This window comes from Sphingobacterium spiritivorum ATCC 33861 (assembly GCF_000143765.1).
Lineage (GTDB): Bacteria > Bacteroidota > Bacteroidia > Sphingobacteriales > Sphingobacteriaceae > Sphingobacterium > Sphingobacterium spiritivorum.
The window spans coordinates 631066-688736 of the sequence record NZ_GL379770.1 but is presented as its reverse complement, the minus strand read 5'-3'; the positions used below and the strand labels follow the sequence as shown (position 1 = coordinate 688736).

The following is a 57671-nucleotide window of genomic DNA, read 5'->3' as shown; positions in this document are numbered from 1 at the left end:
CGGCACCCTTTGCAAAGACCAGAATGGAGACGAGTAAAAATAAAATCAGCAAATAACTCGCATATTCTTTTTTTGACAAATAATAAGGTGCAAAGTAGCTTACATTGAAATAAATAATGATAAATGTGGAAAGTGCCAGTGCTGCTCCAAAAAAATAAATTGTTCCCGTTGATATTTCTGCACTTTTACCAAAGACAAAAAATGACTGTGACAAGGTAGTCGCAAGAATAGCTACAAAGACAAAAAGGTACCTTAAACCCCTGTATTGTGGTTCTGTCAAAAGGTCGGAAACTATATTTTTGTTTTCTGAATCAGACATTTACAAATTTCGAAATTAAAAATCAGTTTTATAACTAACATTAAACAAAGAATTAGTTGAATAAACGGGTTCAATATTTTCTGTAATGATATTATACTTATGTTTTAAATATTCTTTCTGACGTGTCGCATTCACACTTTTCAACGAAAATGTATGTGCTGTTTTCCTGCGATTCATTTTATAACTAATAGAAAAATCACCAATGAACATGGGCGAAAACTGCTCTGAAAACTGGCGGCTTTCATCGTATTGCACTTCTTTATCCGGATGAGCAAGAGTCGCAGCCTTGTCAACAGGGGTATAACGTTGTCCACCCATCGTAGTTAATTTCAGATTGACGCTTAACATATTGCGATCCAGCATCCATTCTTTCCCTATTAATCCGTTTGCAACAAATCTACGATTATACCTTGTGTCAAACCAATGTCCGTCTGCCGATTGATATCTGGACTGAAAAAGTGAAGTTGTCAGCATATAATACATTCCGTTTGTCAGATACTTCGAAAATGTGATGTCTACCCCATAATTCTTTCCCTTCCCTTCGCTTACCAGAGATTGTGTTATATAAAAATCTTTTCGGTTAAGGATAGAATAAGAGCCGGTTTCGGAAACAGGAACATCATATAACGACTGGAAGTAAGGTTCTACTTTCAAATTCATATTGTCTGATATTTTGTGCATATAGGTAAGCATAAAATGGTGACTTTTTGTGAAATTCAGATTTTTATTTGCGAGATTACCATTAACGTCCTTTACAAAATAAACATCTGCTTTCTCCATGCGACTATGCAATCCATAACCTAAAGCCAAAGAGTTTTGGTCGTTTGTCTGCCATTTCAGTGTGGCCCTTGGCTCAATAGATGTTTTTCCATTAAGTGATAAATGCTGCACATTCAGTCCTGCGGATAAAGTTAGTCCATCTGTAACGTTGATGAGTGATTGCGTGTATGCTGTTATGAGGTTTGTATTTCCTGTGGCATTGTTGAAATTTTCAAGAGGACGCTGAAAATAGGGTGTAAAGTCAAGATTCATATTGTAATGAATGTTCGTAAAAGTAACTCCTGTTTTGTTGGTATGACCGGGTGAGAATTGATGCGTTATTGCCGATGTAAAAACAAGGTTGGTGGTATTGGATGTCATATCCGTTCTCGGACTTCTGTTTTCATTCAGATCCCGAAACTCTTCTGAAATATGATTTCCCAAATGTGTAGTGGCAAGTGTTGTTTTTAGAGATGTTTTATAGTTTTTGAAAAAATAACGGTGAGATAATCCCATTGCTCCGGACTTTTGATTCGCAGAAGAAAGAATACCTTCATCCAGATATTTTTGTTCGTTTTCTTTCTCTAAAGAAGGTTTAACTTCATCTATCAGTCCTGTTCCCCATAAGGAGAAAGTACCTGCTTTTGGGGTAGGAAAATTTAATTTGAAATTCAGATCCTGATACCCCAGTGTACCACCCATATTTTTGTTTCGTTGTAGTTTGGCAAGTAATGCTGTTGTTGAATAGCGGTAGTTGAAAATGTAGGATGAATTATTTTCTCTGCTTATCGGACCTTCGGAAGCAAAATCTATCCCCAGCATTCCCAATTGAAAAGTATGCTGAAATTTCTCATTGTTTCCGTTGCGTAACCGCATATCAAATACCCCTGAAACGGCATTACTGTATTCTGCAGGAAATGCCCCGATGAAGAAATCAGAATTTGCAAGCACATTGGCACTCAAGGCAGATAAAAATCCACCACCTAATACATCAATATCTGCAAAATGATTAGGATTAGGGATTTCTACGTCCTCTAATTTCCATTGCAACAGTCTGGGCGCATTCCCCCGGATGGAGATTCCATTGTTTGTCGTCCCTGAAGTGGTAACTCCTGCATAATTACTGACCAACCTACCGGGATCGTGCATTCCGCCGGCAAATCGGCTGGCTTCTTCTACGCTAAACATTTGTGATCCTGACAGTGACATTTTATTCAAAGAATTTTCCTTGTTTGCTTTGGAAGTTATCAGGATCTCTTCAAGTGTTGTACTGGTTTCAAGTAACTCTATCTCCAGAAACACTTCTTTTGCCGAACCAACTAAAACGTCTTTTAAAACAAAAGTTTCATGATTTATCGAATGTGCATACAAGGTGTATCGCCCTAAAGGAACATCTCTTAAATAAAATTTACCTTCTCTATCTGTAGAGGTTTTCAACCATTTGTTTTCCAGTGCTATTGTCACCTCTGTTAACTTTTTCCCTGAAATTTGTTCTGTAACAATACCCCGAACATTTTGGGTGAGCTGTTCTTTTTGTGCCAATGCAAAATTTGACACAAAAAGAAAAATGATAATATTTAAATATCTCATAACTGTTTTTTTATTCTTTATTAAGCACAAAAGTCAGTTATAGTGGATTGGTATTTTTAGAAAATAGATAGAATAACTCTGTTTTTATACAGAATGAAATATTATGTATACAGATCCTGTGAATACATAGAAACTTTCATAGAGTTTGGGATATTTTCATTTGTGGATAGCCTGTTAAACAGCTTATTTCAGGAAAATAAAAAGAATCAGTTAGATAATCTGTGAATCTTACAAATTAAACACAAAATTCTATAACAGATAGCCACGATATATTTGTCAATTTTACAATGTTTATTCAAAAAGACTATGCTTACAGCTTAGGTTTAAATTTAAAAGACAATAAATTATGGGAAATAATCACGAGCATAGCCAATCGCACACTGCGAATAAAAAGACCTTAACCATTAGCCTGGTAATTATCACATTTTATATGGCAGTAGAGGTTATTGGTGGATTGATTACAAATAGCCTTGCCTTATTAGCAGATGCAGGACATATGTTGAGTGATGCCATTTCGCTTTTCATCGCCCTGATGGCTTTTACATTCAGCAACAAAGTAGCTGATTATGGAAAAACATATGGCTACAAACGATTTGAAATATTGGCGGCAGTCATCAATGGCGCAACATTAATACTGATTTCAGCTTATATTATTTATGAAGCTGTTGAACGCTTCCAAAATCCGCCAGAGATTGCATCAAAAGGAATGCTCATAATTGCATTTATAGGCTTATTGATAAATGTACTTGTGGCGTGGATAATGATGCGTGGTGCGGATGTGAAGGAAAATCTCAATATGCGGGGGGCCTATCTACATGTATTAAGTGACATGCTGGGATCGGTTGGTGCTATCATTGCTGCATTACTCATTATGTTTTTCGGCTGGGGCTGGGCTGATCCGCTGGCAAGTGTTATCGTTTCTCTACTGGTATTAAGAAGCGGTTATATAGTTACTAAATCTGCAATACATGTTCTTATGGAAGGCACTCCGAATAATGTTGAAGTTGAAAAAGTAACAAAAAAGATGCTGAGTACTAAAGGTATTAACAATATACATGACCTGCACATATGGACAATCACCAGCGGACTAAATGCATTGACCTGCCATGCTGTAGTTGATGAAAAAATGACAATTGAGGAAAGCGAAAAAATGCTTCGTAAAATAGAACACGATTTGGAACACTTAAACATTCATCATATAACTATTCAATTGGAAACCTCCGCTAATCAACATAATAATTCTATACTGTGTAATATAAGAGCTGAACCAACAAAACATGAACATCATCATTGAAATCTGCTATCTGAAACTGATATGACTAATAAATTTGGTGTTTTTTGTAATTTTAGGATATGCTTAAAGAATCTTTCCCCCCTGTATGTGGACTTTCACCAAAATTTTTAATTCTGGGTTCTTTACCCGGAGATAAATCCCTGGAGCAGCAGCAGTATTATGCACATCCGCAAAACCGGTTCTGGAAATTGTTATTTCATCTTATGGAAAAAAAATATGAATCTGATTATTCCAAACGCATTCAGCTTCTGGAAGATCATCATATTGCACTCTGGGATACCTGTGCTTCAGCAATACGTCCGGGGAGTATGGATACAGCTATACTTTCAGAACTCCCTAATGATATTATCAGTCTTTTACAACATGTTACCTCTATACAACATGTCATTTTTAACGGTAATAAAGCAAAGCAATTGTATGATAGATACCATAAGAGACTTTCGCAGATATCCTATCACAGTCTACCCAGTACCAGCCCTGCTAATGCCCGGTTTTCCTTTGACAAACTGGTAGACTCCTGGTCAATACTCAAATCCGTTTAATATTCGCCAATTATCCTGTAAATATCAGGATGATTGACTATTTTTGCCCCAAGATGTCAGATTTAAAATACAACCAAAGAGGTGTGTCCGCAGGTAAAGAGGATGTACACAATGCAATCAAAAACATTGATAAAGGATTATTTCCTAAAGCTTTTTGTAAAATCATCCCTGATATTCTAGCTGGTGATGAAGAATGGTGTAATATAATGCATGCAGACGGTGCAGGTACAAAATCTTCATTAGCATATGTATACTGGAAACAAACAGGAGACGCTTCCGTATGGAGAGGTATTGCACAGGATGCTATTATTATGAATCTTGACGATCTGCTGTGCGTAGGTGCAACAGATAATATCCTGTTGTCTTCTACTATCGGAAGAAATAAAAACCTGATCCCGGGAGAGGTGATTGCGGAAATCATCAACGGAACGGAAGAAATACTTTCTGAACTGCGTGATATGGGTATCGGTATCTACTCTACAGGCGGAGAGACTGCAGATGTAGGAGATATTGTACGTACGATCATTGTTGACAGTACAGTTACTTGCCGTATGCCTCGTAAGGACGTAATTTCTAATCATAACATCAAATCCGGAAATGTAATTGTCGGACTTGCTTCATACGGACGGGCAACTTACGAAAAAGAATATAACGGAGGAATGGGTTCCAATGGTCTTACATCCGCCCGTCATGATGTATTCCATAAAGCAATTGCCGAACAATATCCGGAAAGCTTTGATCCTGCTGTTCCGTATGAGCTGGTATTTGCCGGTGGTAAAGGATTGACAGATCCTGTTGAAACAGGAAACGGAGAAAGTATCACGGCCGGTAAACTGGTGTTATCCCCGACCCGCACATATGCTCCGGTTATCAAGACTATTTTAGATAAATATCGTTCGCAAATCGACGGAATGGTACATTGCTCAGGCGGTGCACAAACCAAAGTATTACACTTTGTGGATAATGTGCATGTTATCAAAGATAATCTGTTTCCTATTCCACCACTGTTTGATCTGATACAGAAAGAATCAAAAACAGACTGGCAGGAGATGTATAAGGTTTTCAATATGGGACATCGTATGGAATTGTACGTTTCTGAAGACATTGCTCAGGACATTATTGCGATTTCTGAATCGTTTGGTATTCCGGCGCAGATTGTTGGACGTGTGGAGGAGGCTTCAGGCAAAAAAGTAACCATCCACTCCCCTTACGGAACATTTGAATACGAATAAACGGTAGATATATGGCTGAAATGCGAACCATAGGTTGGTATGAAACGGTAGATCTGCCGGAACTTGGCTTGTACAATTTTAAGGCAAAAATCGATACAGGTGCCCGTACTTCTGTTCTTCATTGTGAAGAATATCATATTGAAGAAGAAAACGGACACAAATTTATACAATGCACGATCATCGACGATTTTGAGACAGAGAGCACGCGTGTCATCCGATTTCCGATAGTACGCCAGGGAGTTGTAAAAAGCTCTTTTGGACATTCAGAGATCAGGTATATGATCTTTACTAAGATTAAACTCTTCGATCAACTATATAATATTAAACTTTCATTCCGAAATCGTTCGGGCATGAAATTTCCAATGCTTCTTGGGCGAAATTTTATAAGCAAAAAATTCCTTGTAGACGTTTCAAAATACAACCTCTCAGAAAGCTCTTCCTTATAAATTTGCAAAAGGAAAACCAAGCAGCATATCATTTGTTATAACAATACAATACTATCAGTTCAGTGAAAATCGCTATTCTTTCAACTAATAAATCTTTGTATTCCACACGAAGACTCGTGGAGGCTGCTGAGAAAAGAGGGCATGAGTGTGTGGTCATGGATCACAGCAAATGTTACGTAGGCATCCGCCAGGACAGCCCAAGCATTCATTATCGTGGTCAGGAGATAGGCCCTATCGATGCGATTATTCCGCGCATAGGTTCGTCTGTTACCTTTTATGGATCTGCTATTGTACGACAATTTGAGGTAATGGGTGTTATTTCAGCCAACCCAAGTCAGGCTATTACCCGTTCCCGGGACAAGCTGCGTTGTATGCAGATTCTTTCCGGTGCCGGTATCGGGCTCCCGGTGACAGGATTTGCACGAACGATCTCCGATGTAGATGACTTGATAAGCATGGTCGGTGGTGCGCCACTGGTCATCAAATTGCTTGAAGGAACACAAGGAATAGGTGTCGTACTTGCTGAAACCAAAAAAGCGGCTTCATCCGTAATTGAAGCCTTCTACGGATTAGGAAATAATATTCTCGTTCAGGAATTTATCAAAGAATCCAAAGGGACTGACATACGTGCCTTCGTCGTTGGAGGTAAAGTTGTCGGAGCCATGAAAAGAACAGCTAAAGAGGGTGAATTCCGATCGAATATCCACAGAGGAGGAAGCGCTGAAGTTATCAAGCTGACCAAAAAAGAAAAAGACACAGCCATAGCTGCTGCCGCTGAATTAGGTCTGACCGTATGTGGAGTGGATATGATACCATCAGAAAGAGGTCCGCTGGTACTGGAAGTCAATTCAAGTCCCGGACTGGAAGGTATAGAAAAAGCGACTAAAAAAGATATCGCAGGAGAGATCATTATGTATCTGGAAAGACAGTATGAACTCAAAAAGGTTTCAAAACCAGAAGTACGCAAAAAGAAAAAAGAAAGTAAACTCTAGGCTATTTCTGAGCTATATTATACTATCCTCACCCGCTCATCCGGGTGAGGATATTTTTTTAATGTAGTATGTTCTTAATCAGTTTTTCATAAGCACGGGCAATCTTCATCATCCCCAGATCATTCGGGTGAGCGTAGTCCACCGTTGACTCCAGATCCAGACCTATATCTGTATTCGACAGCAGGTACAGATCTTTTATTCCGGATTGCTGCATATCCCGGAATGCTTTTCTTGCAATCATTGTCGAGCGGGTATAGGCTGCGTTTGACCCCAGATTCATCACCTGCGGATCCAGACCGGAACTATGCTCTGTAATAATTATTGGTGTTTTTGGGTGTTTATCACGTAATATCGTTACTGCATTCTTAAGCAACAAATCCAATTGCTTTTCGGAAAGACCTTTTGTAATACCCAGATTAGGAATACAATCCAGTACATATACACTGGCATCTACAGTATTCATCAGGTTTAAGATCGGTTCTTCTAACCGTCCGTTACCGGAAAACCCCAGATTAATCACAGGCGTCTGCAGATGTCTCCCCAGAATATTGGTCCACGCCAACCCCGGCCTTGAAGTACAGGCTCCCTGAGCGATAGAAGTACCGTATACCACTACAGGTTTAATTTCCTTCTTCAAGAACTCCAGTTTTTTCCCTTCAGGCACACCAATATTCATCCAGCCAACCGAGTTATACAAGGGTAGATATAAGCGATACCGCAGAGCAGAATTAGATGCTATATTCGAAAAAACAAATGAAGATGTATCGCCAAAATCATATTTTCCTGCAGCCCAGTTCCAGGTATTTTTGGCAGATCAAGACCACTTACACCCGTTGAAGGCATATGCGGCATGGCGAACGAGCCTTTCAAAGTATATCTGACTAAAATAGAATCTGCATCTGTCTGAAAATCTATAAACAAACCTGCTGAATTTGTACCTAAGGACCATACAGGTTCCCGCACCTGATCTTTTAAAGAAACCGGAAGACGGCCATAGTCATGATTCTGCGCGACTCCGGGAACCCTGCCTGCTACAGCATTTCCGGTTAAAGGGTCTAACCAATGAATAGCTGTCTGCCCATGTCCTTTAAAAAACAAACCATCAAAAACAGAAGTAAAAAACAAGGTTTAGATTTCATTGTTATAGTTTTAATTAGGCTGAAGATATAAAATTTAGTTAAGTTTACGATATGAAAATATTAGCTTTTGCAGGAAGCAACAGTTCCGCATCTATAAATAAAAAACTGGTATCATCTGTATCCAGATATTACAAAGAAGCCGAAGATATTATTGAGATTGTCGATCTGAATGATTTTCCGCTTCCTCTGTTCAGCAAGCAGGTTGAAGAAGAAATCGGAATACCTCAGGAAGTGCATAATTTCGTCAGCAAGATCGACTGGGCGGATCTTATTCTTATCTCATTAGCGGAGAACAACGGTAATTATAATGTGGGTTATAAAAATCTGATCGATTGGATTTCACGTATTCCCAAAAGAAAGATATACGCAGAAAAATCCATTTTTCTGATGGCTACAAGCCCCGGCGCAAGAGGCGGTCAATCCGTATTAGGTATCGCTACAGCACGAATGCCTTTTGACGGAGGAGATGTCCTTGACACCTTTTCACTCCCAAGCTTCAATGATAATTTTGAAGAAGGAAAAGGCGTCGTTAATATGTTACTGAGAAGTCAGCTGGAGGCCAAAGTCCGGAAAACGAAAAGAACAATGGCCGAAAAACTTCAAAACAATTCATGACTTATATTTTACTAAACAAATCTGCCGCTCAAAGCAATTACTTGTATATTTAACACTATAAAAATTCAGACTATCATGGCAAAGAAAATCTTATTATTAGTAGGCGACTATGTCGAAGATTATGAAGCAATGGTACCTTTTCAGGCAATGGGTGCAATAGGAATTGATGTAGACGCCATTGCTCCTGAACGAAAAAAAGGAGATGTGGTACCCACAGCAGTACACGATTTTACCGGAGATCAGACATACAAAGAATTACGCGGACATAATTTCGGCATCAACAAAGATTTCGATAGTGTCAATCCAGAAGAATATGACGGACTTTACATTGCAGGCGGACGTTCTGCAGAATATATCCGGTTGAATAAACGTGTACTGGAAATCACACAGCATTTCTTTAATGAAAACAAACCTGTAGCTGCTATCTGTCATGGTATACAGGTATTGACTGCTGCAAAAGTACTGGCGGGACGTACCCTGACCGCCTATGTTGCTGTAGGCCCAGACATTGAACTTGCCGGGGGAACATGGAAAAATATACCTGCAGATCAGGCCATAGTTGACGGCAATCTGGTAACCTCTCCCGCATGGCCGGGACATCAGGCCATTTTAAAAGAATTTTTCAAACTTCTGAATATTAAAATTTCGCTTTAATGAAGAGCAAAAACAAAAAAGCATGGTTGCTGATCATCCCAATTATACTGATCGTAGGATTTATTTTTAAAGACTCGCTGACACAAAAAAGTATTGCAGATCTGAAAGGAGATTTTAAAGAAGTCGCCTTCGTGCGTAATGAACAAAATAAAGGTGGTATTATCCGGATTTATGCCATTTCAGTAGGTGATATTGCAAATGCAGACTATGAAGGTGCTGCAGATCTATTCCCGACCAATGACTATGGTAGCTCTACTACGATCTACTTCTTTGATAAAAATTTCCCTTTTCCTACAGAATTGAAACTGGAATCCCCACATTTTGATCTGGACAAGTACAAATCGATCATGATTATCAAAAGAACAGGATCCAAATAACTATTATTCCTATCCTCCCCCATCACACTGCTGGCAAGGAGGATAGAATATCTCTCTTTATTTGATCGGATATGCAGTCTAAAGAATTATTTATCCACCGATTGAGACCCATACACAGAGGGCTGATAGCTCTGGTACTCGCTATAGTTGTATTTTTTGTATTTCCGAGAAATGAAAACATCATGGTTCAGCTCCTATATAGTTGGTTGGCCTTTTCGCTTACTTACCTGCTGATAGCCTGGGCGACTTTTTATACGATGCCAATTCAGAAAATTATTAAACTGGCCACAATTGAGGACGGAAGCCGGATTGTTGTCACGTTATTTATCCTGTTGGCCTCTTTCACCTGTCTTTTTGCAGTATTATTTGTAATTGAATCCCCTGCAGACAATCCTTCTCTCAATATCCGCAATATAGGGATTGCTGTAGCCAGCATGATCGCTTCGTGGGCACTTGTACATACGATTTATACATTTCATTATGCACGGCTTTACTATAATGATGAGAACAAGAAAGCAGGAGGCTTGGATTTTCCCGGATCTGAGAAACCCGATTACCTTGACTTTGCTTATTTTTCTTTCGTCCTGGGCTGTACATTCCAGGTTTCAGATGTAGAGATATCCAATAAAAAGATAAGACATGTGGCACTGTTTCACGGACTGCTTTCCTTTGCATTGAATACTTTTGTAGTCGCTCTGACCATTAACATAGTCGCCGGATTTATCAAATAAGCCTTATTATATCAACCTGTTAATCAGCAACATTACTTCCTGAAACACATTTTTGGCATCGGGTTTGTCTTTATTCTGCATATAAACAGAATCTTTAACAAACATAAAAAACGTTACCACTATGAAAAAAATGATTAAGATCTTGGGGCTGTTAGTGTTCACTGTTGCTATATTTTCAGCATGTAGTAAAGATGATGATCCTGCTGACAATGACATCTTCGTAGGGAAGTACAATGGTAAAATTTCCTATACCGATCTTGGAAACAGCCAGAACAACAAACCGCTGGCAGACGGAACAGTAACCGTACAAAAATTAGGTAATTCCTATACTTTTTACTTTAACAACGATATTCCGGATCTTAAAGGAGTAGAATTTGAGAAAAAAGGAGATAACACTCTGGTTAATGTAAACTCTTCAGAAGGTGCTCTGATTCGTATTGATGCAGGAAAACTGAATATAGCATTTACAAAAGAAAATAAAATCTGGACAGCAGATTGTCAGCGGTAAGCTGATATAAATCAGTCCGAAAGTAAGAAAGGGGTTCACAAATGAACCCCTTTCTTTATATAAACAACGACTAGTATCGCTCCCAGAATGGCGGAGGCTGAATGCCTAAAGCCCGGAGATACACATACCCCTGACCACGATGATGAATTTCATTATCAATAAAATAAAGAAGATTTTCATATACAGGTGATTTGTACTCGCCAAAAAGATTAAAGGTATCGTGAAAATCCTCTTCTTTAATCATATTAAAGTACACATCTATATCCCGGGTTACTTTATCCCATTCATCAAGAATTTCCTGTTTTGTTTTCAGGTCTATTTTTTCGCTGTAAGGCTCTTCCACTCTATTCACTATACCTTTTAATCCGGGACCTGCGATAGAGATCAGCTCCTGCGCCATTAATGAAAACGGACGCATAGGACCTACTTTAAATTCAAACAAATCTTTTTCCGGAAATGCTTCTATGACCCGGCGTGTCAGACTACGGTGCCCCTGCCAGTGTTTTAATAATTCTTCTTTGCTGATGATTTCATTTGTTTTCATATTTCTCCTGTTTTGATTATGATTCAAAGTTAATCCGGACGAATGACAACAGTATGTCAACAGGAAAATGGCAACAAATTATTTTTTAAAAACCAGGTGATAGAAGAATAAAAAGAAAGACCTGCATACTTTTTCAAGTATGCAGGTCTTTCTCACACCGGCAATAAATCCCGGAATCTCTATCAGGCAGTTTCCTTACCTTTCTTTTTTACTGCAGCTTTTCCGGTATCTGTAGCTTCGGGGACAACAGCTTTCGCTTGAAATCCACGAGGGCGCTTTTTACCATAGGAACCCATAATAATTTTCCCTTTTCTTGATTTTTTATCTCCTTTACCCATATTATTATATTGTTAAGTGATGTAATAAAAATAGTTAACGATTTACAATTTAACCATTTATATCCTAAATCACAAAGAATAAGGTTAATAAAAACGGGCATCCAAAAAACTGAATGCCCGTTTCTAATATTTTCCAATCCGAAATTAGCCTCTGCTATTGTAGTTAGGAGCTTCTTTTGTAATTGAAATATTATGCGGATGCGACTCGCGAAGTCCCGCTCCTGTAATTCTTACAAACTGTGCCTCCTGAAGACGTGAAATTGTTGCGGCTCCACAGTACCCCATTGAAGCACGAAGACCACCGATGTATTGGTATACTACTTCTGAAAGAGTACCTTTATAAGGAACACGACCTACAATTCCTTCCGGAACCAGCTTTTTAATATCATCTTCCACATCCTGGAAGTAACGATCTTTGGATCCCTTTTCCATGGCCTCAATAGATCCCATACCACGATATGATTTAAACTTACGTCCTTCATATATAATCGTTTCTCCAGGAGCTTCTTCTACTCCTGCAAATAGTGATCCTGCCATAATAGTACTTGCACCCGCTGCAATAGCTTTTGCAATATCACCTGTCTGCTTGATACCACCGTCAGCGATCAAAGGAACTCCTGTACCTTTAAGTGCTTTGGCAACTTCGTATACAGCATACAACTGCGGTACACCCACACCAGCTATAATACGTGTAGTACAGATAGAACCGGGACCGATCCCTACTTTTACAGCATCTGCCCCTGCTGCTGCCAGATCAGCTGCTGCAGCTCCTGTAGCAATATTTCCGACGATAACCTGAAGTTCAGGATACGTTGATTTTACTAATTTAAGCTTATCTATTACTCCTTTTGAATGACCATGTGCAGTATCAATAGTGACTACATCTACACCTGCCTTTACCAAAGCGTCTACACGGTCTAATGTATCCGGAGTCACTCCTACTGCAGCTCCTACCATCAGACGTCCATGTGAATCTTTCGCAGCATTTGGGTAATGCTTATATTTCTGTATATCCTTAAAGGTAATCAATCCTTTCAGAAGTCCTTCCTCATTTACGACAGGAAGTTTTTCAATTTTATAGTTCTGAAGTATCAATTCTGCCTGTACCAGATCCGTTCCTTCAGGAGCTACAACCAGATTATCACGGGTCATTAATTCGCTGATCGGACGTTTCATGTCTTTTTGAAAACGCAGATCCCTGTTTGTAACAATCCCGACCAATTTACCTGATCCGTCTATAATAGGAATACCTCCGATCTTGTGTTCACTCATGATTTTGAATGCATCACCTACAGTAGCCGTTTCCAGCAGTGTAACCGGATCCTGGATCATACCACTTTCCGAACGCTTCACTTTACGGACTTCAGCGGCCTGCTCTGTAATCGTCATATTCTTATGCAGCATACCGATACCTCCGGCCTGAGCGATAGCAATAGCTAAGTCAGAACCTGTTACGGTATCCATTGCGGCAGAGACCAAAGGAATATTCAACTTGATTTTTTTAGTCAAATATGTGCTCGTGTCTACATCGCGCGGCAAAATTTCTGAATAAGCGGGGATTAATAATACATCGTCGTAGGTAAGACCTTCTGCTACGAATTTTTGTGGATCTAATTGCATGGCAAATACGTGTTGGAGTTTCTATTTGCCAGGCAAAATTACAAATAATAATCAGATTATAAAACGTTTTTTTATAATTGACAACCAAATGATGATTGCTTAATTATAATTTCTGCACAAAAAAATATATCAATCTTAATTTTTGGCAAGCTATTTGCAAAGTGATGATCGTAATTTAACAGAAAAACAACATAACATTATTATGAAAAAATTATTACTTTCTTTTGCAGCAGCAGCTGTTTTGGCATTAGGTGCCCAAGAAGCAAAAGCACAGTCTCCGCAAAGAGCGGCTATAGGAGTTGTATTTGATTCACCATTTGACGCATTTGGAGTGCAATACAAAACTTCTTTTGGAGGAACTAATCAAGGTCAGGTTCAAGTATTATTCGGCGATAATGTTGTAGGTATTGGTGCAGATTATCAGTATGCAAGACCTTTCCGTGGTACTAACGGTCTGGGATGGTATGTAGGTGTTGGTCCTCAAATCTCATTTATCGATGCTGGTAGCAATGATTTCACAGCTATCGCTTTACGTCCTCAGGCAGGTCTTGAGTTCAAAATCCCTAGTGCTCCTATCGGTCTTCACGTAGATTGGAAACCTTACTGGCAGTTAAATCACAATAGTGACTTTGATGCATCTGAATTTTCATTAGGTATCAAATACACATTGAGATAGAAAATATCAAATCTTTGAGCAGAGCCTGACGGATATCCGTCAGGCTCTTTTTTTTGTTTACCCCTCCCTCCTGTATAAGCAAAAGCTGCTATCTTCTTTCATATTTCCCGGTTTGTAGTTGCACACATCTGTTTATCAACAAATAGACAAGCTTTTACAAACAAAATTGCCAATAATTCTTGCTTTTGATAATTATTTTAATCATGTCGGGTTCATTATACAAAAATTTTATACCTTTGCCATTCTTGGTAAAATGTAATACAACCGGAGCAAATTATAAATATACTATATATCAAACTAATACACTAAAATAGACAATGCAAGGTAAAGGGCTGATTAAATTTTTGGTGATAGTGGTATCGTTAGCATGCCTCTATTCCCTATCATTCACTTTTGTGAGCCGTAAAGTAGAAAAAGACGCTGAGGCATTCGCCAAAGGTGACATGACGAAAGAAAAGGCTTATTTAGATTCGATGGCTGGACAGGTTGTATACAATCTGGGAGTAGCGAAATACACGTACAGAGAAGTAAAAGCTAATGAACTGGCTTTAGGTCTTGACCTAAAAGGCGGTATGAACGTGACAATGGAAATTTCATTAGACGAATTGATCACCAATTTGGCGAACAATCCGAAAGATGAAAAATTCAATACTTCATTAGGAAATGCTGTAAAGAAAAGCAGATCTTCCAATAAATCATTAGTTGATTTATTTATCGAAGACTACAAATCCAGCGGTGCAAGCACTCCATTAGCTTCATTTTTTGCCACACAATCTAACTCTTCTTTAATCAAGGCGACAAGTTCGGATAAAGAAGTAGCTAATTTCCTGCAAAAAGAAGCCGATAATGCTATCCAGAATTCATATAAAGTACTTCGTACCCGTATTGACAAATTTGGAGTAGCATCTCCGAATATCCAGATTCAACAAGGAACAAACCGTATTCTTATTGAGCTTCCGGGTGTCAATGATGAGCAACGTGTACGCAAACTTCTTCAGGGATCTGCCAAACTAGAATTCTATGAAACACATAGCAATTTCCAGGTATATCCGCTTTTGGAAAATATAAACAAAACATTAGCGGCAACGCTTAAAGCACAAAAAACTTCCTCCGCTGATACTACAAAAGCAGATACAACTAAAAAAGAGAATCTGTTAGCCAATCTGGGTGCCGGTAAAGGAAAATCAGATTCTGCAGCTGTAAATGCAAAACTGGGTGAAGACAACCCGTTATTTGCCGTATTGACACCTTCAGTTGCTATGGGAGCAAACAACCAGATGCAATTAGTACCAGGCCCTATGGTCGGTATTGCGCAACTAAAAGATACTGCAAAAGTAAACGCCTTATTAGCAAAACCTGAGATAAAATCTATTATCCCTGCTAACCTGAAACTGCTTTGGGCTGTAAAACCTGAACAAAATTCACCTAATGCATTATCGCTTTATGCGATCAGACCTTCAGGTATTGATAACGGTGCGGTATTGACAGGTGATGTTATTACAGATGCAAAAAATGACATCGCTCCACAGACAAACCAACCTGTGGTATCGATGCAAATGAATAATGCAGGTGCACGTGAATGGCGTAAAATCACTGCAAAAGCAGCTCAAAATAAAGAGGCTATTGCTATTGTATTAGATAATGTTGTGTACTCTGCTCCAAATGTAAATGAAGAAATTCCAAACGGAAGTTCACAAATCTCCGGATCATTTACAACAGATGATACAAAAGATTTGGCAAACGTATTAAAAGCAGGTCGTCTTCCTACAACTGCTAAGATCGTTGAAGAGGCTATCGTAGGTCCTTCATTAGGTCAGGCAGCAATCGATGCAGGTGTCAACTCTGCTATAATCGCTTTCGTAGTGGTATTGATCTTCATGGTTTTTTATTATAACCGTGCAGGATGGGCAGCAAACATTGCTGTTATTGTCAACGTATTCTTCTTATTAGGTGTACTGGCCTCCTTAAATGCAGTGCTTACCTTACCGGGTATTGCAGGTATCGTATTGACTATGGGTACGGCGGTAGATGCCAATGTACTGATATATGAGCGTATACGGGAAGAGCTGGGTCTGGGTAAATCTATGCGTCAGGCTATAGCGGATGGGTACAAACATGCGATGCCGTCTATTCTCGATTCACAGATCACGACTTTCCTTGTAGGTATTGTACTCTTCTTCTTTGGTAGCGGGCCGATCTTAGGTTTTGCAACAACGATGATGGTAGGTATTGTTACATCATTGTTTACAGCAATTTTCATTTCCCGTCTGATCTTCGAATTCATGTTAGACAAAGACATGAAGATCTCTGTATCTTACCCTTGGTCTGCTAATACCTTGAGAAATGCAAACTTCAACTTTATCAAAAACCGTAAAAAATTCTATATCGTATCGATTATTGCAGCCATTATCTGTCTGGGGTCTATCTTTACGAAAGGATTCACGCTTGGGGTAGATTTCCAGGGTGGTCGTACGTATACAGTACGTTTTGATAAAGCTGTTAATCTGGAAAATGTACGTCAGAGTCTGGATGAAGTATTTCAGAAAACAACTGAGGTAAAAACTTTCGGAAGTGAAAATCAGGTGCGTGTTACGACGACTTACAAGATCGACGAGACAAGTGATGATGCTGATAAAGAAGTATTGGATAAACTGAATCTTGGTCTGTCTAAAATTGAAGGAAATAAACACGAAATTCTGTCTCAACAAAAAGTAGGACCATCAATTGCAAATGATATCAAATCAAGAGCTACCTATTCAGCTATCTTCTCTATTATTATCATTGCAACATACATTTTGATCCGTTTCCGCAAATGGCAGTATTCTGCAGGAGCTGCGATTGCAACTATCCACGATGCGGTTATCTTATTAGGCTTGTTCTCGCTGTTAGATGGTATCGTTCCATTCTCACTGGATATCGACCAACACTTTGTGGCAGCGATATTGACTGTAATCGCTTACTCTGTAAATGATACGGTAGTTGTATTTGACAGACTTAGAGAGTACGTAAACAAACCAAACAGTCATAACGAGAAAATGAGTGATATTGTGAATCATGCAATTAATACAACTTTAAGCCGTACGATCATTACATCACTGACCATTATATTCGTATTGGCGGTATTGTTTATCTTCGGAGGTGAAGTTATCCGTGGATTCTCCTTTGCGATCCTTATCGGTATCGTAGTAGGAACATACTCTTCTATTTTCCTTGCAGCACCTTCTGTATATGACTTCCGTAAAGGACGTCACATGGCAGAAAAAGCTGACCTTAAAAAGGTAGAGCCTGCAAGACCATAATCAAGCACATAACTTAGTACTATACGGAGGGCTTTCATCAGTGATGAAAGCCCTCTTTTTTTATAGTCAATATTGACAAAGGACTAACAAAACCGGTTTTAAATTAATGTATTCTTTCATATATTTGTTGTACTAAATATTGTTATGCAAAACGAAAAATTCAATGAATATTCATTTATCCTGGACCGGACAGCGAAAAAGGTAAAGCAATACGCACAATCGTCTTTTACGGAAAAGGGGTTCGATATCACTGTAGATCAGTGGACAATTATAAAGACACTCTTTGAACATCCGGATTTGTTACAAAAGGAGCTGGCTGAAAAGTGCGGTAAAGATCAACCTACATTGACCCGGATTGTGGATTTGCTGATCAAGAAAGGATTGGCCGAACGTCACAACCATCCCACAGACAGACGCTCTCTTTATCTGAAACTGACCGATCTGGGCATCAGTAAAGTACAATCATTAACCCCTCATATCACACAGATCCGTACCAAGGCCTGGGATAATCTGACAGATGAGGATTTCAAACATTTCACCAGAATACTTAATAAAATACACGATAACTTAAACATAGAAAGCTATGATAACAACTGACATTTGTATAATCGGAGCTGGTCCGGTGGGGCTATTTGCAGTATTTGAAGCAGGCCTATTAAAAATGAGATGCCATTTAATAGATGTCCTTCCACAGGTAGGAGGCCAGCTTTCAGAGATCTATCCGCACAAACCGATCTACGATATCCCCGGCTATCCTGCCATCAATGCACAGGAACTGATTAACAATCAGATGGAGCAGATAGCCCCCTTCCACCCTACCTTCACTTTAGGAGAACGTGTAGAAGGACTGAATAAACAGGAAGATGGTTCTTATCATGTAATTGGTTCTGAGGGAACAGTGATCCATTGTCAGGTCGTCGTGATTGCCGGGGGATTAGGTTGTTTTGAACCCCGTAAACCTGAAATTCAGAATCTGGATACCTTTGAACACAACTCCGTACATTATATGGTACGTGATCCGGAACGGTTCAGAGATAAGAATATCCTGATAGCCGGCGGAGGTGATTCTGCGCTGGACTGGACAATTTTTCTGGCCGATGTGGCGAAAAGCATTACACTGGTACACCGTAGTGACAGTTTCCGCGGAGCTCCGGACTCAGCAGAAAAAGTATACAAACTGGCCAATGAAGGAAAAATCGATCTGTTGCTTTCTCACAATCTGGTAGCCTTACAGGGAAACGGTACTCTTCAGGAAGTACATTTACAAAACAAGCAAAAAGAAGCAGTCGTTGTCAATACCGAACATTTTATTCCGCTGTATGGATTAAGTCCCAAACTGGGACCTATAGCAGACTGGGGACTCAGTATAGATAAGAATGCAATAGTTGTAGACACCTTTGATTATTCAACTAACGTAGAACGCATATTCGCCATCGGAGACATCAATACCTATCCGGGAAAATTAAAACTTATTCTTTGCGGATATCATGAAGCAGCATTGATGGCACAGAGTGCTTTCAAATATGTATATCCGGATCAGAAACTTTCATTTAAGTATACAACTGTCAACGGAGTAAATGCTTTTTAATAAAATCACATGGATAATTTAATCACCATATATGTAGAAGACCGGGAAGGAACAGTAAAAGATGTAGAAATCCCGACAGATATCAACCTGAGCCTCATGGAGATCCTGAAGGCTTCAGAATACGAGATTCTGGCCACCTGCGGAGGGATGGCTTTGTGTGCAACCTGTCATGTACAGATACTGGAAGGAGCAGAAAATCTATCCGAACCGCAGGATCAGGAACTGGATATGCTGGATACCTTACCGGATGCAGATGAGGAGAGCAGACTCGCCTGTCAGATCAGACTCGGCAATGAAAATGACGGATTACGAATAAAAATAAAAGGAGCCTTACAATAAGCCTTTTTAATTATTATTCTTAAATTTGTGTACTTTGTACACTAAGAATACCCTTGATTGAAAAAGACTTATATACAAACAGGCAAAAAGTGCTTCTGTCTTTTCGGTCAACGCACGTTGTTAATCTGCCTTCTTTAAAGATCTCTTTATTGCATGTGTACAAGGTTAGTTGCAAATAATTTAGTTTACTGCAATAAAATTTAAGATATTTGCAAAAACTTGCAAAAGTTAATAGAATAAAGATAAAACAACTAATATGCTAAGCAGTCGTTCAGAGAGAAGTTTTCCAAGAGTTATCGTCATAGGCGGTGGCTTTGGTGGAGTGGAAGTTGCTAAACACCTCAAAAACAAAGATGTAGAAGTATTACTTCTGGATCGCAATAACTATCACACGTTCCAGCCCCTGCTTTATCAGGTCGCTACAGGAACACTTGCAGCCGATGCCATTTCCTTCCCGCTACGGAAGATGTTCAAATCACAGGAAAATTTTAAATTCCGAATAGCAGAAGTATCGCATATTGATACTGACACTAAAATTGTAAGAACAGATGTCGGAGATTTCGATTACGATTATCTGGTGGTGGCGACAGGTGCTACAACAAACTTCTTCGGAAACCAGGAAGTTGCCAAATACTCGCTTCCGATGAAAAGTATACGTGAAGCACTTAATATCAGAAGTTATGTTCTTCAAAATCTGGAAGCAGCAGTCCTGAGAGAGACCGCTACACAGCGCGCTCCCTACCTCAACTTCGTAGTCGTCGGTGGTGGTCCAACCGGTGTAGAGCTGTCAGGAGCAATCGCTGAGATACGTAATAACATTCTTAGAAAAGACTACCCTGAATTATCTACTCAGGAAATGAATGTCTACCTGATAGAAGGACAGGACAAGATCCTTGCCGCATTATCTCCGCAGGCATCCGAAAAAGCAGAGACATATCTGAAAGAATTAGGGGTAAAAGTATTATTAAATAAACAGGTGACAGGATATAATGGAAATACAATCTCTTTCAGCGATGGAGAGAGTATTGATACCAAAACGGTTATCTGGGGCGCAGGTGTCATGGGACAATTCCCTGAAGGTCTGGAAAAAGATATTATCCAGCGTGGCAATCGCATCAAAACAGATGCAACCTGCAGAGTCGAAGGTCTGGAAAATGTATTCGCTATAGGAGACGTATCTGCCATGATCACGAAAGATCTTCCGAGAGGATTACCGGGAGTAGCTCCTGTAGCACAACAGCAAGGTAAATTCGTAGCACATCAGATCATGCACTTGCTTAATGATCAGCCTCTTGAAAATTTCAGCTATTTCGACAAAGGATCTATGGCTACAATAGGCCGTAACAGAGCTGTCGTAGATATGGGTAAAATCAGGTTCCAGGGATTCTTTGCCTGGTTTGTATGGATGTTTGTTCACTTGATGTCCATCTTCGGATTTAGAAATAAATTGGTTACTTTCGTCAACTGGTCCATCAAATTCTTTACCATGAATGGTGGAATCCGACTGATCATCAATAAATATGAGCGGCCGAAACCAGAAGAAAAAAAACCGGCACTTACAGAATAAAACAACATTTAAGATATGGATAATAAGGTCATTGCTAAGCTATTTAAGCTGGGAAGCCAGCTAATGGAACTTCATAATGAAAACCCATTCAGGGCTAAAGCAATGGCCTCCGCATCTTTTAAAATTGACAAATTGCCCTTTGCTGCAGCGACAGCGACTGTTGAAGATCTCAGTGCTCAACAGGGAATCGGCAAAGGCACAGCCGAGAAAATACAGGAAATTATTCAGACTGGATCTTTTGCAGAACTGGATCAGCTGATCGCCAATACGCCTCCCGGATTATTGGATATGCTTCAGATAAAAGGTCTGGGACCCAAAAAGATACTGATTATATGGCAAGAACTCGGTATCGAATCTGTGGGAGAACTGTATTATGCATGCAATGAAAACCGTCTGGTAGAGGCCAAAGGCTTTGGCCTCAAAACACAGGAAGATATAAAGAAAAACATAGAATTTTCTATTGCCAATCAAGGCTGGTTTCTATATGCGAAGGTCTTACCTTCTGCAGAAGCAATTCTCAATAAACTGCGCATCGCCTTACCTGAAGATACAGCAGTTTCTTATACCGGAGCATTCAGAAGAAAAGTTGAAATATTAGATCGTGTGGATTTTTTACTATCTACTTCAACAGAAGAACTGCAAAAGGTATTAGCTACGATTCCCGATATACAAATTCAGGAGCAAACCCCGGATCAGATTGAAGTAAAAGACAACAATGGCTTTCTCTTCCGTTTTTTAAGTACAGATCCGGAAAATTTTGCAAACACACTTTTAGAAACTACAGGTTCAGAACTTCATATTCAACAATTAGAAGCGATACAACAACCACTTCCGGCAGCCTCTACAGAAGCCGGAATCTATCAGTTGCTCGGATTAGCCTATATAGAACCCGAACTTAGAGAAGGATTGGATGAAATCCAAAAAGCAAAGACCGATACACTTCCGCAGCTTATCACTTTTGAAGAACTGAAAGGCACTGTTCACAATCACTCTACATATAGCGACGGCGTCCATAGTCTGGCTGAAATGGCCCGATACTGTAAAGAGAATCTGGGATTAGAATATTTTGGCATCTGCGATCACTCCCGTACGGCTGTATATGCCAACGGTCTGTCTATAGATCGGCTGGAACAACAGTGGAAAGAAGTAGATGCGCTGAATGAAAAAATGGCACCATTCCGTATTTTCAAGGGTATTGAATCTGATATTCTTTCGGATGGATCTCTGGATTATCCGAATGAGATACTCACTAAATTCGATTTTGTAGTTGCCTCTGTACATTCCAATCTCAAAATGAATGAAGAGAAAGCGACAGACAGATTGATAAAAGCTATCGAAAATCCATATACCACTATTCTGGGACATCCAACAGGAAGATTATTATTAAGCCGTTCGGGATATCCATTGGATTTCAAAAAAATAATAGACGCCTGTGCCGCAAATCAGGTTGTCATAGAGATTAATGCCAATCCTCTGCGACTCGATCTGGACTGGAGATGGCACAGATACGCTATCGAAAAAGGTGTATTGCTATCGATCAATCCGGATGCACACCGTACAGAAGGGCTTTTGGATATGCACTATGGTATCTACGTAGCACGTAAAGGAGGAGTATCCGCTGAAAACTGTCTTAATGCACGTTCTGTCACAGAAATCAGCGAGTTCTTTACAAACAGAAAAATTGCAAGGGGAATTTAAGATCTTTATTTTTCAGGTTCTTTTGCTATTTTTATAGATCAATTTGTGATCGGTTATGCGCTACCCTATTCTTTTGCTGTTATTGTTGTTCTCCTTACAATCTTATTCGCAACTCTTACACCCTAAAAACAGTTTTACCCGGGCTGATTCCTTACGCGGAAAACTTACCCCCCTACGTACCTGTTATGATGTGCAATTCTATCATCTTAACATAAAAGTCAATCCTGAACAAAAATCTGTTTCGGGCAGCAATCTTTTCCGGTTCAAGGCAGTGACGGACTTCAAAGACCTACAGTTTGACCTCTTTGAAAACCTGACTATTGATAAAGTTGTATATAAGGGCAAAACCCTGCCTTTCAGAAGAGAATATAACGCTGTCTTTATATCATTTCCGCAAACTATAAAAAAAGGAAATCAGGACTCCTTTGAGGTTTATTATTCCGGCAATCCTGTTGAGGCTCAACGTGCTCCCTGGGATGGTGGATTCGACTGGAAAAAGGATAAAAACGGGAATCCGTGGATAGCAACTGCATGTGAGGGTCTGGGAGCCAGCGCATGGTGGCCCAATAAAGATCATCTGTCGGATGAGGCAGACAGTATGCTGATCTCGGTTGCAGTCCCCTCCTCTTTAATGAACGTCTCAAATGGAAGACTTAAAGGCGTAGAAAAGGGCACTGACGGATATACAACTTACCATTGGAGCGTCTCTAATCCGATTAATAACTACAATGTAGCGCTGAATATAGGTGATTATGTACATTTGCAGGATGCCTATCAGGGAGAAAACGGCAAACTGGATATTGATTATTATATCCTCCGTGGCAATGAAACAATAGCTGAAAAGCACTTTGGTGAAAATGTCAAACCCATGCTTGAGGCCCTGGAACACTGGTTTGGCCCCTATCCTTTTTATGAAGATGGATATAAACTGGTCGAAACATCCCATCTTGGCATGGAGCATCAGAGTGCCATTGCCTACGGTAATAAATATAAAAACGGTTATCTGGGTACAGAAAGCTCCGGTACAGGATGGGGAATGAAATGGGATTTTATCATTATCCACGAGTCAGGTCACGAATGGTTCGGAAATAATATAACGGCTAAAGATGTCGCTGACCTCTGGATCCATGAGAGCTACACAAACTATTCCGAAGCATTATACATTGACTATCATTATGGCAAACAGGCCAGTCAGGAATATGTAAATGGCAATCGCAGGGGTATCCTGAATGATACACCTATGCAGGGCCCATACGATGTAAACAAAGAGGGATCCGGTGATATGTATCTCAAAGGCGGAGTATTACATAATATGATCCGCTCCATGATAAATAATGATGAAAAATGGCGTGCAATCCTCAGGGGATTAAACAAAAAATTTTATCATAAAACTGTAGATTATCAGGATATCACCTCTTATGTATCTCGTGAATCCGGCATAGATCTGTCAAAAGTTTTTGAACAATATGTGCAACATACCAGCATTCCTACCCTGGAAGTGGTTTGGAACAATAAAGGTATGCCCGCAGCCCGATGGATCAGTGAAGTAAAAGATTTCAAAATGCCGGTAGCTATTGGTAAAAAAGGAGAAGCAAAAAAACAATACACCTTTGATCAGCAGTTTAAACCCATACCTGTTGCGGAACTGACAAAGCAAAATATTGACATTGACACCTTTAACTATTATATCAAAGTCAAAATGTAAAGGATGATACAATCATCCTGTATACAATGGTGAAGACCTTAAATTTAACGTATTAAACAACAACTATATGTTTGCAGCACATACCTATCAGGAACGAAGAAATGTCTTAAAGAAAAATATTGGCCATGGTATTCTCCTGTTTTTGGGGAATATTGAAAATCCGATAAATTTCGAACACAACCCCTACAGATTTCGGCAGGACAGTACTTTTTTATATTACTTCGGTATACAGGAACCCCGTCTGGCTGCAATTATAGATATTGATGAAGATAAAACAATTGTATTCGGAGATGAATTAAGTATCGATGATATCGTCTGGATGGGTAAACAGGAGACATTAAAAGAGAAAAGTCTACGTTCCGGGATCAGTGAGACACGTCCTTTTTCCGCATTAGCTACTTATCTGCAGGAAAACAAGAATCGTACTGTACATTATCTCCCTCCTTATCAACCTTCCAACAAGATCTTACTTACAACACTATTCAGTATTTCTGTATCTGCTATCCAACCTTCAGTACCTTTTATAACAGCTGTCGTAAAGCAAAGAGAGATCAAAGAGGAACAGGAAATCAAAGAAATAGAAGAAGCTATTCGCGTTTCTACTGAAATGCATCTCCTGGCTATGCGACTGGTCAGACCGGGTATACGGGAATTTGAAATTGCCAATGCCATCCAGCATCTGGCTGCTGATCAGAGCTGTGAAATGGCTTATCCGCCTATTGTAACTATCAATGGCGGAATACTGCACAATCATTACCGTCAGCATACACTTAAAAGCGGAGATCTGTTCCTGAATGATTCCGGTGCAGAGACAGCGATGGGATATGCAGGTGATCTTACTCGCACATTCCCTGCAGATTCTCGATTCACCACCAAACAAAAAGAAATTTACAACATAGTACTGCAGTCTTTTATGAATGCAAGAAATACGCTCGCTCCGGACACAAACTTCAAAGATATTCATCTTAAAGCCTCCCTTAGCCTTGTTGAAGGACTGAAATCCATTGGATTAATGAAAGGTAACGCTGAAGAAGCCGTACAAGCACATGCCCACACGTTGTTTTTTCAATGTGGACTCGGGCATATGATGGGTCTGGATGTACATGACATGGAAGATCTGGGAGAACAATATGTGGGGTATACTCCGGACGAACCAAAAGACACCCACACATTCGGACTGAAATCCCTTCGTCTGGGAAAACCACTGAAAGCTGGCCATGTAGTCACTGTAGAGCCTGGGATATACTTTATTCCTGAACTGATTGACATCTGGCAGGGCGAAAACAAAAACAGCGCATTTATCAATTATGATAAAGTTAATGAATACCGCAATTTCGGGGGAGTCCGGATAGAAGATGACTTCCTCATCACAGCAGATGGCTATCGGTTATTAGGTCCGGAACTCATGAAGACCGCAGAAGAAATTGAAAACTACAGATCAAATTATTAGCAGCATAATTTTTATTTTATGATAAAATTCAGCACATATTTTTTATCCATATTTTGCATCTTATTAGTAAATAATGCTTTCGCTCAAAAAATGCAATGGACGGCAGATGGCAATGCCTATTATTCATTCTCTGCCAAAGGAATCGACATTGTGGATCTGTTGCATCCTGATCAGAACAAACCTTTTCTGACGACACAGGAACTTATCCCTAAAGATTCTGCACAAGCCCTGGAAGTCCAGAGCTTTCAGGTATCTCCTGATGGTAACAGTCTTTTACTCTTCGCCAATACGCAACGGGTATGGCGGGATAATACAAGAGGAGATTACTGGATCTTTGATAAAAAAAACAAAAAGCTTGTTCAGCTCGGCAAAGGATTGCCGGTATCCTCTCTGATGTTTGCAAAATTTTCGCCTGATGGCAAAAAAGTCGCTTATGTTTCCAAACATAATATTTACATAGAGGACCTCTCTTCAAATACATTCAAAGCTATAACCAAAGACGGTACGGATCGCATTATCAACGGTACATTTGACTGGGCTTACGAAGAAGAATTCGGATGTCAGGACGGATTCCGATGGTCACCTGACGGAACAAAAATTGCGTATTGGAAATTAGACGCAAAAGAAACCCGTAATTTCCTGATGATCAACAATACAGATAGCCTGTACTCTTTTACTATTCCGGTAGAATATCCGAAAGTAGGAATGAATCCCTCCTCCTGTACAATATGGTTTTATAATGTATCTGACGAAAGTACCCAAAAAGCCGGCATAGAAGGAGACGATATCCAGCATTATATCCCACGCATGGAATGGGTGCCGGATTCCAGATCTATTATACTGCAACAGCTGAACCGCAAACAAAATGTGAGCAAAATTATCGTATGCGATGCTGTAAATGCGACTTCCAAAACCATCCATCAGGAAACTGACGAAGCATGGATAGACATTAAAGCCCGCTGGAATAACGGAGACCCAAGCGGTTGGGACTGGATCAATGAGGGAAAAGAATTTATCTGGCTATCCGAAAAAAACGGATGGAGACAGATTTATAAAATCGATATGCAGGGTAAGGAAACCCTGATTACAAAAGACAACTATGATGTTATACAACTAGATAATATTGATCAGAAAGCCGATCTTATTTATTTCTCCGCCTCCCCTACTAATGCAACGCAAAAGTTTTTGTATAAAATCGGACTCAATGGTGGCGCGGCCAGTCGCGTAACTCCGGCTCAGTATAAAGGTACAAATACCTATACGATCTCTTCCAATGGTAAACTTGCCATTTTCAACAGCAAGAGTACGACATTCAGCTCTACTGGATCTGTGGTAACCCTCCCGGAACATAAAGAAATTGCAAAACCAACTTCCGTTAAAGAAGGATTAGCGAAACATGTGGAATTCATCAAAATCAAAACGCAGGATAGCATAGAATTGGACGGATGGATGGTAAAACCAAAAAATTTCGATCCTGCTAAAAAATATCCGGTTGTATTCTATGTTTACGGAGAGCCTGCAGCACAGACCGTAACAGATGACACGTACACCGGATACAATCCATTATATACAGGTAATATGTCTGATGACGGATACATCTATATTTCTCTGGAAAACCGTGGCGCACCAGCACCGAAAGGCAGAGTGTGGCGTAAATCTATCTACAGAAATATCGGCCGTCTCAACATCCGTGATCAGGCGATGGGAGCAAAAGAAATCCTTAAATGGAACTTTGTCGACCCCGAACGTGTAGCCGTATGGGGATGGAGCGGTGGCGGATCTTCCACACTTAACCTTCTGGGACAATATCCGGAAATCTATAAAACCGGAATATCCATTGCTCCTGTGACAAACCAGTTATTTTATGACAATATCTATCAGGAACGCTATATGGGATTACCGCAGGAAAATAAAGAAGACTTTTTAAAAGGATCTCCTGTATCTTATGTCAAAAACCTAAAAGGGAACTTATTACTGATACACGGAACAGGTGACGACAATGTACACTACCAAAACACAGAAGTATATATCAACGAAATGGTAAAATATAATAAACAATTTCAACTGATGTCCTACCCAAACCGTAGCCATTCTATCAACGAAGGAGCCGGAACAACAAGACATTTGTCAACTTTGTTTACCAAATTTCTTAAAACGTACTGCCCGCCGGGAGCAAAATAAAACCCAATAGAGCTGCAAATTGCAGCTCTATTTAGTTTATAACATACTTAAAAAGTCAACATAAAGGACAGCATAAATATTCCTAACAATGATTGTGAGTAAACGATTAGTTTACTTAACAACTAATATTAAAAAACATAGGTCTTTTTAAATTTTAACAACAAAAAAAGCAGTAAAATTATACGATAATCCCTCCTTTTCCGTTAACGATTAAATACCTATCAAAAGATTCTTTTCGGTTCATTTTGAACCAAATAATTTTTTTTCATTGTACACAGAGATTGATAAATTTTTCAGTAGTTTTGCATATTAATAAAAAATCGTTTAAAATTCACTAAATGGGGTTATTTAACTGGTTTACGCAAGAAGTTGCGATCGATTTGGGTACAGCTAATACCCTGATTATCCATAATGACAAAGTAGTAGTAGACGAACCCTCTATCGTTGCATTTGACCGCACTACCAATAAAGTAATTGCTATTGGTCGTCAGGCAATGCAGATGGAAGGTAAGACTCACGATAATATAAAAACCGTACGACCTCTTCGTGATGGTGTTATCGCTGATTTTACAGCCGCCGAACATCTGATCAGAGGAATGGTAAAATTAGTAAACAACGGAAAAAGTTGGTTTTTCCCTTCTCTTAGAATGGTCGTTTGTATCCCTTCCGGAATCACAGAAGTCGAGAAGCGTGCTGTAAGAGATTCTGCAGAAATTGCAGGAGCAAAAGAAGTGTACCTGATTCACGAACCTATGGCAGCAGCCGTTGGTATCGGTATCGATGTAGAAGAACCGGTTGGAAATATGATCATCGATATCGGTGGTGGTACGACAGAAATTGCGGTCATCGCATTATCAGGTATCGTTTGTGATCAGTCTATCCGTGTTGCCGGAGATAATTTTGATTCTGATATTGTACAATACATCAGAAGACAACACAATATTATGATCGGTGACCGTACGGCCGAGAAAATCAAAATTGAAGTTGGAGCTGCTCTTCCTGAGTTGCAGGAGCCACCTGAAGATTTTGCAGTACAGGGACGTGACCTGATGACAGGTATTCCTAAGCAGATCACCGTTTCCTATACGGAAATTGCGCACTGTCTGGATAAATCTATTTCGAAGATTGAAGAAGCAATCCTGAAAGCATTGGAAATAACTCCACCCGAATTATCAGCAGATATCTATCAGACAGGTATCTACCTGACCGGAGGAGGTGCATTACTAAGAGGTTTGGATAAACGTATTCAGGCTAAAACAAAACTTCCTGTTCACGTAGCAGAAGATCCTCTTCGTGCTGTTGTACGTGGTACAGGCACAGCATTGAAAAACATTGGTAAATTCAAGTTTTTAATGCAGTAATTCTTTGAACATCAATTCCAGCTACGCGATATAGACAGGAATACCCTGCTATATCGCGTAGTTGTTAAAAAACACCAGCAATAACATGAGAAACCTTTGGTTATTCTTAATCAGATATAACGCCTTTTTTTGGTTTGTCCTGTTTTTTGTCTTTTCCGTAATACTTGTTGTTAAAAACAACACTTTCCAACGCGCTACAGCCTTTAATTCTTCCAATGTCGTGATCGGCAATATGTATGCAAAGGTTAACTCCTGGAAAAGCTACCTTGCACTCGCTGATGCCAATGAACAGCTCGTTAAGGAAAATGCGATCCTTCATAACCAGCTGCAACGTTATACTGTAAAAGACAGCTCCGACAGCGTACGTCTGGTTGACAGCATAGAAGAAGGACGTTATCAGTTTATTGTTGCCAATGTAGCTAACAATAGCATTCATCAGAAAAGCAATTATCTAACGCTGGATAAAGGTTCTAAAGACGGAGTAGAAAAAGACATGGGAGTTATCACATCCAATGGTGTTGTGGGTATTGTACTGAATGTATCAAAAGACTTCTGTACTGTGCAGTCTCTGCTGCATCCGGACACACGTATCTCCGTTACCCTCGGCAAATCAGAAGTATTCGGATCTTTAATGTGGGGCAACAACAGAGATTCACGCTATGCTATGGTACGTGATATTCCTAATCATGTCAAAGTCGCCAAAGGAGAACAGGTATACACTTCCGGTTTTTCAATTTTTCCAAAGGGAATACAGGTTGGCCGAATCGTAGAGACAGGCATTACTTCCGGCGAAAGTTTTCTGGATCTGAGACTTTTGCTTTCCACCAATTTTTCAAATCTTCAGCATGTGTATATTCTTAAAGATAAAATGGCTGAAGAAAAAAGACTTTTAGAAGAAACTAATAACGACAATGGGTAGAACGGTTTTAATTAATTTTTTACGTTTTGTGGTCCTTATTCTTTTACAGGTTTTCCTGTTCAAGAATATTGGTTATTACAATCTCGCCAGCCCCTTCCCTTACATCCTTATTATCTTTCTTTTACCTATCGGTCTTCCCAATTTATTATTATACGTATTAGCCTTTCTTACCGGCCTGACAATAGACGTATTTTATGATTCACTGGGCGTACATGCTGCTGCATGTGTAGCATTAGCCTGGTATAGGATCTTTTTTCACAACATCACACTGGAAGTGGATATGAAAGAATCCTACCTTACCCCTTCATTAGGAGAAATGGGATTTAAATGGTTCCTTTCCTATACATTTTTCGGCATCTTAGTCCACCATACGGTATTGTATATATTAGAAGTATTTTCATTCTACCAATTTCAATATACACTCTTAAGTATCGGATTAAGTTGTATCTTTACACTGGTTATCATCCTATTATCCGGGCTATTATTCTTTAGAAAGAAGACCCGTTATAATGCATAATCAATTCTGTACATTTTTCTAATAACGAAGGAAACCTCCGGTTTATGAACAGTTTTTTTGCTCGTAAATACGTCATTCAAGGGATATTTATTGCCGTTGCCATTATACTGATTGCTCGACTTTTTTATCTTCAAATCATTGACGACACTTATCTTCTGTCTGCTAATAACAATGTCCTGAGAAAAGTCATTGTATATCCTGCCCGTGGGGTCATCTTAGACCGTAACGGTAAGGTAATGGTACAGAATGAACCTGTCTATGATCTGCTGGTCACCCCAAAAGAAGTGAAAGATATAGACACCGCTTTACTCTGTTCACTAATAGATATTGATAAAGCCGGCTTTGACAGCAGAATGGCCAAAGCACGTGCGCATTCTCCATTCAGAGCTTCTCAATTTGAAAAACAACTTTCGGCGACGACCTATGCACGTCTTCAGGAACATCTGTACAAATTCAGAGGATTCTATGTACAGAATCGTACTGTCCGCAGTTATCCGGACAGTCTTGCAGCACAGTTCCTCGGCTATATTGAAGAAGTAAGAGATCGCGACATTGAAAAATCAAATGGTTTTTACAGACCCGGGGATTATATTGGTGCCAGTGGAGTAGAACGTGCATATGAAGATCTTCTAAGAGGCAAAAGAGGGGTTAAAAATCTTATGGTCGATGCACTCAACAGACCAAAAGGAGTCTTTATGGAAGGGAAGTATGACACACTTGCCGTAGCCGGAGACGGATTGATCTCCTCGCTGGATAAAGAACTGCAGATCCTGGGTGAAAAATTAATGAAGAATAAGCTCGGTTCCATTGTTGCGATCGAGCCTTCTACCGGAGAAATACTGGCTTATGTAAGTAGCCCGAGTTATGACCCCAACCTGATGGTAGGGAGACAAAGAGGCAACAATTATATGAAATTGCTGAATGATCCGACCAAACCCATGTTTAACCGGCCTATTCAGGCTTCTTATCCACCGGGATCAGTATTTAAGGTCGTTTCAGCCCTGACAGCACAACAGGCTGGTATGATAGATACACACACTGTATTTAATTGTCCCGGAGGATACAGCTACGGAGGAGGACGCGGATTTATGCGTTGTACGCACGTAGATGGACCAACCAGTCTTGTCAAATCTATACAACGCTCCTGCAATACTTACTACGGATACACATATGCCCGGATGATAGACTCAAGAGGACTTTCCGGACCCAAAGCATATGATCTGTGGAGAGAGGCTACTATGAAATTTGGGATAGGTCATAAATTAGGAATCGATTTACCGGGAGAAAAACCAGGTCTGTTACCTACTTCAGACTTTTATACGAAACGTTATGGTAATGACAAATGGAGATCCTCATTCAACATTTCCTTATCCATCGGACAAGGTGAAATGGGTATTACTCCTTTGCAGATGGCAAATATCATGGCTATTGTTGCCAACAGAGGGTTTTATTACCGTCCTCACCTGATTAAAGGAATAGGAGACAAAAAAATCCTGAAAGAAGAGTTTACAGAAAAAATTTCTGCCGGAGTAGATGCGAAATACTATCAGATGGTCATAGAAGGGTTGAGCCAGGCCGTGAACTCTCCGGGAGGTACAGCATATTCCAATAGAATTAATGGAATAGAAATGTGTGGAAAAACAGGAACTGCCCAAAATCCACACGGTGAAAACCATGCGGTATTCTTTGCGTTTGCGCCACGTGAAAATCCAAAAATCGCAATTGCAGTATTTGTTGAAAATGCTGGTTACGGCGGTGTATGGGCAGGACCTATTGCCAGTATGATGGTTGAAAAATATGTCAAGGATACCATCACTATGCCTAAGTATATTCAGGACCGTATCTATAATGCGAGCTTCATGCCAAAAAAAGAAATTCCGAAACCGAAGAAAGAGGACGTGAAAAAAGACAGTACAAAAACAAAGGCAAAAACAGTACAGCAGACTGCAGCAATAAAAGACGACAGAAAATCAGTATTAGTTCACCATAGCCAAATAAAGAAAAGATATGAATAATGTTAAGCAAAAATCCTTCTTCGGGAGAATCGATTGGTTAACAATCTTGTTATGGCTAACTCTCTGTCTTATTGGCTGGTTCAATATTCATGCTGCCGTCTTTGATCCGGAACATCCGGAATTGTTCAACCTGCAGACTAACTACGGCAAACAGTCCATTTATATCTTCTCGGCTATCATTATCGGAATCAGTATTTTGATTATTGATGCTAAGTTCTTCAGCTCTTCCGCTCCGGTTATCTACATAATCGTTACCCTCCTACTTATAGCCGTACTGGTCGTAGGGCGAAATGTAGGTGGTAATCAGGCCTGGATACCGCTTGGAAGTTTCAGGCTGCAGCCTTCTGAATTTGGAAAACTGGCGACCTGTCTGTTACTGGCTTATTACCTCAGCAGTCAGAGCAATAAAGCTCCTACCATGAAAACTCTGGCTATAGGTGCCGGAATTGTATTGTTTCCGGTTTTGCTGGTTATGCTCCAGCCGGATACAGGATCTGCGTTAGCTTTCTTTTCTTTAATATTTGTCTTCTACCGTGAAGGATATGTCAACACCGGCTTCCTGCTGTTTATTGGAATGTGTATCTTACTGTTTGTACTTGCACTATTGGTAAACCAATGGATACTGATAGGCTCTTTACTGGCAATCTGCGGATTCTTTGCCTTCAGCCTTAGAAAAAGACGAAAATATCTCATTAATATTTCTATACTCTTTGTCGTCTCCACTGCATACATACTATGTGTGGATTTTGCATACGAACATATTTTACAACAGCATCAACGTAACCGTATTGATATCATTTTAGGTAAAATGGATGACCCGAAAGGTCAGGGTTACAACCTCAATCAATCCATGATCGCTATAGGATCAGGTCAATTGCTGGGTAAAGGATATTTACAGGGAACACAGACTAAATATAACTTTGTTCCTGAACAGAGTACCGATTTTATTTTCTGTACCATAGGTGAAGAGTGGGGATTTGTCGGAAGTACGATCCTTATAGCTGTTTATATGACCTTATTGGTTCGTATCGTCAATATAGCCGAACGACAGCGATCTGCCTTTGCACGGATATATGCCTATGGAGTAGCATCTATTCTGTTCTTTCACGTCTTTATCAACATCGGTATGACGATAGGTATAGTTCCTGTTATCGGGATTCCCTTACCATTTATCAGTTACGGAGGATCCTCCCTGTGGAGCTTCACCATACTCCTGTTTATCATGCTCAAGTTTGATGCAAACAGAAAAGGTGTAGCTTAATTTAAAGATTTAAATAGAATATACTGTTAGCGGAAACGCCAACAGATGACCTGTTATTAATCCAGACCACACCTAATATTTTACCGAAAGGATTTGTAAAACACACTCCTTTCAACAGTAAAATCAGAATGCCACATCTCTCCGCCCTTTTTCTCCCTGGAAAGAAAAAGCACTGGTTTAAAAGGAGTAAATCAGCTATATTATATCCTTTCCAGAACATATTGGATAGCTTTTTCCACTATCTTTTGCGGTTCAGGGCTGAATGTAGCGCTCACACGACTGGCTAATATGGCATTGATGGACAATGCATGATGCCCCAAAGCCGCAGCCATTGCATATATTCCTGCTGTTTCCATCTCCAGATTCGTAATCCTTCTGTCACCCACTCTGAACCGGTTGATCTTGTTTATAAAATCAGGGTAAACATTCTGCGTCCTCAATGCTCTTCCCTGAGGACCGTAGAACCCGGGAGCAGTGGCAGTCATTCCTTTCGGAAGATCAGAAGCAAACTGTTTCAATAATTTATCACTCGCCTGCGCCACATAAGGTTGAAAATGCAGGTCCGGAAACTGTTGCCCGATTTCCTGTTGAATTTCTGTTTCCAAAGCAGAAAGCGTTCGCTTATAATATTGCATCAAAGCATCAAAACCAATCCCGACTTCAGAAGCGAGTATTGTTCCCATAGGCAAATCTGCCTGTACAGCTCCGGAAGTACCTACACGAATAATATCCAGACTGATCATATCTGACTTCGGTTCTCTTGATTGAAAATCAATATTAACCAATGCATCCAGTTCATTCAGTACAATATCAATATTATCGGTGCCAATACCTGTAGAGATGACAGAAATTCTTTTCCCACGAACCGTACCTGTATGCGTGATAAATTCCCGTTTACCTTTCTTAAGTTCTATATGGTCAAAATATTTAGACACTTCTGCGACTCTGTCCGGGTCACCCACTGTGATGACAGTATTTGCCAGATCTTCCGGCATAATATTCAGATGGTAAATACTTCCATCTGTATTTATAATAAGTTCAGATGCTGGGATCATATTGTTTTTAAGTAATTAAGACGTACTCCTTCTATTGCATTCATTTTTTGCACAACCGTATTGACCTGCATTTTTCTGATTTCCAGCTCCATATAACAGCTATTATCAAATTCCTGCTTCAGCATGGTCAACTCTTCCTCTTTCACTACCCGCATTACATCGTTCATCTGCAGATATTCAAAGGACACACTATACACATCATTCACGGTGCGTTCCACAATAACCGAACTTGCCAAAGCTTCCTGTGCAGCTGTCTTGTAGGCATTAATCAATCCGGGAACACCTAACAGGGTGCCTCCGAAATAACGTACCACTACAATCAGGATATTTGTCACATCCTGAGAAAGCAACACATTGAGAATAGGTCTGCCTGCTGTACCGGAAGGCTCTCCGTCATCATTTACGCGAAATACTGCACGGTCTGGTGTCAAACGATAAGCCCAGCAATGATGTCTCGCTTTGGGATGTAAATCCTTTAATTCCTGAATTATAGTTTTCAATGCAGCTTCATCTCTGAACGGATAGGCATAAGCAATAAATTTACTCCCTTTGTCCCGAAAAATTCCTTCGGAGGGTGTTTCAATAGTACGATAAGTATCTTCAAATAAACTCACAGATAAGCAATTAATAAAACAGAAATTACAGCCAGACCAAGTCCAGCCTTATTCAATATAGACAATTTTTCATTAAATAAAAAGATACCGGCTAATGCTCCGAAAGCAATCACCCCGATATTCATAGAAGTAAATACTATAGATGGATTCTCCGGAATAGCGCGATGTGCTTTCATATAAAACATAATGTTTCCGAAATTGAAAACTCCCAACACCAACCCGCCAAACATGGACTGTACATCAAACTTTTGCTTTTTCCAAAACAACAGATAAAACAAACATGCACATGCCACCAACAATGCCAGAGCAAAAATGATCAGCATGGAAGCCGTATAGGGAATCTCTTTATGCTGCGCCACTTGTTTGAAAAGCACATCAATACATCCCATCCCAATAAATACGATAGCCGGATATATTATAGAAGAAGTCGGTTTTCCCGATTTCTCTCCACCTTTACTCCATCCGATCGAACAGATGATAGCTACAACTCCTACTGCAAGTCCTGTTATTTTACCGGACTCAATACGCTCTCCAAATAACAGAAAAGCAGCAGTAAGCGGAATAAACAGGGAAAGCCTTTGGGCAACTTCTGTCTTTACAATACCACTGTATTCTATAGAAAGCGCAATGATCAGAAACAAGGCAGGCAACAGTATACCTAAGGGCAAATACAGATTCCAGGGAAGAATAGGGTTATCCCACCTTACAGGCCCGGGATTTAGAAATACCCATGTCATCAACAGAGCGACAGGATAATTCCACAATACTAACTGTAAATGATTGATACCTCTGCTTTTTGCCCATTTAATACAAATGGCGACTAATACACTGCAGATAACACTTAAAAAGACAAATATCATATTCTTCTATTTCCAGAGTCCGGCTTTGTGCAATCGGGCTTTCCCCTCCAGTTCTCTGAAATATGCGGCATATTTCACATTTGGAGGAACTGTCATCGTTACCGAATACCCCTTTTCCACAAGTTCTGCATTTAACAATATACTATCGATATATACATAAGCCAGCAGGCGGCCATACCGATCCCGCTTTGCAACATCAAAAGTAAGACTAACATGCTTATTCTTTAAACGTTCTGTTAAATATTTTTTGGATTCGGCTCCGAAATAACCAATCAGTTTTCGCCCTGTATTTCGGGATTCAGGAGCATCTATACCTATAAACCTCACTTTCGTTCCTTTGGAAGATCCGTCCTCAATCACAAAGGTATCTCCATCAATCACCCTGCGCACTATATAACTGTGATCAGGTACAGTTTCTAATCTTTTAGACGGATCTTTAAAAGAAGTAAAAGCAATAAAAAACAGAGGTAAACACCTCAAAAGTATCTTCATATAAATTATAAAAGGGAAGCTGCAAAATTAATAAAACCAAAATAATTAAATGAAAAGTATAATTCCAAACAAAATAACCATCCAAAAAACACATATTTTTAATAAAAAAATACAAAAAAAATACTATATATTTCAACAAAAAAAAAGCAACAAATAATGTAAAAAAAAGACCAAATATGTAACCATTAATTTAAGTAAATAAAAAACATAAATAATTGAATACAAATGTTTTATTAAATAAAAAAACAAAACAAAAGAAGTATTTTTAATATAAAACTCACACATAATTAACACTAATATCAGCCATTTTTTACACCTAAAAATCAGCACAAAAACACATCTATAATGACTAAAAAAAAACAATAAATTTTAAATTTTATTTGGATTTTTAATTTTTTGCCGTACATTTGAAATGTCAAACACGAGACACAGACAATGAAACATAATAACACATATCTATTTTTTGGTTTCTTTTATTTTAGCAATAAGAGCAGGGACTAGTATATAGATATAAGTTATACAGATATATAGAGGGTCCCGGAAATATTCGGGACCCTCTTTTTTTGGAAAGTTAACGATAAAAATGAGCTTAAAAATTGCAATACAGGGGGCAAAGGCCTCTTTTCACGAAGAAGCAGCCTTCAAATATTTTGGCAATGATATAGAAATTGTCGAATGCGATTCTTTTAAAAAGACCTGCGATATTCTGAAACAGAAAAAGGCAGATTATGTGGTCATGGCCATAGAGAATTCAATTGCCGGAAGCATTCTCCAGAATTACAATCTGTTGCGTGACTACCGCTTTCATATTGTAGGTGAAGTATATCTGCACATCCAACAGCACTTGCTAGCGATGCCGGGAGTAAAATTAGCAGATATCAAGATTGTAGAATCTCATCCCATTGCTATCCGTCAGTGTGATGCCTTTTTGGAAGATCATCCGCATTTTCTGGTGAAAGAGTTCACAGATACAGCAGCTGCAGCAAAGAAGATAGCAGATGAAAAGCTGACCTCCACAGCAGCGATTGCCGGGGAACTTGCAGCTAAACTCTACGGTCTTGAAATTATTGAACGCAGAATTGAAACGAACAAAAAGAACGCAACACGTTTTCTGATTCTGGCAGATGAAGTTGTCGAACAGAAAAATGCGAACAAGGCATCTTTATCTTTCCAAACCGGCAATGCAGTAGGCGCACTGGCCAATGTACTTCAATGTTTTGCAGAGCAAAATGTCAATCTGACAAAGATCCAGTCTATGCCCGTCGTAGGACGTCGTAATGACTATGATTTTTATGTAGATGTCGAATGGAAAAAACAATCCGAATACGATGCGGCTATCCGCAAAGTACTGAAGCATACTGTCAACTTCAGTATCATGGGTGAATACATTAAAAATGAGAAATTGTAATTAATAAACTGAAAATATAAAATACGCAATAAAATGAAACACACATTAGACATCCTTCCGCTAAAATCCTGGTTAGATACAGGAGACAGACCATTGATCATCGGAGGCCCTTGTAGTGCAGAGACTGAAGAACAACTGGTTTCTACAGCTCACCTTTTGGCAAATACTGGCAAAGTAAATGTATTACGTGCCGGAATCTGGAAGCCTCGTACCCGTCCGGGAGAATTCGAAGGTATAGGAAGTATTGGCCTGGAGTGGTTAAAAAGAGCAAAAGAAGAAACAGGATTATTGACGGCTACAGAAGTTGCAACCGCTAAACACGTGGAAGAAGCTTTAGCTGCAGGAGTAGATATCCTTTGGATTGGTGCCCGCTCTACAGCAAACCCGTTCACTGTGCAGGAAATAGCAGATGCTTTACAAGGTGTTGATGTACCTGTATTAGTTAAAAACCCTGTGAATCCGGATCTTTCTTTATGGGTAGGTGCATTAGAGCGTATCAACCGTGCAGGTATTAAAAAATTAGCCGCTATTCACAGAGGATTCTCTTCCTATGAGAAGACAGCATTCAGAAATGAACCAATGTGGGATCTGGCTATTCAGCTTAAAACCTTAATTCCTGATCTTCCGGTTATCAACGATCCAAGTCATATCTGCGGAAATCGTGAACTGATCCCGTACATAGCACAAAAAGCAATGGATATGGATATGCAGGGATTAATCATCGAATCACACATCGATCCTTCAGTAGCATGGACAGACGCAAAACAACAACTTACTCCTGCAGCTTTGGCTGAACTGGTAGGCCATCTATCTTTACGTCGTCCGGAATCCGATAACCCTGCTTTCGAAGATAAACTTTCTGAACTACGTGCTGAAATCGACAAACTGGATGACAGGATAATCCAGCAAATCGGAGACCGTATGAAAATTGCTGAGAAAATCGGTGAATACAAACGGGATAATAATGTAACTATCTTACAAGTTTCGCGTTGGGATGAAATTGTCCAAAAACGTGCAAAATTAGCCAATGCATTAAACTTAGATCAGGATTTTACGGTAAAATTCTTAGAACTGTTACACAATGAGTCTATCCGCAGGCAAAATGAAGTAATGAACAACACACCAGCTACGGAGGCGTAATGGAGCATTCTAGCATTGCATTAAGCCATCCAGGTAAAACAATAAAAGGTACGGTACAGCTCACAGGTTCTAAATCTGAGAGCAACCGTGCCCTCATTATCCAGGCACTGAGTAAAGGTAATGTCCATATCGAAAATCTTTCGAATGCAGATGACACCGTGATTATGCAGCGTGCTTTAAAGATCGCTGCTGAACCACAACCCGAAACCCAAACAATCAACATCGGACCCGCAGGTACAGCAATGCGTTTTTTGACATCCTATCTCAACTTAGTAAAAGGCAATTTTATCCTTACAGGTACAGAGCGGATGCAACAGCGTCCTATCGGTATTCTCGTTGATGCATTAAAAACATTAGGTGCAGATATACATTATGAGAAGAAAGCAGGATATCCCCCTTTGAAAATAGAAGGAGGAATGTTTCAGAATAAAAATGAAGTTTCTATAAAAGGTAACATAAGCAGCCAGTATATTTCTTCGCTGTTACTGATCGCAGCAGCATTGAAAAAAGGTCTTACACTACATATTGAAGGAGAACTGACATCAAGACCTTATGTATCGATGACATTAGATATGCTCAAAGAAGCGGGTATATCTCACACTTGGAGTGAAAATGCGATTGAGATAGCTCCTCAGGAAACAAAAGAAGCTACTTTGTATATAGAACCGGACTGGAGTGCTGCATCCTATTGGTATGCAATAGTGGCGCTATCCGAAGACGGACATATTGTGCTTCCCGGATTGAAGCAGAACAGCCTGCAGGGAGACAGCGCAATAGTAGATATAATGACACACTTCGGCGTACGTTCTTCTTTTGAACAGGACGGGCTCCATCTTCACAAGTCAGCAGTTGATTCTGATCAGACTCTTTTTGACTTCAAAGAATGTCCCGACCTGGCTCAGACAGTCATTGTATGTGCAGCCGCATTGAAACGCGACATTTCATTTACCGGTCTGGAAACACTCAAAATCAAAGAAACAGACCGTATTGCTGCTCTTCAGAATGAGATTGGCAAATTCGGGGCATTACTATTAGAAGATAATGGAATATACCACCTGAAGACTTCCAATGTCTTCAAACCTGAACACATAACAATCAGGACATATGAAGATCATCGTATGGCTATGGCATTCGCTCCGCTGGCCCTAGTATTTGATCAGATTCATATAGAAGACCATATGGTAGTCGAAAAATCATATCCCGAATTCTGGGATCACCTAAAAAATCAAAATTTTACCATTACTGCATAGATAAAATAGAATAAGACCATAATATTATGGTCTTATTCTATATCTTTACGCTTTGCTAATACATTATTAAACTTTATGGCAGGAAATTCATTTGGAGAAGTATTCAGGATTACGACTTTCGGGGAATCACATGGCGAAGCGATCGGTGTGATTATTGACGGTTGTCCGTCAAATATCGAAATCGATGAGACTTTCATCCAATCGGAATTGGATAAAAGAAAACCCGGACAATCCAAGATTACAACTCAACGCAAAGAAAGTGATACTGCAAAAATTCTTTCAGGTGTATTTGAAGGAAAATCAACCGGTACCCCAATTGCTCTGGTCATTCCCAATGAAGACCAGCGATCTAAAGACTATTCTCACATACAGAATAAATTCAGGCCTTCTCACGCCGACTACACGTATCATATGAAATACGGTAATCGTGATTATCGCGGTGGCGGTCGTTCATCCGCACGGGAAACTGCCGCAAGAGTAGCAGCCGGTGCTGTAGCCAAATTATTCTTAAAACAACTTGGCATTGAGATATTTGCACACGTCTCTTCCGTAGGAAAGATTGATGCGCCGAATCTTGATCACAGCGATCTGTCTACACTGCTGGAACAACGCGAAAATAACATTGTGAGATGTGTAGATCCCGCTACAGCCAATGAAATGATTTCATTTATTGACGGCATCCGTAAAGCAGGAGACACAGTAGGAGGAAAAATTTCAACAGTCATCCGCAATGTACCTACCGGATTAGGCGAGCCTGTATTTGACAAATTGCACGCTGATCTGGCCAAAGCGATGATGAGCATCAATGCCGTACACGGATTTGAATACGGGTCCGGATTTGAAGGCTCACAAATGATAGGATCTGAACATAACGACATTTTTCTGACCGAAGATCAGGATCTGGAGCATGTACATACAATTACAAATTTTTCAGGGGGTATTCAGGGGGGTATCTCCAATGGAATGGACATTACATTCCGTACAGCATTTAAACCCGTTGCCACTATTATGAGAGATCAGGAAACGGTTAATACCGAAGGAGAGTCTGTAAGTATTTCAGGCAAAGGAAGACATGACCCTTGTGTAGTACCGCGTGCAGTAGTTATAGTAGAAGCTATGGCAGCACTCGTGATTACAGACCATTTATTAAGACAAAAAAGTTATTCGAATGCCCGTTTCTAAACGATACATTTTAGCCTCCGATATCGGAGGCTCTCATATTACCTCAGCTATCGTCGATACAGCTGACTGGTCCATTCTATTTGAAAGTGTTACACGCAATCGTGTTGATTCTTCCTCGGATGCTAAATCGATTTTTCAAAACTGGGCTTCCAATCTTAAAGAGACAATAACAAAATCTCCTGAAGAAATTAAACAGCTTGGTATCGCCATGCCGGGTCCCTTTGATTATGAAAAAGGAATTTCACTGATGCACAATCAGGACAAATATGACAGCTTATTTCAGCTGGATACTTCTGCGGGTATTCGTGAGGCTATGGGCAACTCCTCCATCGAGATCAGATATATTAATGATGCAGCCGCATTTCTGCAAGGCGAAATATTTGCTTCCAAACTTGATAATGAGGAAAAAATACTGGGTATTACTCTGGGTACAGGATTAGGAAGTGCGGTATGGAGTAATGGCAATAAAGCGTTTGATGCGGATCTTTGGAACACAGCATACAGAGATTCTATTTTCGAAGAATACCTGGTAACGCGTTGGTTCACGAGAAGATTTGAAGAGTTGACCGGAAATAAGGCCGAGGGTCTGAAAGAGATTCTGGAGCAACATCAGGACGAAGCAGAGTTTGCTACGCTTATTCAGGAATACAGTGCGCAGTTACTGGACTTTTTGAAATTTTTCAGCGAAAAATATAACTGTACACATTATATAATAGGCGGAAATATTGCGAAGGCATTGGATATTATAACATCTTACCGTACCGAAGAATTTAGTGCCTATACCATTGGCAGAAGTAATCTGGATGAAAAAGCAGCCATTATCGGGGCTGCAAGTATCTTTTAGAGGATAAAAAATTAAGGTATCCTGCTAACTGCCTAATAGAGTGCAGGATACTTTTCCGGATTAGCATCATTCATCATCTCATAGACGATTTCAATCACATCATCAGCAGATGGTTTAGTAAAGTAATCCCCGTCTGATCCGTACGGAGGACGATGAGCCTTTGCAGTCAGAGTGCGAGGCTGACCATCCAATACATAATATCCTTTCTGGTTTTCCAGTATATGTTGTAAAATATACGCGGAAGCACCTCCAGGAACATCCTCATCTACCACCAATAATCTGTTGGTTTTATCTAAAGACAATTTACATATTTCCGTCCGATCCAGCGGATACAGACATTGGATATCTACAATTTCTATATTAATTCCCAGTTTTTCAAGCTCAATCGCTGCTTCCTGAACAACTCTCAGCGTGGATCCGTAGGAAACTACAGTCAGATCTACTCCCTCTTTGACTACTTCAGCTATACCTAAAGGAACTGTAAATTCACCAATATTCTTTGGCATTTTTTCTTTGAGGCGATATCCGTTAAGACATTCCACGACCACAGCCGGCTCGTCCCCTCTCAGCAGTGTATTGTACATACCTGCTGCCTGAGTCATATTTCTTGGAACACAAATATGCAATCCTCTCAAAGCTCCCAGTAACACTGTCATCGGTGAACCGGAATGCCAGATTCCTTCTAGCCTGTGTCCGCGTGTACGCACTATGACCGGAGCTTTCTGTCCCGCTTTGGTACGATAACTCAGACTGGCCAGGTCATCACTCAGAATCGGTAACGCATAAATAAGATAATCCAGATACTGAATTTCTGCAATCGGGCGCAGCCCTCTCAGAGAGAGTCCCAGTCCTTTGCCGATAATAGCAGATTCCCGGATACCCGTATCGAATATCCGCAGTTCGCCGAACTTTTGCTGAAGTCCCGCAAATCCCTGATTTACATCTCCTATTTTTCCTACATCTTCTCCAAATGCGACCAATCGTTCATCTCTGGAGAAATTAGCATCAAAACAGGCATTCAGTACTTCCCTGCCATCTACAATCCGTGTTTCTTCATCATATTGTGCAGGAATAACCTCTACATTTAATGGAGAATCAGGAGTATCCGTAAACAGAAAATCGTTAAACCGGTTTTCATTCACGCGTTGCTGTGCATGATACCAGTTCATCAAGTCCTGCTTGCCTTTAACCTGTACGCCTCTGAGTTCACGGATTGCTCTTCGTACATTGACATACACTTCTTTAAAAGAGGGTTCGGGCAATGATTTTAATGTTTTTAAAGGCATTTCTACCAAAGGAGACGCTATCCGTTCCAACAGATTTATTGCCTGTTCAAGGTCTCCGTTAATAGTTTTATGATAATCTGTCCACGCTCTTCGCTGTTCCGTGCGGACATATTCTTTAGCTTCTGCTTCAATCTGGTTCAGTTCTTCTTCTGTAGCCATATCAGACTCCAGAATCCATTGTCTCATTTTTACATTACAGTCAAAATCATGCTCCCACTGCAACCGTTCAGCAGATTTATAGCGTTCGTGGGATCCACTGGTAGAGTGTCCCTGAGGTTGTGTCAATTCTGTCACATGAACCAGGCAAGGAACATGTTCTTCCCTTGCAAAACGTACAGCCTGCTCATAAGTCTCGACCAGACCGGCATAATCCCATCCGTTCACTTTAAAGATTTCAAAACCAGTTGTATCACCTTCCTGACGTTGGAATCCTTTCAGCACTTCCGAAATATCTCCTTTTGTAGTTTGCACTTCATTAGGCACTGATATACCATAGCCATCGTCCCATACAGAAATCACAACAGGTATCTGGTTGACACCAGCCGCATTTATTGTTTCCAGGAAGACGCCTTCCGAAGTAGATGCATTTCCTACAGAACAGAAAACCACTTCATTACCTTTATCCGAAAAATAAGAGAGATGGCTCAGATCCGGATTATGACGATACAGTTTTGATGCTAAGCCCAATCCCATAATACGGGACATCTGCCCTCCGGTAGTAGAGATATCCGATGCCGAATTCTTCTGCTGCATCTGGTTGAACCAGTTTCCGTCTTCATCAATCTGACGGGTAGAAAAGTGACAATTCATTTGTCTTCCGCCGGATGAAGGATCCGCCTCCAGATCAGGGTGCGCATACAACTGAGAAAAGAAATGATAAACAGTAGAAATACCGGAAGCAAATACAAAGGTCTGATCACGATAATATCCTGACCGCCAGTCTCCTTCCCGAAAAACTTTTGCTAAAGCAATCTGCGCAAGTTCTTTACCGTCTCCGAAAATTCCAAACTTAGCTTTTCCGGTCAATACTTCTTTTCTTCCCAACAAACTTACAAACCTGCTTTCTACCGCCAGACGGTAATCAGCAATAATGATTTTCCTAAAATCATCAAAGCTCAGCTTCGAAGGTTCGTATGTTTGCATATGCTGTAATATGGTTCCTGACATTTTTTGTTCTTCAGTTTTAACAAAAATACTAAAAATAAATTCTTTAATCCATCAACACACCCCTAAATTATATGGTGAAAACCTATGTATGCCAAATAAATGACAAACCCTTATATTTTAATTCGTCAGGTTTAAAGTAAGTGGTTATTTTTCTTTTGGTATCTTTGTTCGTTTTATCTCAAAATACAAAAAAAGTTGAATTTTCAAGAATTAAATCTTTCAAAGCTGCTGATTGAAAAACTCAATACCTTTCAGATCGCAGAACCTACAGGGATACAAAAAGCTGTGATTCCGAACATCTTGAAAGGGAAAGACGTCCTTGCCATATCCCCCACAGGGACGGGAAAAACGGAAGCCTTTGCACTACCTGTTTTGCATCTTTTGACAGAAAATAAACAATCTGAACATAAAACGCTGATCCTAAGTCCGACACGGGAACTGGCACAGCAGACATATCTCCGAATCAAAAACTGCACCCCTTCTGAGGTAAATATCAACACCATATCCATCTTCGGAGGACAGTCATATGAAAAGCAGGCGTCAGAACTTTCGACTGATCCGGCTATAGTTGTTGCTACTCCAGGCAGGCTGCTGGATCTGATGGATCAGAAACTTATAAATCTGTCTGTATTTAAGAAGGTCGTTATAGATGAGGCGGATGAAATGTTGAAACTGGGCTTTATAGCTGCGTTGTTTCGTATAATGGGGCATCTTCCAGCGGGCAGGCAGACTCTTCTTTTTTCAGCCACTTTTCCAAAGGAACTGGAAGAACTTGTTCCGAAAGTACTGCGTCAACCGTTTCGGTTTGAAGTACAAAACCGGGAAGCAGAGCAGAGCCAGATCCATCAGTATTTGTTGTTTGTAGATAAAAACGATAAAAAAAATCTGATAAAGTATCTTATCGATCATTATAAAATAGATGCTGCACTAATTTTTACGCGTACCACACATGGTGTAGATCGTATTGTAAGTGATCTCCAAAAACACGGACTCACTGCACAGGGATTGTACGGGGACAAATCGCAGGCCGTTCGAACAGCAATAGTTGAAGATTTTAAAAACAGAAATTTCAACTTTCTTGTTGCTACAGATATTGCCTCACGGGGTCTTCATCTGGATGACCTCGATCATGTCATTAATTATGAAATTCCTGACACAGCGGAGCAGTATATGCACCGCATTGGTCGTACAGCAAGAGGGACCAGAGACGGCTATACGTATACCTTTTGTGATGCGGAAGACAATCCTAATCTGATCAAACTTCAGATTGCGCTCAAAAAAAACATACCTATCTTATCCGAGCATCCTTATATCCTGAGCTGGCAAAAAATGCTAGCACACAAGGAATTAAAATCGAATTCCAAAAGAAAGGGCAGCAAGCGAAAAAAATAAAGTGAGATTGCACTCCCCTATTTTCATAGAATAGCACAATATTCCTTACTTTTAGGCCTTTATATAATTGTAATAATATTCATAGAATGAGTACCATTCATTTATTTAATGATCATAAGAATCAGCCAAACGGCAATAATCTGGGCGATTTAGAAAAAACCGTCATTATTAATTCACTGATGCAGACTCCTATCGCACAGCGTGACGGCGCCTGGGTGGAAGCTTTTGTTACGAATGTTGCCGAGGCCAATCTGACACTGAGCGAACCTGAGGTCATGATGGGGTCTGACGGATTTCCATATTTTAATCTACGGACTATTGAATCCAATCAGGATTTTAAAGCTTTCGTCATCGCAAATCAACTTGATTACATCTTAGGTCAGGGGTTTGGCGTCGCTATAAATGCCGGAGCCGAACAGTCGGACTGGATATTTTCTTATGGCGATCTGACCAATCTGAAACTCAACGGAGAATTCTATACCGATGAAAGTATCTTTTCTCCTCAAAACGGAAGTGCTGTCATTGGCAAAGACGAAGAGATACTTGTAGGTCAACCTTCAGAAAGCATACTCCCGGCTCAGCTTCGTGCCAATATACGTGAATATCTGGTGTACAACGGTATAAAGAATCCCAAAATCGCTTTAATAGCCCGTGATTACAAAAATGAAGAAACGGTAAAACAGGATTTGGTTTTTAACATTATTCCGAAGCAATTCGCTACCGAGAAAGAGTTTGAAGCGATAATGACAACAATAGTATGGTTTCTTCCCCGTCATTATTCCTTTATGGGTCTGGACGAGATGAGTATAGAGAATGGCTTCCAGCCTTTGTAGAAAAATCCTAACAAACAGAATAACATGTATCCTTTTAATGTGCGCGTGTACGGAATACTTATCAATGAACATGATGAAGTATTGATCAGTGATGAAAAAACTGAAAGTGTGTCTTTCACCAAATTTCCGGGAGGAGGATTAGAGTATGGAGAAGGACTGATAGACGCACTCAAAAGAGAATATGAGGAAGAGTGCGGACTCTCTGTAGATGTTGTAAAGCATATTTATACAACAGATTTTTGGGAGAAATCCAGTTTTAATGATAGTCAGATTATTAGTATCTATTATCTGGTTAAGGCTAATCAGCCACTTAACGTCAGTATAAAGGAAAAAGTTTTTGATTTTGATAAAGATGAGGCCGGAGAAAAGCTTCAGGCTTTCAGACTGGTACCTGTGAATCAGGTAAAATTATCTGAACTTACATTCAAAACTGATCAGGTAGCATGGCAAGAATACCTCAAAAGCCGGATTTTTTAATAAATAAAAGATTCAGATAATTTAATACTGCATATATTTGATTATATGTTAACACACAAAAATACACAAATATTTAAAAATCAAATCCTTAAATGTACAAGCACAAAATAAAATACACACATTAAATAATACTATGGACTCTTTTTACAATTATAATTTGATTTTGAATAAAAATCAGTATTTTTGGTATAGAAAATTCCTAGTCCTATAGGTTTTTTAATAGTTAGTGTGATTTTAAGGCGATACTCCCCGTATCGCCTTATCTATTTTTAATTCACTTTATCCCTATTTGAATATAAAGTATAAAGCAATTACTAACGCCATCCCTATAGCAATCATGATCTTTGCTCTTTTACCTTCGTTATACGCTGAATCACTTTTAAAGTGATAATCTCTTTTTTGCATTCTCATATTTCCTCCTTTATTATTTAGATGCAAATTCACTACAATTTACACAATTTTTATGACTATTCATGATGATAGGGTTCTCCTTTCAAAATGGAAAAAGCACGATATACCTGCTCTACAAAAAATAACCGGATCATCTGATGAGAGAAAGTCATCTTGGACAGCGATAACTTCTGTACCGACCGGTCGTAAATGGTCTGATCAAACCCATATGGTCCTCCAATCACAAAAACCAGGTGCTGGGTACTGTTGAGCATATTCTTTTCGAGATAACGGGAAAAATCCACAGATCGGTATTCCTTTCCATACTCATCCAGTAGTACGACAGTATCCTGCGGACTGATATGTTTCAGAATCAGAGCAGCTTCCTTTTCCTTTTGTTGTGCCTGACTCATATTCTTACTGTTTTTGAGATCCGGGATAATCACTATTCCAAAAGTAATATAATGCTTCAACCGGCTTGTATACTTCTCAATACCCTCATTCAGATATTTTTCATCTGTCTTACCAACGCAGATCAATGTAATTTTCATCCGTATTTAATTTTCTTTAAAAGGAGATGTAAAAAATTCATCTCAGCAGGAGATTTCAATAAAATATTCACTGTACTTCCTCTTGCCAAAGATACACAGCGCAGCGTTTTTTTCATTACATAAAAGTGAATCAAATCACTATCTTTATTCTTAATTAAGTTATTAAGAAATTAATCTTGCAATATGAAGAAATTAAAACTTACAATCATGCTGCTTTTGTCAGCTTTCTCCATCGCAACTTATGCACAACAGGAAGGTGCAGATTCAACCAGATTATGGACGATTAAAGGAGAAAACACTTTTCTGATTAATCAGAGTTCCTTCTCAAATTGGGCTGCAGGTGGTGTCAATTCTTTTGCAGGAAACCTGATCTTTAATTACGACTTCAACTACAAAAAAGACAGATGGAGTTGGGACAACAAAGTATTAGCTGCTTACGGACAGACTTTTCAGAAAGAAACAGACTGGAGAAAGAATGATGACCGTTTTGCGATCAGCAGTTTATTAGGTTATCAGGCAAAGGAAAGGTGGCTTTATACTTTCTTTATGAATTTCAACACACAGTTTGCCAAAGGGTATAAGTATGACAGCAACAATGCCAGGACATTATTATCAACAGCCTTTGCTCCCGCTTATCTGAGTTTTGGTCCCGGTATGGCTTATAAGGAGTCTGACAATTTCAAAATAAACATCTCTCCTGCAGCAGCACGTTTCGTATTTGTGACTAATGATTCCCTCTCGAATATAGGTGCCTTCGGTGTAGATCCGGGCAAAAAATCTCGTTTTGAATTTGGTGCTTCTCTGGATGCATATTACAAAAAGGAGATCATGGAAAATATAACCTTTGAAAATATTCTTAAGCTCTATTCCAATTATCTGGAAGACCCGCAGAATGTAGATGTCGATTACACGGCAAATCTCGTGATGAAAGTGAACAAATGGATCACAGTCAATGCAGGTGTACAACTGATATACGATGACAATACCCTTATTCCAAAAGATAACGGAGCTCCGGGGTCAGAAAGACCGGCTTTACAGGTTAAACAAATCCTGGGTGCAGGTATAACCTACAAATTTTAGAATGATCTCTAAAAAAGTATAGCCCGAATGTTTTTCATTCGGGCTATACTCCTATTATCAGTTTGACTTATTTCTTGTTCGCAACGATATCGATTTTGAAATTGATTTGTTTCGAAATCAAATCATCTTCTTTACCCGCATAGTTCACTCCCCAATCAGCACGCTCGATATTGAAATCTGCATGCGTTTTGATTACGCTGTCGGTTGATTCCAATACTTTTGTATCAAATGAAATACTCTTTGTGATACCTTTGATAGTCAGATTACCGGTTACTTTTACATCAGATGCAGTAGCTCCCGCCTCTACTTTTGAAATCACAAAAGTCGCTTCAGGAAATTGCGCTGCATCAAAGAAATCAGCTGCTTTCAAATGTCCGTCCAATTTATCTTTATACTCTCCTTCCAGATCTGTAGAACTGATAGAGTTCATATCCAGTGTAAATGTACCACCAACAAGGGTATTGTTATCAATCTGAATAGAACCTGATTTAACAACTACAGTACCTGTATGCTGACCTGTTACTTTTGTACCTGTCCATACCACTTTAGACTGCGCAGTATCTACTGTAAAAGAATTACCTGAAACTGTATTTTCAACAATAGCTGTAGAGTCAGAAGTTTCAGCTTTTTTACCTTCAGGGTTACCTGCACATGAAGATAATACCAAAGCCGCAAAGGCAGAGAATAAAATAATCTTTTTCATAATGAAATAAAAATTGTATGTTTAAACATTAATTTGAGACAAAGATATTTATTTTATCCTTTATTGTAACAATTTGCAAGAGAAAAGACATTAATCAGACAATTCTAATGACCCGCAGGAGTTTCATCAATACGACGAATATCTGCTCCTAAAGCTTTTAAACGTTCTTCAATATGCTGATATCCTCTTTCAATCTGTTCGATATTATAGATTTTGGATTTGCCCTGAGCAGAAAGCGCCGCTATCAATAAAGACACACCTGCCCGAATATCCGGAGATGTCATCTCGATTCCTCTTAATTTAAATGCTTTATCCAATCCGATCACAGTAGCCCGGTGCGGATCACATAAAATAATCTGGGCGCCCATATCGATCAGTTTATCTACAAAAAACAGACGGCTTTCAAACATTTTCTGATGGATCAGCACATTTCCTTTTGCCTGTATAGCAGTTACAAGCACAATACTCAACAAATCCGGTGTAAATCCCGGCCATGGAGCATCAGATACGGTAAGAATAGAACCATCGATAAACGTTTCAATTTCATAATGTTCCTGAGCAGGAATAAAAATATCATCCCCTCTGAGCTCCATCTTAATTCCCAGACGGCTGAAGATAGTAGGAATAATACCTAACTCCGGGTAGCACACATCTTTAATCGTAATTTCAGAACCTGTCATTGCAGCCAGTCCGATAAAAGATCCGATCTCGATCATATCCGGCAACATTTTATGACTTGTTCCCCCAAGACGTTCTACACCTTCTATAGTCAACAGATTAGAACCTATACCCGAGATATTAGCCCCCATTCTGTTCAACATCTTACACAATTGTTGCAGATAAGGCTCACATGCAGCATTATAAATTGTGGTCGTACCTTTAGCCAGTACAGCAGCCATTACAATATTAGCCGTACCTGTTACTGAAGCCTCATCCAGTAAGATATATGTTCCTCTTAATTCGCTGGCATCAACATTAAAAAAATTGTTGTCTGCATCGTACACAAATTTGGCTCCTAATTTTTCGAATCCAAGAAAGTGGGTATCCAGACGACGTCTGCCGATTTTATCACCTCCCGGTTTAGGGATAGCAGCTTTACCGAATCTGGCAAGTAAAGGGCCCACGATCATAATAGATCCGCGAAGACCTCCCCCTTTTACTTTAAATTCTTCCGACTGGAAATAATCAATATTAATGTCTTTCGCTTCAAAGACATAGGTATCCTGATCTACACGATTCACCTTTACACCCAATGCCTGTAACAGCTCAATCAGCTTATTGACATCTTTAATATCAGGCACATTAGCTATTGTCATTGGTTCTTCTGTCAATAGAACCGCAGAAATAATCTGCAATGCTTCATTTTTTGCGCCCTGAGGAATAATCTCACCTTTTAATGGCTTCCCACCATGTATTTCAAATGCGTTCATGTATACCCTAACTATTATATTTCAAAAAAAAAGCAATTGGAATATGATTGACATTTCAATTGCTCTGTACCATTTATCCAATTTAAAAGATTATCCTCTCTTATAATTATTTGAATGGTTGTTATTATTATTATTGTTATTATTATGGTAGCTCTTTTTAGGGCCGCCGCTATTATTGTTGTTATTGTTTCTTTTTACAAAACCACCCGGTTTCTTGTTGTTATTGTTATTCGATTTCTGCTGATAGCTTCCTTTATTATTATTGTTGTTATTGTTGCTACCACCGGAAGAAGGAGTCTGACTTTTTACACGGCTTCCCGGAGGAGGTGTTTTGAAATCAAGTTTGGTAAGAACGGTTCCTTCAGGTAAGAAAAGTTCACCTTTAGACAGTTCCTTCAGATCCTGTAAAATCTGCTCATCCGATACAGAGTCTTTATTCCATGTCAGATATGCCATTTTCATAAAATTAGCAATCGACAGGATCATCTGATTCCTTTTGGTTTCATCTGTGATCAATCTGGCCTTACTTACCATTGTTTCTACAGTATGACCATAGTGCTTGAAACGGATATTATGCTGAGGGTACCCCAACATCTCAGGCTGATGTTTTACATTTTCTCTGCTCTGAATAGGATATGGAGAATCGACATCAATTTTAAAATCAGAGATAATCTGCAGGTGATCCCAAAGCTTGTGTTTGAAATCGGCCACATCACGTAAATGCGGATTAAGAACCCCCATCATATCGATAACGACCTGAGCATGACGGTTACGTTCTTCTTTTGTTGGTAGTGAACTGATATAATCTACCATATTCTGCACATTACGACCATATTCGGCTAGAATAAGTTTTGGTCTTGTGCTGTTATAATCAAAATTCATAAATTGTGGATGATGACGCTTTAATAACGTAAGATATGCGCCGTTATTTTGTAAATATAATAAATGCTATTGTACAATCCTAAGTTTGGCAAATTTAAGCAACAATTGCTTTTGTCCCAACTCTTTAAAGAAAATAGTTGCTTTAAGGTCCGGTTTACTGCCTTCCAGATTGATAACCTTACCAAATCCAAATCTTTCATGTTCTACTTCCATCCCTACCTGAAGTCCGCTGGTATCAGACGGAGCAAAGCCTTCCGTAGGTGTATGCGCTTTCGGTAATATAGAAGTCGTCTTCACTACTTTTGGTTTTGGTTTGGAGAAGGCATCCTGATCTTTCTGCTGCCAGGTCATGCGCTCTCTCTGAAAACCATCGCCTGCTGATGAAGGCATACCTCTTGGTTTAAAGTCAAGATCAAGACAGGCCGGATTCAATTCGTCCAGAAACCTGCTTGGTTCACAATTATTCAATGACCCCCATCTGTATCGGGAGGTTGCGTATGATAAATGCAGCTTTTTCTCCGCACGCGTTACTGCTACGTAGAATAATCGTCTTTCCTCTTCCAGTTCAGACCTGGAGTTTAGAGACAGCTGTGAAGGAAACAGATTTTCTTCCAGTCCGACTATAAAGACAATCGGAAATTCCAATCCTTTTGAAGAGTGAATCGTCATCAGGGATACGGTATCCGCGTTCGGATTCTTATCGTTATCGTCGTTGGTGAGAAGAGCAATATCCTGCATAAACACATCCAGCCCACGATCTTCTATATCCTCTCTCTCCGAAAACTCCTTGATACCATTTAAGAGCTCCTGAATATTTTCGTATCTGCTGAGTCCTTCTACTGATTTATCTTCATACAGATCCTTCAGTACTCCTGAATGTTGAGCAATGTGCATCGCTGTATCAAATGCCGAATGGTTATTGGCCATCGCCTGAAAACTCTGCACCATCGTAGCAAAACCACTCACCGAGCCGGCACTTCTTCCATCCAGAAACATTTGCGCATTGGCGACAACATCCCACAACCTGATCTGCTGCTGATCAGCGGCGATCATAATGCGTTCGATAGTTGTATCCCCGATTCCACGACGCGGATAGTTAATAACGCGCTTCAGCGCTTCCTCATCATTCGGATTGAACGTCAATCTGAAGTAAGCAATCAGATCCTTTATCTCCTTACGTTGATAAAAAGAGGTTCCCCCGTATATCTTATAAGGAATATTGATCTTACGAAGCGCCTCCTCCATCGATCGGGACTGTGCATTCGTGCGATACAGAATCGCAAAATCTTTAAAGTTTAATCCCTTAAGGGCTTTTTCCTGAGCAATAATATCGGCTACAATCTTTCCTTCTTCATTATCGGAGAAGGCTCTGTTAACCTTTATCTTTTCACCATCCTCATTGTCCGAAAATACGTTCTTCTCCAGTTGATTCTTGTTGTTCGCAATAATACTGTTGGCGGCATTCACGATCATCTTGGTCGAACGGTAGTTTTGCTCAAGTTTGAACACCTTTACATCCGGATAATCTTTCTGGAAATTCAGGATATTTTGGATATTCGCACCGCGAAAGGCATAGATACTCTGTGCATCATCCCCTACAACACAAATATTTTCGTTCACCGCAGCCAGACGCTTGACAATCAGATACTGGGAAAAGTTAGTATCCTGATACTCATCCACCATCAGATATTTAAACTGGTGCTGATACTTGTGTAAGACATCCGGATGCTTATTCAGAAGCACATTGGTCTTGAATAACAAATCGTCAAAGTCCATCGCTCCGGCACGATAACAGCGCTGTGCATAGGTCATATAGATCTGTCCCATCTGTCCCCTGCCATTTGAATGATCTTCCGCTTTGATAGCTTCATTCTTATTATATTCCTGCGGAGAAATCAAGTTATTTTTCGCCTGTGAAATACGACCATATACGTGGTTGACATTATACAGCTTATCATCCAGATTCATCTCCTTGAGGATAGAACGGAGCAAACTTTTGGTATCGTCTGTATCGTAGATCGTAAAATTGCGCGGATAACCAATCAATTCGGCTTCCACACGTAATATCCGGGCAAAAACCGAGTGAAAAGTACCCATCCAGATATTCTTAGCTTCTCCTCCTACGACCTTCATGATACGCTCCCGCATCTCTTTTGCAGCCTTATTGGTAAAAGTCAACACTAATATATTAAAGGGATCCACACCTTTACGTATAAGGTGTGCCACACGATAGGTGATCACACGTGTTTTACCCGATCCGGCTCCGGCGACAATCATTACTGGTCCTTCTGTCTGTTCAACAGCCGCACGTTGGGTCGGATTTAATCCTGCTAGATAATCCAAAATAATCTGTAATTTTTGTAGTTAGAAAAATAGTCTGTAAAAATACGAAAACTATCTGAAAACAGCGGCACTCTTTTTGAATATGAAGAAAACTATCATAGTATTAAATATCAAAAAGTTTTGGAATAAGGAGTAGAAAAATGACCTTAATTATGTTTTTTATTCGGATATCTGTTTTACTTAATAAATACTTGTCAATTGTGCTTAATAAGAATCAGTATTTAAAGCCAATAAACACGTTTTCATTGACAAAAAATAAATCCTTAACAGGCAAAAATACAATTAATTACTACTGTTATATTATCTTTGCCCTCAAGGCATATAATATGAAAATCATTTTTTTCGTAAACATATCCGGTCTTTTTACGTTGTTTAATAAAACTTTTGACGCTTATATATAGATTTTTCAAATTTTGAATAAATTAGGACGCATTGCATTAAAGACATTCTTATGGATTGTCGGCTCTATTATAGCCTTACTTTTACTTATTGTTTTTCTGATCCGGCTCCCTGCAGTTCAAAACTTTGTGGTGGGCAAAGTGACGAATTATGTCGAAGGCAAAATCGGCACACCTGTACGTATAGGGTATATTAAAATAGGATTTCCTAAGGATCTGGTGCTGGAAAATGTCTATTTAGCGGATCAGTCTAAAGATACGCTGGTATCTGCAGAAGAGCTCAAAGTAGATATCGACATGTTCAAATTACTCAAAAACACTGTTGAAATTCAGGAAATATCTTTAAAAGGAGCTACCGCAAAAATAAGCCGCAGCCTGCCAGACAGCGCATTTAATTTTGACTATATTGTAAAAGCATTTTCTTCAGAAAAGGAAAGTACAGCCACAGCAGACACCACATCGGCTATGGTATTTAATATTGAAAAGGTAAATTTTGATAAAATAAGGTTTATTTACAAAGATGATGTCATCGGCACAAGAGCTGAAATCAATCTCAGTCACTTCGACACCCGAATCAAGACTTTTGACCTGACCAAAAATATGACTTTTGATATGCCGGTCGTCAATATTGACGGACTGACAGCCATTGTGAATCAATGGTCGCCGATGACCGATACCAATCGCCCTAAGGCCGAAGATTTCGGGATAACAGATCCTTCTGTGAAAGAAACCTCTCTCCTACCAAATGTAGGCATCAAAACCGCCAATCTAAAAAATATTGATGTACGCTACAGTGATTCATCATCCGCAATGGACACCCGGTTTAATATCAATGACCTTGTAGCCAGCATACATGAAATAGACCTTAATAAGGAAATTGTCACCTTAGATAATATAAAACTGGATGGTTCGGATTCAAAAGTTTTGTTTGGAAAGATCAACAAAAAGCCAGAAGTAAAAACGACAAGAGACTCTACTGCTGCTACTTCTTCGAATAACTGGATTGTATCTGCAAATGAAATTGTCATCAACAAGACCAATTTCCTGTTTAAAGATGATAATCAGGCCCGTATTAAAGGTTTCGATTACGGCAATATAAAAATCCAGGGGCTGTCCGGAGATCTTAAAGATCTGTTCTACTCTGCAGATTCTCTGTCCGGATCATTAGCTATGCTAAAAGCTAAAGATCATTCCGGATTTGAGATTAAACAACTTTCCGGTGATTTTATATACACCAATACTGGTGCGATAATCAAAAATCTGTACGCAGAAACACCCAATACCTTATTAAGAGATTATATTAAAGTCTCCTACCCTTCTCTGGATATCATCAGTACACAGCCTGAGAAACTAACATTAGAAGCGAATATCCGCAAAAGTCGTGTAGGTATGAAAGATATCCGCTATTTTGCTCCTTTCCTGGATACCATGCAAGTCATGAAACCACTGATGACCAAAACCTTCTTTATAGACGGGCGTGTCAAAGGCCGGATGAATGACCTGCAGATCCCAACACTGGAATTCAAAACACTCAACCGCACGCATATTATTGCCAGCGCCAATATTACCGGTTTGCCTGACCCGGAAAAAATGAACATTGATCTGCGCCTGAAAAAAT

General features: G+C 39.6%; 52 protein-coding genes (2 of these 52 only partly in view). 35 read left to right on the top strand and 17 right to left on the bottom strand.

Annotated features, from left to right (window positions below):
* Positions 1-319, bottom strand: partial view of a histidine kinase gene (locus HMPREF0766_RS03215; protein WP_002993660.1) — the start only. It extends 698 nt beyond the left edge of the window; only the first 319 of its 1017 coding nucleotides appear in the window; its start codon is at positions 317-319; its stop codon lies off the left edge, out of view.
* 15 nt (positions 320-334) lie between these two features.
* Positions 335-2668 (bottom strand): TonB-dependent receptor, encoded by a 2334-nt coding sequence (locus HMPREF0766_RS03210; RefSeq protein ID WP_002993658.1) that lies wholly within the window; start codon positions 2666-2668, stop codon positions 335-337.
* A 346-nt stretch (positions 2669-3014) separates the two neighbouring features.
* Here HMPREF0766_RS03210 and HMPREF0766_RS03205 point away from each other — a divergent pair, with 346 nt between their 5' ends.
* The 5 genes from HMPREF0766_RS03205 (at position 3015) to rimK (ending at position 7174) form a co-directional block, all read left to right on the top strand.
* Positions 3015-3962 carry a cation diffusion facilitator family transporter gene (locus tag HMPREF0766_RS03205; protein ID WP_002993654.1) on the top strand — a complete coding sequence of 316 codons (948 nt, stop codon included), beginning with the start codon at positions 3015-3017 and terminating at the stop codon, positions 3960-3962.
* 59 nt (positions 3963-4021) lie between these two features.
* Entirely contained in the window at positions 4022-4504 is a 483-nt protein-coding gene (locus HMPREF0766_RS03200; RefSeq protein WP_002993652.1) for a DNA-deoxyinosine glycosylase, read from the top strand.
* Positions 4505-4557: 53 nt separating this feature from the next.
* Entirely contained in the window at positions 4558-5736 is a 1179-nt protein-coding gene (locus tag HMPREF0766_RS03195) for an AIR synthase related protein (protein ID WP_037459544.1), read from the top strand.
* An 11-nt stretch (positions 5737-5747) separates the two neighbouring features.
* Complete coding sequence (locus tag HMPREF0766_RS03190) at positions 5748-6182, top strand: ATP-dependent zinc protease family protein (protein ID WP_002993647.1); 435 nt, start codon at positions 5748-5750, stop codon at positions 6180-6182.
* A 62-nt stretch (positions 6183-6244) separates the two neighbouring features.
* Complete coding sequence (gene rimK / locus HMPREF0766_RS03185) at positions 6245-7174, top strand: 30S ribosomal protein S6--L-glutamate ligase (RefSeq protein ID WP_037459541.1); 930 nt, start codon at positions 6245-6247, stop codon at positions 7172-7174.
* 58 nt (positions 7175-7232) lie between these two features.
* Here rimK and HMPREF0766_RS03180 read toward each other — a convergent pair whose 3' ends face one another.
* Complete coding sequence (locus HMPREF0766_RS03180; protein WP_169311197.1) at positions 7233-7811, bottom strand: SGNH/GDSL hydrolase family protein; 579 nt, start codon at positions 7809-7811, stop codon at positions 7233-7235.
* A 98-nt stretch (positions 7812-7909) separates the two neighbouring features.
* Positions 7910-8272 carry an SGNH/GDSL hydrolase N-terminal domain-containing protein gene (locus HMPREF0766_RS21785; protein WP_428834891.1) on the bottom strand — a complete coding sequence of 121 codons (363 nt, stop codon included), beginning with the start codon at positions 8270-8272 and terminating at the stop codon, positions 7910-7912.
* A gap of 92 nt (positions 8273-8364) precedes the next feature.
* Between HMPREF0766_RS21785 and HMPREF0766_RS03175 the strand changes: the two genes are divergently transcribed.
* The 5 genes from HMPREF0766_RS03175 to HMPREF0766_RS03155 all read left to right on the top strand — a co-directional run bounded on the left by HMPREF0766_RS03175 (position 8365) and on the right by HMPREF0766_RS03155 (position 11198).
* Positions 8365-8928, top strand: coding sequence for an NADPH-dependent FMN reductase (locus tag HMPREF0766_RS03175; protein WP_002993638.1), 564 nt, complete (start codon positions 8365-8367; stop codon positions 8926-8928).
* Between the two features lie 75 nt (positions 8929-9003).
* Entirely contained in the window at positions 9004-9582 is a 579-nt protein-coding gene (locus tag HMPREF0766_RS03170) for a DJ-1/PfpI family protein (protein WP_002993636.1), read from the top strand.
* Positions 9582-9959, top strand: coding sequence for a hypothetical protein (locus tag HMPREF0766_RS03165; RefSeq protein WP_002993635.1), 378 nt, complete (start codon positions 9582-9584; stop codon positions 9957-9959). Before HMPREF0766_RS03170 ends, HMPREF0766_RS03165 begins: the two co-directional genes overlap by 1 nt.
* Before the next feature lie 71 nt (positions 9960-10030).
* Entirely contained in the window at positions 10031-10690 is a 660-nt protein-coding gene (locus HMPREF0766_RS03160; RefSeq protein ID WP_002993634.1) for a DUF1345 domain-containing protein, read from the top strand.
* A 121-nt stretch (positions 10691-10811) separates the two neighbouring features.
* A complete protein-coding gene (locus HMPREF0766_RS03155; RefSeq protein WP_002993633.1) occupies positions 10812-11198 on the top strand; it encodes a hypothetical protein in 387 nt (128 codons plus the stop codon).
* 70 nt (positions 11199-11268) lie between these two features.
* Here the strand turns inward: HMPREF0766_RS03155 and HMPREF0766_RS03150 are convergent, their stop codons facing one another.
* The 3 genes from HMPREF0766_RS03150 to guaB all read right to left on the bottom strand — a co-directional run bounded on the left by HMPREF0766_RS03150 (position 11269) and on the right by guaB (position 13700).
* Positions 11269-11742, bottom strand: a complete 474-nt coding sequence (locus tag HMPREF0766_RS03150; protein ID WP_002993632.1) for a DinB family protein — start codon at positions 11740-11742, stop codon at positions 11269-11271.
* Positions 11743-11924: 182 nt separating this feature from the next.
* Positions 11925-12080, bottom strand: a complete 156-nt coding sequence (locus tag HMPREF0766_RS22045) for a 30S ribosomal protein THX (RefSeq protein ID WP_002993631.1) — start codon at positions 12078-12080, stop codon at positions 11925-11927.
* Between the two features lie 144 nt (positions 12081-12224).
* On the bottom strand, positions 12225-13700 hold the full coding sequence (guaB, locus tag HMPREF0766_RS03145; RefSeq protein WP_002993630.1) for an IMP dehydrogenase: 1476 nt from the start codon (positions 13698-13700) through the stop codon (positions 12225-12227).
* A 202-nt stretch (positions 13701-13902) separates the two neighbouring features.
* Here guaB and HMPREF0766_RS03140 point away from each other — a divergent pair, with 202 nt between their 5' ends.
* The 15 genes from HMPREF0766_RS03140 (at position 13903) to rodA (ending at position 34276) form a co-directional block, all read left to right on the top strand.
* Entirely contained in the window at positions 13903-14376 is a 474-nt protein-coding gene (locus HMPREF0766_RS03140) for a hypothetical protein (protein ID WP_003010619.1), read from the top strand.
* 317 nt (positions 14377-14693) lie between these two features.
* Entirely contained in the window at positions 14694-17675 is a 2982-nt protein-coding gene (gene secDF / locus HMPREF0766_RS03135; protein ID WP_002993626.1) for a protein translocase subunit SecDF, read from the top strand.
* 144 nt (positions 17676-17819) lie between these two features.
* Positions 17820-18272, top strand: a complete 453-nt coding sequence (locus HMPREF0766_RS03130; protein WP_002993624.1) for a MarR family winged helix-turn-helix transcriptional regulator — start codon at positions 17820-17822, stop codon at positions 18270-18272.
* A complete protein-coding gene (locus HMPREF0766_RS03125) occupies positions 18259-19263 on the top strand; it encodes an NAD(P)/FAD-dependent oxidoreductase (RefSeq protein WP_002993623.1) in 1005 nt (334 codons plus the stop codon). Before HMPREF0766_RS03130 ends, HMPREF0766_RS03125 begins: the two co-directional genes overlap by 14 nt.
* A gap of 9 nt (positions 19264-19272) precedes the next feature.
* The gene (locus HMPREF0766_RS03120; protein WP_002993622.1) at positions 19273-19602 is read left to right on the top strand and encodes a 2Fe-2S iron-sulfur cluster-binding protein; all 330 of its coding nucleotides are present in this window, start codon (positions 19273-19275) and stop codon (positions 19600-19602) included.
* 256 nt (positions 19603-19858) lie between these two features.
* The gene (locus tag HMPREF0766_RS03115; RefSeq protein ID WP_002993621.1) at positions 19859-21169 is read left to right on the top strand and encodes an NAD(P)/FAD-dependent oxidoreductase; all 1311 of its coding nucleotides are present in this window, start codon (positions 19859-19861) and stop codon (positions 21167-21169) included.
* Between the two features lie 15 nt (positions 21170-21184).
* Positions 21185-22867 (top strand): helix-hairpin-helix domain-containing protein, encoded by a 1683-nt coding sequence (locus tag HMPREF0766_RS03110; protein WP_002993620.1) that lies wholly within the window; start codon positions 21185-21187, stop codon positions 22865-22867.
* A 55-nt stretch (positions 22868-22922) separates the two neighbouring features.
* Positions 22923-24572, top strand: a complete 1650-nt coding sequence (locus HMPREF0766_RS03105) for a M1 family metallopeptidase (RefSeq protein WP_002993619.1) — start codon at positions 22923-22925, stop codon at positions 24570-24572.
* A gap of 67 nt (positions 24573-24639) precedes the next feature.
* On the top strand, positions 24640-26022 hold the full coding sequence (locus HMPREF0766_RS03100; protein WP_002993618.1) for an aminopeptidase P family protein: 1383 nt from the start codon (positions 24640-24642) through the stop codon (positions 26020-26022).
* 18 nt (positions 26023-26040) lie between these two features.
* Entirely contained in the window at positions 26041-28203 is a 2163-nt protein-coding gene (locus HMPREF0766_RS03095) for a S9 family peptidase (RefSeq protein WP_002993617.1), read from the top strand.
* Between the two features lie 338 nt (positions 28204-28541).
* On the top strand, positions 28542-29564 hold the full coding sequence (locus HMPREF0766_RS03090) for a rod shape-determining protein (protein ID WP_002993616.1): 1023 nt from the start codon (positions 28542-28544) through the stop codon (positions 29562-29564).
* Between the two features lie 85 nt (positions 29565-29649).
* Positions 29650-30483, top strand: coding sequence for a rod shape-determining protein MreC (mreC, locus tag HMPREF0766_RS03085; RefSeq protein ID WP_002993614.1), 834 nt, complete (start codon positions 29650-29652; stop codon positions 30481-30483).
* Positions 30476-31000, top strand: coding sequence for a hypothetical protein (locus HMPREF0766_RS03080; RefSeq protein WP_002993612.1), 525 nt, complete (start codon positions 30476-30478; stop codon positions 30998-31000). Before mreC ends, HMPREF0766_RS03080 begins: the two co-directional genes overlap by 8 nt.
* A 44-nt stretch (positions 31001-31044) precedes the next feature.
* Entirely contained in the window at positions 31045-33015 is a 1971-nt protein-coding gene (gene mrdA / locus HMPREF0766_RS03075; RefSeq protein WP_002993611.1) for a penicillin-binding protein 2, read from the top strand.
* Positions 33008-34276: a rod shape-determining protein RodA gene (gene rodA / locus HMPREF0766_RS03070; protein ID WP_002993610.1), complete on the top strand. Its 1269-nt coding sequence runs from the start codon at positions 33008-33010 to the stop codon at positions 34274-34276. The genes mrdA and rodA overlap by 8 nt, the downstream gene beginning before the upstream one ends.
* A gap of 200 nt (positions 34277-34476) precedes the next feature.
* Here rodA and HMPREF0766_RS03065 read toward each other — a convergent pair whose 3' ends face one another.
* Genes HMPREF0766_RS03065 through HMPREF0766_RS03050 form a run of 4 tightly spaced genes read right to left on the bottom strand, consistent with a single transcriptional unit; the run spans position 34477 to position 37297 of the window.
* Positions 34477-35331, bottom strand: a complete 855-nt coding sequence (locus HMPREF0766_RS03065) for a nucleoside phosphorylase (protein WP_002993609.1) — start codon at positions 35329-35331, stop codon at positions 34477-34479.
* Complete coding sequence (locus HMPREF0766_RS03060) at positions 35328-35945, bottom strand: IMPACT family protein (protein WP_002993608.1); 618 nt, start codon at positions 35943-35945, stop codon at positions 35328-35330. Before HMPREF0766_RS03060 ends, HMPREF0766_RS03065 begins: the two co-directional genes overlap by 4 nt.
* Positions 35942-36805 carry a DMT family transporter gene (locus HMPREF0766_RS03055; protein WP_002993607.1) on the bottom strand — a complete coding sequence of 288 codons (864 nt, stop codon included), beginning with the start codon at positions 36803-36805 and terminating at the stop codon, positions 35942-35944. The genes HMPREF0766_RS03060 and HMPREF0766_RS03055 overlap by 4 nt, the downstream gene beginning before the upstream one ends.
* Before the next feature lie 6 nt (positions 36806-36811).
* Positions 36812-37297 carry a thermonuclease family protein gene (locus tag HMPREF0766_RS03050; protein WP_002993605.1) on the bottom strand — a complete coding sequence of 162 codons (486 nt, stop codon included), beginning with the start codon at positions 37295-37297 and terminating at the stop codon, positions 36812-36814.
* A gap of 583 nt (positions 37298-37880) precedes the next feature.
* On the opposite strand from HMPREF0766_RS03050, the gene HMPREF0766_RS03045 reads away from it, so the two are divergent.
* The 5 genes from HMPREF0766_RS03045 to HMPREF0766_RS03025 all read left to right on the top strand — a co-directional run bounded on the left by HMPREF0766_RS03045 (position 37881) and on the right by HMPREF0766_RS03025 (position 43121).
* Positions 37881-38705 (top strand): prephenate dehydratase, encoded by an 825-nt coding sequence (locus HMPREF0766_RS03045; RefSeq protein WP_002993603.1) that lies wholly within the window; start codon positions 37881-37883, stop codon positions 38703-38705.
* Positions 38706-38738: 33 nt separating this feature from the next.
* Positions 38739-39845: a chorismate mutase gene (locus HMPREF0766_RS03040; protein ID WP_002993601.1), complete on the top strand. Its 1107-nt coding sequence runs from the start codon at positions 38739-38741 to the stop codon at positions 39843-39845.
* Positions 39845-41095, top strand: a complete 1251-nt coding sequence (aroA, locus tag HMPREF0766_RS03035) for a 3-phosphoshikimate 1-carboxyvinyltransferase (protein WP_002993599.1) — start codon at positions 39845-39847, stop codon at positions 41093-41095. Before HMPREF0766_RS03040 ends, aroA begins: the two co-directional genes overlap by 1 nt.
* 75 nt (positions 41096-41170) lie before the next feature.
* The gene (gene aroC / locus HMPREF0766_RS03030) at positions 41171-42277 is read left to right on the top strand and encodes a chorismate synthase (protein WP_002993597.1); all 1107 of its coding nucleotides are present in this window, start codon (positions 41171-41173) and stop codon (positions 42275-42277) included.
* Entirely contained in the window at positions 42264-43121 is an 858-nt protein-coding gene (locus tag HMPREF0766_RS03025; protein WP_002993594.1) for an ROK family protein, read from the top strand. Before aroC ends, HMPREF0766_RS03025 begins: the two co-directional genes overlap by 14 nt.
* Positions 43122-43153: 32 nt before the next feature.
* Here HMPREF0766_RS03025 and HMPREF0766_RS03020 read toward each other — a convergent pair whose 3' ends face one another.
* Positions 43154-45574 (bottom strand): alpha-ketoacid dehydrogenase subunit alpha/beta, encoded by a 2421-nt coding sequence (locus HMPREF0766_RS03020; RefSeq protein WP_002993592.1) that lies wholly within the window; start codon positions 45572-45574, stop codon positions 43154-43156.
* A 195-nt stretch (positions 45575-45769) separates the two neighbouring features.
* On the opposite strand from HMPREF0766_RS03020, the gene HMPREF0766_RS03015 reads away from it, so the two are divergent.
* From HMPREF0766_RS03015 to HMPREF0766_RS03005, 3 genes are all read left to right on the top strand, one after another.
* Entirely contained in the window at positions 45770-46966 is a 1197-nt protein-coding gene (locus HMPREF0766_RS03015; RefSeq protein ID WP_002993591.1) for a DEAD/DEAH box helicase, read from the top strand.
* An 86-nt stretch (positions 46967-47052) separates the two neighbouring features.
* A complete protein-coding gene (locus tag HMPREF0766_RS03010; RefSeq protein ID WP_002993589.1) occupies positions 47053-47799 on the top strand; it encodes a hypothetical protein in 747 nt (248 codons plus the stop codon).
* 24 nt (positions 47800-47823) lie between these two features.
* On the top strand, positions 47824-48276 hold the full coding sequence (locus tag HMPREF0766_RS03005; RefSeq protein WP_002993588.1) for an NUDIX domain-containing protein: 453 nt from the start codon (positions 47824-47826) through the stop codon (positions 48274-48276).
* 467 nt (positions 48277-48743) lie between these two features.
* Here the strand turns inward: HMPREF0766_RS03005 and rlmH are convergent, their stop codons facing one another.
* On the bottom strand, positions 48744-49217 hold the full coding sequence (rlmH, locus tag HMPREF0766_RS03000; RefSeq protein ID WP_002993586.1) for a 23S rRNA (pseudouridine(1915)-N(3))-methyltransferase RlmH: 474 nt from the start codon (positions 49215-49217) through the stop codon (positions 48744-48746).
* A 183-nt stretch (positions 49218-49400) separates the two neighbouring features.
* Here rlmH and HMPREF0766_RS02995 point away from each other — a divergent pair, with 183 nt between their 5' ends.
* Positions 49401-50297 (top strand): DUF3078 domain-containing protein, encoded by an 897-nt coding sequence (locus HMPREF0766_RS02995; protein ID WP_002993584.1) that lies wholly within the window; start codon positions 49401-49403, stop codon positions 50295-50297.
* Positions 50298-50364: 67 nt separating this feature from the next.
* On the opposite strand, the gene HMPREF0766_RS02990 is transcribed toward HMPREF0766_RS02995, so the two are convergent.
* The 4 genes from HMPREF0766_RS02990 to HMPREF0766_RS02975 all read right to left on the bottom strand — a co-directional run bounded on the left by HMPREF0766_RS02990 (position 50365) and on the right by HMPREF0766_RS02975 (position 55655).
* The gene (locus HMPREF0766_RS02990; protein WP_002993582.1) at positions 50365-51000 is read right to left on the bottom strand and encodes a YceI family protein; all 636 of its coding nucleotides are present in this window, start codon (positions 50998-51000) and stop codon (positions 50365-50367) included.
* A gap of 104 nt (positions 51001-51104) precedes the next feature.
* Positions 51105-52430 (bottom strand): UDP-N-acetylglucosamine 1-carboxyvinyltransferase, encoded by a 1326-nt coding sequence (murA, locus tag HMPREF0766_RS02985; protein WP_002993581.1) that lies wholly within the window; start codon positions 52428-52430, stop codon positions 51105-51107.
* A gap of 90 nt (positions 52431-52520) precedes the next feature.
* Positions 52521-53312 carry a DUF4290 domain-containing protein gene (locus tag HMPREF0766_RS02980; protein WP_002993579.1) on the bottom strand — a complete coding sequence of 264 codons (792 nt, stop codon included), beginning with the start codon at positions 53310-53312 and terminating at the stop codon, positions 52521-52523.
* Positions 53313-53378: 66 nt separating this feature from the next.
* Entirely contained in the window at positions 53379-55655 is a 2277-nt protein-coding gene (locus HMPREF0766_RS02975) for an ATP-dependent helicase (RefSeq protein WP_002993577.1), read from the bottom strand.
* A 413-nt stretch (positions 55656-56068) separates the two neighbouring features.
* On the opposite strand from HMPREF0766_RS02975, the gene HMPREF0766_RS02970 reads away from it, so the two are divergent.
* A protein-coding gene (locus HMPREF0766_RS02970; protein WP_002993575.1) for a translocation/assembly module TamB domain-containing protein crosses the window boundary here: on the top strand, positions 56069-57671 show its 5' portion. The gene runs 3695 nt beyond the window's last position; the window shows 1603 of its 5298 coding nt (coding positions 1-1603); it begins with the start codon at positions 56069-56071; its stop codon lies beyond the right edge, outside the window.

Coding starts and splice junctions, on each gene's coding strand:
- HMPREF0766_RS03115 (WP_002993621.1), top strand. CDS start 19,859: ATGCTAAGCAGTCGTTCAGAGAGAAGTTTTCCAAGAGTTATCGTCATA.
- HMPREF0766_RS03160 (WP_002993634.1), top strand. CDS start 10,031: ATGCAGTCTAAAGAATTATTTATCCACCGATTGAGACCCATACACAGA.
- HMPREF0766_RS03010 (WP_002993589.1), top strand. CDS start 47,053: ATGAGTACCATTCATTTATTTAATGATCATAAGAATCAGCCAAACGGC.
- HMPREF0766_RS03165 (WP_002993635.1), top strand. CDS start 9,582: ATGAAGAGCAAAAACAAAAAAGCATGGTTGCTGATCATCCCAATTATA.
- aroC (WP_002993597.1), top strand. CDS start 41,171: ATGGCAGGAAATTCATTTGGAGAAGTATTCAGGATTACGACTTTCGGG.
- HMPREF0766_RS03190 (WP_002993647.1), top strand. CDS start 5,748: ATGGCTGAAATGCGAACCATAGGTTGGTATGAAACGGTAGATCTGCCG.
- HMPREF0766_RS03080 (WP_002993612.1), top strand. CDS start 30,476: ATGGGTAGAACGGTTTTAATTAATTTTTTACGTTTTGTGGTCCTTATT.
- HMPREF0766_RS03125 (WP_002993623.1), top strand. CDS start 18,259: ATGATAACAACTGACATTTGTATAATCGGAGCTGGTCCGGTGGGGCTA.
- rlmH (WP_002993586.1), bottom strand. CDS start 49,217: ATGAAAATTACATTGATCTGCGTTGGTAAGACAGATGAAAAATATCTG.
- HMPREF0766_RS03170 (WP_002993636.1), top strand. CDS start 9,004: ATGGCAAAGAAAATCTTATTATTAGTAGGCGACTATGTCGAAGATTAT.
- HMPREF0766_RS03140 (WP_003010619.1), top strand. CDS start 13,903: ATGAAAAAATTATTACTTTCTTTTGCAGCAGCAGCTGTTTTGGCATTA.
- HMPREF0766_RS03100 (WP_002993618.1), top strand. CDS start 24,640: ATGTTTGCAGCACATACCTATCAGGAACGAAGAAATGTCTTAAAGAAA.
- HMPREF0766_RS03210 (WP_002993658.1), bottom strand. CDS start 2,668: ATGAGATATTTAAATATTATCATTTTTCTTTTTGTGTCAAATTTTGCA.
- HMPREF0766_RS03095 (WP_002993617.1), top strand. CDS start 26,041: ATGATAAAATTCAGCACATATTTTTTATCCATATTTTGCATCTTATTA.
- HMPREF0766_RS03200 (WP_002993652.1), top strand. CDS start 4,022: ATGCTTAAAGAATCTTTCCCCCCTGTATGTGGACTTTCACCAAAATTT.
- HMPREF0766_RS03090 (WP_002993616.1), top strand. CDS start 28,542: ATGGGGTTATTTAACTGGTTTACGCAAGAAGTTGCGATCGATTTGGGT.
- HMPREF0766_RS03055 (WP_002993607.1), bottom strand. CDS start 36,805: ATGATATTTGTCTTTTTAAGTGTTATCTGCAGTGTATTAGTCGCCATT.
- HMPREF0766_RS03155 (WP_002993633.1), top strand. CDS start 10,812: ATGAAAAAAATGATTAAGATCTTGGGGCTGTTAGTGTTCACTGTTGCT.
- HMPREF0766_RS03175 (WP_002993638.1), top strand. CDS start 8,365: ATGAAAATATTAGCTTTTGCAGGAAGCAACAGTTCCGCATCTATAAAT.
- HMPREF0766_RS03120 (WP_002993622.1), top strand. CDS start 19,273: ATGGATAATTTAATCACCATATATGTAGAAGACCGGGAAGGAACAGTA.
- HMPREF0766_RS03025 (WP_002993594.1), top strand. CDS start 42,264: ATGCCCGTTTCTAAACGATACATTTTAGCCTCCGATATCGGAGGCTCT.
- HMPREF0766_RS22045 (WP_002993631.1), bottom strand. CDS start 12,080: ATGGGTAAAGGAGATAAAAAATCAAGAAAAGGGAAAATTATTATGGGT.
- mrdA (WP_002993611.1), top strand. CDS start 31,045: ATGAACAGTTTTTTTGCTCGTAAATACGTCATTCAAGGGATATTTATT.
- HMPREF0766_RS03020 (WP_002993592.1), bottom strand. CDS start 45,574: ATGTCAGGAACCATATTACAGCATATGCAAACATACGAACCTTCGAAG.
- HMPREF0766_RS03110 (WP_002993620.1), top strand. CDS start 21,185: ATGGATAATAAGGTCATTGCTAAGCTATTTAAGCTGGGAAGCCAGCTA.
- HMPREF0766_RS03050 (WP_002993605.1), bottom strand. CDS start 37,297: ATGAAGATACTTTTGAGGTGTTTACCTCTGTTTTTTATTGCTTTTACT.
- HMPREF0766_RS02990 (WP_002993582.1), bottom strand. CDS start 51,000: ATGAAAAAGATTATTTTATTCTCTGCCTTTGCGGCTTTGGTATTATCT.
- secDF (WP_002993626.1), top strand. CDS start 14,694: ATGCAAGGTAAAGGGCTGATTAAATTTTTGGTGATAGTGGTATCGTTA.
- HMPREF0766_RS03045 (WP_002993603.1), top strand. CDS start 37,881: ATGAGCTTAAAAATTGCAATACAGGGGGCAAAGGCCTCTTTTCACGAA.
- rodA (WP_002993610.1), top strand. CDS start 33,008: ATGAATAATGTTAAGCAAAAATCCTTCTTCGGGAGAATCGATTGGTTA.
- HMPREF0766_RS03195 (WP_037459544.1), top strand. CDS start 4,558: ATGTCAGATTTAAAATACAACCAAAGAGGTGTGTCCGCAGGTAAAGAG.
- guaB (WP_002993630.1), bottom strand. CDS start 13,700: ATGCAATTAGATCCACAAAAATTCGTAGCAGAAGGTCTTACCTACGAC.
- HMPREF0766_RS03150 (WP_002993632.1), bottom strand. CDS start 11,742: ATGAAAACAAATGAAATCATCAGCAAAGAAGAATTATTAAAACACTGG.
- mreC (WP_002993614.1), top strand. CDS start 29,650: ATGAGAAACCTTTGGTTATTCTTAATCAGATATAACGCCTTTTTTTGG.
- HMPREF0766_RS03040 (WP_002993601.1), top strand. CDS start 38,739: ATGAAACACACATTAGACATCCTTCCGCTAAAATCCTGGTTAGATACA.
- murA (WP_002993581.1), bottom strand. CDS start 52,430: ATGAACGCATTTGAAATACATGGTGGGAAGCCATTAAAAGGTGAGATT.
- HMPREF0766_RS03065 (WP_002993609.1), bottom strand. CDS start 35,331: ATGATCCCAGCATCTGAACTTATTATAAATACAGATGGAAGTATTTAC.
- HMPREF0766_RS02995 (WP_002993584.1), top strand. CDS start 49,401: ATGAAGAAATTAAAACTTACAATCATGCTGCTTTTGTCAGCTTTCTCC.
- aroA (WP_002993599.1), top strand. CDS start 39,845: ATGGAGCATTCTAGCATTGCATTAAGCCATCCAGGTAAAACAATAAAA.
- HMPREF0766_RS03005 (WP_002993588.1), top strand. CDS start 47,824: ATGTATCCTTTTAATGTGCGCGTGTACGGAATACTTATCAATGAACAT.
- HMPREF0766_RS02980 (WP_002993579.1), bottom strand. CDS start 53,312: ATGAATTTTGATTATAACAGCACAAGACCAAAACTTATTCTAGCCGAA.
- HMPREF0766_RS03105 (WP_002993619.1), top strand. CDS start 22,923: ATGCGCTACCCTATTCTTTTGCTGTTATTGTTGTTCTCCTTACAATCT.
- HMPREF0766_RS03130 (WP_002993624.1), top strand. CDS start 17,820: ATGCAAAACGAAAAATTCAATGAATATTCATTTATCCTGGACCGGACA.
- HMPREF0766_RS03205 (WP_002993654.1), top strand. CDS start 3,015: ATGGGAAATAATCACGAGCATAGCCAATCGCACACTGCGAATAAAAAG.